Origin of the sequence: Streptomyces sp. NPDC052020 (assembly GCF_040680575.1) — a bacterium.
Lineage (GTDB): Bacteria > Actinomycetota > Actinomycetes > Streptomycetales > Streptomycetaceae > Streptomyces.
This window is the reverse complement of the sequence record NZ_JBFAWY010000032.1, coordinates 1-56,069: the sequence shown is the minus strand read 5'-3', so window position 1 is coordinate 56,069 and position 56,069 is coordinate 1. Positions and strand designations below refer to the sequence as shown.

Annotated in this window: 50 protein-coding genes and 12 pseudogenes (1 of these 62 running past the window's edge); 29 read left to right on the top strand and 33 right to left on the bottom strand. The window is 69.7% G+C overall.

Annotated features, from left to right (window positions below; all coding sequences use genetic code 11):
* Positions 1–66 carry the start of a PP2C family protein-serine/threonine phosphatase gene (locus tag AB0L74_RS27185; RefSeq protein ID WP_365657654.1) on the bottom strand. It extends 1,026 nt beyond the left edge of the window, so only the first 66 of its 1,092 coding nucleotides appear in the window; its start codon is at positions 64–66; its stop codon lies off the left edge, out of view.
* A 239-nt stretch (positions 67–305) separates the two neighbouring features.
* On the opposite strand from AB0L74_RS27185, the pseudogene AB0L74_RS27180 reads away from it, so the two are divergent.
* A pseudogene (locus AB0L74_RS27180) lies at positions 306–1,168 on the top strand (aminotransferase class III-fold pyridoxal phosphate-dependent enzyme); the annotation flags it as partial.
* Between the two features lie 228 nt (positions 1,169–1,396).
* Here AB0L74_RS27180 and AB0L74_RS27175 read toward each other — a convergent pair.
* Complete coding sequence (locus AB0L74_RS27175) at positions 1,397–1,957, bottom strand: hemerythrin domain-containing protein (RefSeq protein WP_365657651.1); 561 nt, start codon at positions 1,955–1,957, stop codon at positions 1,397–1,399.
* A gap of 191 nt (positions 1,958–2,148) precedes the next feature.
* Here AB0L74_RS27175 and AB0L74_RS27170 point away from each other — a divergent pair, with 191 nt between their 5' ends.
* Positions 2,149–3,804 (top strand): ubiquinol-cytochrome c reductase cytochrome b subunit, encoded by a 1,656-nt coding sequence (locus tag AB0L74_RS27170; RefSeq protein WP_365657648.1) that lies wholly within the window; start codon positions 2,149–2,151, stop codon positions 3,802–3,804.
* A gap of 6 nt (positions 3,805–3,810) precedes the next feature.
* Here AB0L74_RS27170 and AB0L74_RS27165 read toward each other — a convergent pair whose 3' ends face one another.
* From AB0L74_RS27165 to ctaD, 3 genes are read right to left on the bottom strand one after another with little or no spacing between them, the layout of a single operon-like run.
* Positions 3,811–4,824: an SDR family oxidoreductase gene (locus AB0L74_RS27165; protein WP_365657645.1), complete on the bottom strand. Its 1,014-nt coding sequence runs from the start codon at positions 4,822–4,824 to the stop codon at positions 3,811–3,813.
* Entirely contained in the window at positions 4,821–5,243 is a 423-nt protein-coding gene (locus AB0L74_RS27160) for a cytochrome c oxidase subunit 4 (RefSeq protein ID WP_365657642.1), read from the bottom strand. The genes AB0L74_RS27165 and AB0L74_RS27160 overlap by 4 nt, the downstream gene beginning before the upstream one ends.
* Positions 5,240–6,979, bottom strand: coding sequence for a cytochrome c oxidase subunit I (gene ctaD, locus AB0L74_RS27155; protein WP_365657640.1), 1,740 nt, complete (start codon positions 6,977–6,979; stop codon positions 5,240–5,242). Before ctaD ends, AB0L74_RS27160 begins: the two co-directional genes overlap by 4 nt.
* Positions 6,980–8,286: 1,307 nt before the next feature.
* Here ctaD and AB0L74_RS27150 point away from each other — a divergent pair.
* Complete coding sequence (locus tag AB0L74_RS27150) at positions 8,287–9,558, top strand: cytochrome P450 (protein WP_365657637.1); 1,272 nt, start codon at positions 8,287–8,289, stop codon at positions 9,556–9,558.
* 207 nt (positions 9,559–9,765) lie between these two features.
* On the opposite strand, the gene AB0L74_RS27145 is transcribed toward AB0L74_RS27150, so the two are convergent.
* The gene (locus AB0L74_RS27145) at positions 9,766–10,572 is read right to left on the bottom strand and encodes an SDR family NAD(P)-dependent oxidoreductase (protein WP_365657634.1); all 807 of its coding nucleotides are present in this window, start codon (positions 10,570–10,572) and stop codon (positions 9,766–9,768) included.
* Between the two features lie 403 nt (positions 10,573–10,975).
* Here AB0L74_RS27145 and AB0L74_RS27140 point away from each other — a divergent pair, with 403 nt between their 5' ends.
* Positions 10,976–12,172 (top strand): amidohydrolase, encoded by a 1,197-nt coding sequence (locus tag AB0L74_RS27140; protein ID WP_365657631.1) that lies wholly within the window; start codon positions 10,976–10,978, stop codon positions 12,170–12,172.
* Positions 12,173–12,412: 240 nt separating this feature from the next.
* On the opposite strand, the gene AB0L74_RS27135 is transcribed toward AB0L74_RS27140, so the two are convergent.
* The 3 genes from AB0L74_RS27135 to AB0L74_RS27125 form a co-directional block, all read right to left on the bottom strand.
* The gene (locus tag AB0L74_RS27135; protein ID WP_365657628.1) at positions 12,413–12,823 is read right to left on the bottom strand and encodes a DUF2795 domain-containing protein; all 411 of its coding nucleotides are present in this window, start codon (positions 12,821–12,823) and stop codon (positions 12,413–12,415) included.
* A 34-nt stretch (positions 12,824–12,857) separates the two neighbouring features.
* Positions 12,858–14,009 (bottom strand): Vms1/Ankzf1 family peptidyl-tRNA hydrolase, encoded by a 1,152-nt coding sequence (locus AB0L74_RS27130; RefSeq protein ID WP_365657625.1) that lies wholly within the window; start codon positions 14,007–14,009, stop codon positions 12,858–12,860.
* Between the two features lie 232 nt (positions 14,010–14,241).
* Positions 14,242–14,436 carry a DUF2795 domain-containing protein gene (locus AB0L74_RS27125; protein ID WP_073935361.1) on the bottom strand — a complete coding sequence of 65 codons (195 nt, stop codon included), beginning with the start codon at positions 14,434–14,436 and terminating at the stop codon, positions 14,242–14,244.
* Positions 14,437–14,796: 360 nt separating this feature from the next.
* On the opposite strand from AB0L74_RS27125, the gene AB0L74_RS27120 reads away from it, so the two are divergent.
* The 7 genes and pseudogenes from AB0L74_RS27120 (at position 14,797) to AB0L74_RS27090 (ending at position 20,412) form a co-directional block, all read left to right on the top strand.
* The gene (locus tag AB0L74_RS27120; protein ID WP_365657622.1) at positions 14,797–15,759 is read left to right on the top strand and encodes an NAD-dependent epimerase/dehydratase family protein; all 963 of its coding nucleotides are present in this window, start codon (positions 14,797–14,799) and stop codon (positions 15,757–15,759) included.
* A gap of 210 nt (positions 15,760–15,969) precedes the next feature.
* Positions 15,970–16,635, top strand: a pseudogene (gene rfaE2 / locus AB0L74_RS27115) (D-glycero-beta-D-manno-heptose 1-phosphate adenylyltransferase); the annotation flags it as partial.
* Positions 16,632–17,582 carry a glycosyltransferase family 9 protein gene (locus AB0L74_RS27110; protein WP_365657619.1) on the top strand — a complete coding sequence of 317 codons (951 nt, stop codon included), beginning with the start codon at positions 16,632–16,634 and terminating at the stop codon, positions 17,580–17,582. The pseudogene rfaE2 and the gene AB0L74_RS27110, both read left to right, overlap by 4 nt.
* Positions 17,579–17,872 (top strand): annotated as a pseudogene (locus AB0L74_RS27105) (glycosyltransferase family 2 protein); the annotation flags it as partial. The gene AB0L74_RS27110 and the pseudogene AB0L74_RS27105, both read left to right, overlap by 4 nt.
* A gap of 117 nt (positions 17,873–17,989) precedes the next feature.
* Positions 17,990–18,943 carry an IS481 family transposase gene (locus AB0L74_RS27100; protein ID WP_365657696.1) on the top strand — a complete coding sequence of 318 codons (954 nt, stop codon included), beginning with the start codon at positions 17,990–17,992 and terminating at the stop codon, positions 18,941–18,943.
* A pseudogene (locus AB0L74_RS27095) lies at positions 18,940–19,520 on the top strand (glycosyltransferase family 2 protein); the annotation flags it as partial. The gene AB0L74_RS27100 and the pseudogene AB0L74_RS27095, both read left to right, overlap by 4 nt.
* A pseudogene (locus tag AB0L74_RS27090) lies at positions 19,517–20,412 on the top strand (glycosyltransferase). The pseudogenes AB0L74_RS27095 and AB0L74_RS27090, both read left to right, overlap by 4 nt.
* Before the next feature lie 349 nt (positions 20,413–20,761).
* On the opposite strand, the pseudogene AB0L74_RS27085 reads toward AB0L74_RS27090, so the two are convergent.
* A pseudogene (locus tag AB0L74_RS27085) lies at positions 20,762–20,995 on the bottom strand (oxidoreductase); the annotation flags it as partial.
* On the bottom strand, positions 20,994–21,347 hold the full coding sequence (locus AB0L74_RS27080; protein WP_365657693.1) for an STAS domain-containing protein: 354 nt from the start codon (positions 21,345–21,347) through the stop codon (positions 20,994–20,996). The pseudogene AB0L74_RS27085 and the gene AB0L74_RS27080, both read right to left, overlap by 2 nt.
* A gap of 1,030 nt (positions 21,348–22,377) precedes the next feature.
* Here AB0L74_RS27080 and AB0L74_RS27075 point away from each other — a divergent pair.
* The 5 genes and pseudogenes from AB0L74_RS27075 to AB0L74_RS27055 form a co-directional block, all read left to right on the top strand.
* Positions 22,378–22,589 (top strand): annotated as a pseudogene (locus AB0L74_RS27075) (flavodoxin family protein); the annotation flags it as partial.
* Positions 22,590–22,974: 385 nt separating this feature from the next.
* The gene (locus AB0L74_RS27070; RefSeq protein WP_365657616.1) at positions 22,975–23,220 is read left to right on the top strand and encodes a DUF5133 domain-containing protein; all 246 of its coding nucleotides are present in this window, start codon (positions 22,975–22,977) and stop codon (positions 23,218–23,220) included.
* 229 nt (positions 23,221–23,449) lie between these two features.
* Positions 23,450–24,325: an endonuclease/exonuclease/phosphatase family protein gene (locus AB0L74_RS27065; RefSeq protein WP_365657613.1), complete on the top strand. Its 876-nt coding sequence runs from the start codon at positions 23,450–23,452 to the stop codon at positions 24,323–24,325.
* A gap of 354 nt (positions 24,326–24,679) precedes the next feature.
* Positions 24,680–24,868 carry a hypothetical protein gene (locus tag AB0L74_RS27060; protein WP_365657610.1) on the top strand — a complete coding sequence of 63 codons (189 nt, stop codon included), beginning with the start codon at positions 24,680–24,682 and terminating at the stop codon, positions 24,866–24,868.
* An 87-nt stretch (positions 24,869–24,955) separates the two neighbouring features.
* The gene (locus tag AB0L74_RS27055) at positions 24,956–25,675 is read left to right on the top strand and encodes a DUF6766 family protein (protein ID WP_365657607.1); all 720 of its coding nucleotides are present in this window, start codon (positions 24,956–24,958) and stop codon (positions 25,673–25,675) included.
* Positions 25,676–25,880: 205 nt separating this feature from the next.
* Here the strand turns inward: AB0L74_RS27055 and AB0L74_RS27050 are convergent, their stop codons facing one another.
* Together AB0L74_RS27050 and AB0L74_RS27045 are read right to left on the bottom strand one after the other, a co-directional pair.
* Complete coding sequence (locus AB0L74_RS27050) at positions 25,881–26,882, bottom strand: Ppx/GppA family phosphatase (RefSeq protein WP_365657605.1); 1,002 nt, start codon at positions 26,880–26,882, stop codon at positions 25,881–25,883.
* Between the two features lie 211 nt (positions 26,883–27,093).
* A complete protein-coding gene (locus tag AB0L74_RS27045) occupies positions 27,094–27,417 on the bottom strand; it encodes a plasmid stabilization protein (protein ID WP_365657603.1) in 324 nt (107 codons plus the stop codon).
* Between the two features lie 318 nt (positions 27,418–27,735).
* On the opposite strand from AB0L74_RS27045, the gene AB0L74_RS27040 reads away from it, so the two are divergent.
* On the top strand, positions 27,736–30,294 hold the full coding sequence (locus AB0L74_RS27040; RefSeq protein WP_365657600.1) for a molybdopterin-dependent oxidoreductase: 2,559 nt from the start codon (positions 27,736–27,738) through the stop codon (positions 30,292–30,294).
* Positions 30,295–30,297: 3 nt separating this feature from the next.
* On the top strand, positions 30,298–30,765 hold the full coding sequence (locus AB0L74_RS27035; protein WP_365657597.1) for a hypothetical protein: 468 nt from the start codon (positions 30,298–30,300) through the stop codon (positions 30,763–30,765).
* A gap of 107 nt (positions 30,766–30,872) precedes the next feature.
* On the opposite strand, the gene AB0L74_RS27030 is transcribed toward AB0L74_RS27035, so the two are convergent.
* The 5 genes and pseudogenes from AB0L74_RS27030 to AB0L74_RS27010 all read right to left on the bottom strand — a co-directional run bounded on the left by AB0L74_RS27030 (position 30,873) and on the right by AB0L74_RS27010 (position 35,947).
* Positions 30,873–31,184: an STAS domain-containing protein gene (locus AB0L74_RS27030; protein ID WP_365657690.1), complete on the bottom strand. Its 312-nt coding sequence runs from the start codon at positions 31,182–31,184 to the stop codon at positions 30,873–30,875.
* A 162-nt stretch (positions 31,185–31,346) separates the two neighbouring features.
* Positions 31,347–32,567 (bottom strand): PP2C family protein-serine/threonine phosphatase, encoded by a 1,221-nt coding sequence (locus tag AB0L74_RS27025; RefSeq protein WP_365657594.1) that lies wholly within the window; start codon positions 32,565–32,567, stop codon positions 31,347–31,349.
* Positions 32,568–32,897: 330 nt separating this feature from the next.
* Entirely contained in the window at positions 32,898–33,101 is a 204-nt protein-coding gene (locus AB0L74_RS27020) for a cold-shock protein (RefSeq protein ID WP_356863152.1), read from the bottom strand.
* A 166-nt stretch (positions 33,102–33,267) separates the two neighbouring features.
* Positions 33,268–34,704: pseudogene (locus AB0L74_RS27015) on the bottom strand (FAD-dependent oxidoreductase).
* A gap of 36 nt (positions 34,705–34,740) precedes the next feature.
* A pseudogene (locus AB0L74_RS27010) lies at positions 34,741–35,947 on the bottom strand (polysaccharide pyruvyl transferase family protein).
* 170 nt (positions 35,948–36,117) lie between these two features.
* Between AB0L74_RS27010 and AB0L74_RS27005 the strand changes: the two are divergent.
* A pseudogene (locus AB0L74_RS27005) lies at positions 36,118–36,480 on the top strand (transketolase); the annotation flags it as partial.
* 250 nt (positions 36,481–36,730) lie between these two features.
* On the opposite strand, the gene AB0L74_RS27000 reads toward AB0L74_RS27005, so the two are convergent.
* The 8 genes from AB0L74_RS27000 to AB0L74_RS26965 all read right to left on the bottom strand — a co-directional run bounded on the left by AB0L74_RS27000 (position 36,731) and on the right by AB0L74_RS26965 (position 43,185).
* Entirely contained in the window at positions 36,731–36,892 is a 162-nt protein-coding gene (locus tag AB0L74_RS27000; RefSeq protein ID WP_365657591.1) for a hypothetical protein, read from the bottom strand.
* Positions 36,889–38,214 (bottom strand): zinc-dependent alcohol dehydrogenase, encoded by a 1,326-nt coding sequence (locus AB0L74_RS26995; RefSeq protein ID WP_365657588.1) that lies wholly within the window; start codon positions 38,212–38,214, stop codon positions 36,889–36,891. The genes AB0L74_RS27000 and AB0L74_RS26995 overlap by 4 nt, the downstream gene beginning before the upstream one ends.
* A 156-nt stretch (positions 38,215–38,370) precedes the next feature.
* Positions 38,371–38,982 (bottom strand): flavodoxin family protein, encoded by a 612-nt coding sequence (locus AB0L74_RS26990; RefSeq protein WP_365657585.1) that lies wholly within the window; start codon positions 38,980–38,982, stop codon positions 38,371–38,373.
* Positions 38,979–39,446 carry a hypothetical protein gene (locus AB0L74_RS26985; protein WP_365657582.1) on the bottom strand — a complete coding sequence of 156 codons (468 nt, stop codon included), beginning with the start codon at positions 39,444–39,446 and terminating at the stop codon, positions 38,979–38,981. Before AB0L74_RS26985 ends, AB0L74_RS26990 begins: the two co-directional genes overlap by 4 nt.
* Positions 39,447–39,760: 314 nt before the next feature.
* The gene (locus AB0L74_RS26980; RefSeq protein ID WP_365657579.1) at positions 39,761–40,525 is read right to left on the bottom strand and encodes a hypothetical protein; all 765 of its coding nucleotides are present in this window, start codon (positions 40,523–40,525) and stop codon (positions 39,761–39,763) included.
* 519 nt (positions 40,526–41,044) lie between these two features.
* Entirely contained in the window at positions 41,045–41,758 is a 714-nt protein-coding gene (locus AB0L74_RS26975; RefSeq protein ID WP_365657576.1) for an aminoglycoside phosphotransferase family protein, read from the bottom strand.
* Positions 41,755–42,756: an XRE family transcriptional regulator gene (locus AB0L74_RS26970; RefSeq protein WP_365657573.1), complete on the bottom strand. Its 1,002-nt coding sequence runs from the start codon at positions 42,754–42,756 to the stop codon at positions 41,755–41,757. The genes AB0L74_RS26975 and AB0L74_RS26970 overlap by 4 nt, the downstream gene beginning before the upstream one ends.
* Before the next feature lie 66 nt (positions 42,757–42,822).
* Positions 42,823–43,185 carry a hypothetical protein gene (locus AB0L74_RS26965; protein ID WP_365657570.1) on the bottom strand — a complete coding sequence of 121 codons (363 nt, stop codon included), beginning with the start codon at positions 43,183–43,185 and terminating at the stop codon, positions 42,823–42,825.
* Between the two features lie 94 nt (positions 43,186–43,279).
* Between AB0L74_RS26965 and AB0L74_RS26960 the strand changes: the two genes are divergently transcribed.
* Positions 43,280–43,525: a hypothetical protein gene (locus AB0L74_RS26960; protein ID WP_365657567.1), complete on the top strand. Its 246-nt coding sequence runs from the start codon at positions 43,280–43,282 to the stop codon at positions 43,523–43,525.
* Between the two features lie 177 nt (positions 43,526–43,702).
* On the opposite strand, the gene AB0L74_RS26955 is transcribed toward AB0L74_RS26960, so the two are convergent.
* On the bottom strand, positions 43,703–43,876 hold the full coding sequence (locus AB0L74_RS26955; protein WP_365657564.1) for a hypothetical protein: 174 nt from the start codon (positions 43,874–43,876) through the stop codon (positions 43,703–43,705).
* A 71-nt stretch (positions 43,877–43,947) separates the two neighbouring features.
* Between AB0L74_RS26955 and AB0L74_RS26950 the strand changes: the two genes are divergently transcribed.
* Together AB0L74_RS26950 and AB0L74_RS26945 are read left to right on the top strand one after the other, a co-directional pair.
* On the top strand, positions 43,948–44,133 hold the full coding sequence (locus AB0L74_RS26950) for a hypothetical protein (protein WP_365657562.1): 186 nt from the start codon (positions 43,948–43,950) through the stop codon (positions 44,131–44,133).
* A 47-nt stretch (positions 44,134–44,180) separates the two neighbouring features.
* Positions 44,181–44,606 (top strand): hypothetical protein, encoded by a 426-nt coding sequence (locus tag AB0L74_RS26945; protein ID WP_365657559.1) that lies wholly within the window; start codon positions 44,181–44,183, stop codon positions 44,604–44,606.
* A gap of 441 nt (positions 44,607–45,047) precedes the next feature.
* On the opposite strand, the gene AB0L74_RS26940 is transcribed toward AB0L74_RS26945, so the two are convergent.
* From AB0L74_RS26940 to AB0L74_RS26925, 4 genes are all read right to left on the bottom strand, one after another.
* On the bottom strand, positions 45,048–46,469 hold the full coding sequence (locus tag AB0L74_RS26940; protein WP_365657556.1) for an HNH endonuclease: 1,422 nt from the start codon (positions 46,467–46,469) through the stop codon (positions 45,048–45,050).
* A 490-nt stretch (positions 46,470–46,959) separates the two neighbouring features.
* Complete coding sequence (locus AB0L74_RS26935; protein WP_365657688.1) at positions 46,960–47,190, bottom strand: hypothetical protein; 231 nt, start codon at positions 47,188–47,190, stop codon at positions 46,960–46,962.
* Positions 47,191–47,258: 68 nt separating this feature from the next.
* Positions 47,259–47,420, bottom strand: coding sequence for a hypothetical protein (locus AB0L74_RS26930; RefSeq protein ID WP_365657553.1), 162 nt, complete (start codon positions 47,418–47,420; stop codon positions 47,259–47,261).
* 35 nt (positions 47,421–47,455) lie between these two features.
* Positions 47,456–47,725, bottom strand: a complete 270-nt coding sequence (locus tag AB0L74_RS26925; RefSeq protein ID WP_365657550.1) for a hypothetical protein — start codon at positions 47,723–47,725, stop codon at positions 47,456–47,458.
* A 37-nt stretch (positions 47,726–47,762) separates the two neighbouring features.
* Here AB0L74_RS26925 and AB0L74_RS26920 point away from each other — a divergent pair, with 37 nt between their 5' ends.
* The 3 genes and pseudogenes from AB0L74_RS26920 to AB0L74_RS26910 all read left to right on the top strand — a co-directional run bounded on the left by AB0L74_RS26920 (position 47,763) and on the right by AB0L74_RS26910 (position 49,733).
* Complete coding sequence (locus tag AB0L74_RS26920; RefSeq protein WP_365657548.1) at positions 47,763–48,980, top strand: helix-turn-helix domain-containing protein; 1,218 nt, start codon at positions 47,763–47,765, stop codon at positions 48,978–48,980.
* Positions 48,981–49,105: 125 nt separating this feature from the next.
* Positions 49,106–49,527, top strand: a pseudogene (locus AB0L74_RS26915) (ATP-binding protein).
* On the top strand, positions 49,524–49,733 hold the full coding sequence (locus AB0L74_RS26910) for a hypothetical protein (protein ID WP_365657545.1): 210 nt from the start codon (positions 49,524–49,526) through the stop codon (positions 49,731–49,733). Before AB0L74_RS26915 ends, AB0L74_RS26910 begins: the two are co-directional and overlap by 4 nt.
* 168 nt (positions 49,734–49,901) lie before the next feature.
* Here AB0L74_RS26910 and AB0L74_RS26905 read toward each other — a convergent pair.
* Positions 49,902–50,000 (bottom strand): annotated as a pseudogene (locus AB0L74_RS26905) (3-oxoadipate enol-lactone hydrolase); the annotation flags it as partial.
* A gap of 324 nt (positions 50,001–50,324) precedes the next feature.
* Here AB0L74_RS26905 and AB0L74_RS26900 point away from each other — a divergent pair.
* The 4 genes from AB0L74_RS26900 (at position 50,325) to AB0L74_RS26885 (ending at position 55,492) form a co-directional block, all read left to right on the top strand.
* The gene (locus AB0L74_RS26900) at positions 50,325–51,029 is read left to right on the top strand and encodes an MBL fold metallo-hydrolase (RefSeq protein ID WP_365657542.1); all 705 of its coding nucleotides are present in this window, start codon (positions 50,325–50,327) and stop codon (positions 51,027–51,029) included.
* A 577-nt stretch (positions 51,030–51,606) separates the two neighbouring features.
* Positions 51,607–52,470, top strand: coding sequence for a helix-turn-helix transcriptional regulator (locus tag AB0L74_RS26895; protein WP_365657539.1), 864 nt, complete (start codon positions 51,607–51,609; stop codon positions 52,468–52,470).
* Between the two features lie 429 nt (positions 52,471–52,899).
* Positions 52,900–54,642 (top strand): radical SAM protein, encoded by a 1,743-nt coding sequence (locus AB0L74_RS26890; protein WP_365657537.1) that lies wholly within the window; start codon positions 52,900–52,902, stop codon positions 54,640–54,642.
* A 31-nt stretch (positions 54,643–54,673) separates the two neighbouring features.
* The gene (locus tag AB0L74_RS26885; RefSeq protein WP_365657534.1) at positions 54,674–55,492 is read left to right on the top strand and encodes a DUF364 domain-containing protein; all 819 of its coding nucleotides are present in this window, start codon (positions 54,674–54,676) and stop codon (positions 55,490–55,492) included.
* A gap of 127 nt (positions 55,493–55,619) precedes the next feature.
* Here the strand turns inward: AB0L74_RS26885 and AB0L74_RS26880 are convergent.
* The coding region (locus AB0L74_RS26880; RefSeq protein ID WP_365657532.1) for an acyl carrier protein at positions 55,620–56,069 on the bottom strand (450 nt) is incomplete at its 5' end.

Here is a 56,069-nt window from a genome sequence, read left to right as displayed (position 1 = left end):
CGCCATCACCACAGCTGGCGTCCAGGCCAGCAGCGTCCGGTTCGACGACGGCTTCCGGTCGGTCATGCGGCACTCCTGCGATGTCACGGCTACTTGAGAGCCACCGGCCTTCCCCGCAGGCGCCCCTCCCCACCTTTAGACTATGCAAAGGTGGTCCACCGTGCGACGGCTGCTCTTCTCGGTCCTTTACCCAATCGAGTCCGTGAGACGGTGCTACCGACCTGCCCGGGGAAGGTCCCCTTGTGATCGATTACCGTGCAGCACAGGGCCACCACCGGCGGCGCAGGATCCGGCCTCCGGGAGCCGCCGGATGCGGGGTGATGGGGCTCGGCCGCCACCACCCCGTCGTCCGCAAAGCGCTGCACGACGTGCTGGACGCCTCTCTCGCCGACCTCACCCGCTTCGGCTGCCAGCCGCTGCCCGGCCTGCTGGCCCAGAAGCTGCTCGCGCACAGTCCGCACCTGGACCGGGTGTTCTTCGGCAACAGCGGCACCGAGGCGGTCGAGGGGGCGCTGAGGTCCGCCCGGTTCGTCACCGGCCGCCCCAGGAGCTGTACTGCGCGCACGCCTTCCACGGCCTGACCATCGGCTCGCTGTCCGTCAACGGCGAGTCCGCCTTCCGGGACGGCTTCGCGCCGCTGCTGCCTGACACGGCCGTACCGCTCGGCGACCTCGACGCGCTGGAGCGGGAGCTGCGCAAGGGGGACGTCGCCGCCCTGATCGTGGAGCCCATCCAGGGCAAGGGCGTGCTCCAGGCCCCGCCGGGCTACCTGCTCGCCGCCCAGGAACTGCTGCGCCGACGCAAGGCGCTGCTGATCGCCGACGAGGTGCTCGCCGAGGTGCGCGGCCGGGGGCTGATGATCGGCATCGAGTTCGGCCGCCCGAAGCCGCTGAAGATGTGCAGCCGCTGGACCATGCTGCGGGCGGCGCGCAAGGGGCTGTTTGCGCAGATGGTCGTGGTGCCGCTGCTGCAGAAGCACCGGATCCTCACGCAGGTCTCCGGCGGCCACCTGGAGGTGATCAAGCTGGTCCCGCCGCTGATCATCGGGGAGCGGGAGGTGGACCGGTTCATCGAGGCGTTCACGGCCGTGATGGACGACGCCCACGACGGCGGACCGGTGTGGGACTTCGGCAAGACCCTCGTCGAGCAGACGGTCGCCACCCGCTGAACCCAGCGCCTCGCCGACGCGTCGTTCCGTTCCGGACGCGCTCTGCGGGCAGCCGTGGCTTCGCCGGAGGCCGCGAAGCCACGGTCCCCCGTCTCCTGGTACCTCTTCGTTCGCGGGCAACGCCCGAACGGTGACGGCACAGGTGGATCCACATTCGCGGGACGCTGCCACAACGGCGGAAGCGGGAGCAGGCCCGGCGGCGGTGCGCCGCACTCCCCCCGCGGCGGGTCAGTCCTTGCCGCGGCCTGTGAGGGCGTCCCGGATACGGTCGACCATCCCTGTGCCGGGCGCCAGCAGCTTGTTGGCCGGCGGCGTGTCCGGAGCGGACGGATGCGGCCGGGTGGGAGCGGTCTTCTTGGCCTGGCGGACCTTGTCCCCCAGCTTCATCAGCTGGTCCTCGGAGGCCGCTGCCCGCAGCCGGGGGAAGAGGTTGTCCTCCTCGTCGCGGACGTGCGAGCGGATTTCCGTCATCAGCTCACCGATGAGCCGGTCGAACTCGGGATCGCCGGCGTCGACGGCCTCGAGTGCCTTCATCGTGCGCTCTGCCTCGGCGTGGTCCTGGATCTCCTGGTCGGCGACCGCGTCACCGTCCGGCAGGAACTCGCGCACAGCCGGGTAGAGATATGCCTCTTCGGCGACCGAGTGCCGCACCAGCTCGATCACCGCCTGGTCGGCGTACTTCTTGCGCTGCTCGTCACCGGGCGCCAGAGCCTCGATCTTCCCGAACAGCTCTTCGACCTCGTGGTGATCGGTCGTCAGTTCCGCGATGACATCTCCACCGTGTCCCATGGTTGCTCCTTTTCTGCGTGCTGACCGGAACGCCTCGACCGTGTATCCGTGGTCCCTCCTCGCAAACCGGGCAGGCATTCGGCGCATCGGGACCCACCGTGCGCAGCTGTGCGGGCGGCAGTGCGATCAAAACCCGTCCTTGGGGTACGCCTGTTCCGACCGGGTTCGCGAATTGTCGAGGGGTGTTGCGTGTGCTGCTGTCCCGAAGCAGAGCACGGCTGAGGCAGAGGGCCGCACGGGCGGCCGGGGACACCACGCTCCACCTCGACCGGCGCCTGCCCCTGGTGGACGCCGCACGCACCACGCTGCGCAAGGCGTTCCCCGACCACTGGTCCTTCCTGCTGGGCGAGCTGGCGCTGTACAGCTTCGTCGTGCTGCTCGTGACCGGTGTGTGGCTGACACTGTTCTTCCAGCCGAGCATGTCCGAGGTCGTCTACCAGGGCTCGTACGTGCCCCTGCGCGGCGTCCGGATGAGCGAGGCGTTCGCCTCCACCGTGCACATCAGCTTCGACGTTCGAGGCGGCCTGCTGATCCGCCAGATCCATCACTGGGCCGCGCTGGTGATGGCCGCCGCCGTCGGAGTGCACATGCTGCGCGTCTTCTTCACCGGTGCGTTCCGGCGGCCGCGTGAGGCCAACTGGCTGATCGGCCTCACTCTGTTCCTGCTCACGATGCTGGAGGGCTTCGCCGGCTACTCGCTCCCCGACGACCTGCTGTCGGGCACGGGCCTGCGGACCGCACAGGGCTTCGTGCTCTCCGTCCCCGTGGTCGGCACCTACCTGAGCATGTTCCTGTTCGGAGGGGAGTTCCCCGGGCACGACATCGTCTCCCGGCTGTACCCCGTGCACATCCTGCTCCTGCCCGGCGCACTGCTCGCGGGCGTCGTGCTCCACCTCATCCTGGTGTTCCACCTCAAGCACACCCAGTGGCCCGGCCCCGGCCGCACCAACCGGAACGTGGTGGGCAAGCCGATGTTCCCGCAGTTCGCCGCCCAGTCGGCCGGCCTGCTGGCCATCGTCTTCGGGCTGCTCGCGCTTCTGGGGGCGGTCGCTCAGATCAACCCGGTGTGGAACTACGGCCCCTACCGCCCCGATCAGGTCTCCAGCGGTGCCCAGCCCGACTGGTACCTGGGCTTCGTGGAAGGCGCCATGCGGCTCATGCCGGGCTTCGAGACCCGGCTATGGGGACACACCGTCGCCTGGAACCCGTTCCTGCCCGCCGTCGTGTTCCCGTTGCTGTTCTTCCTGGCGCTGTACCTGTATCCCTTCATGGAACGCTGGATCACCAGGGACAGAGGCGAGCGGCACCTGTGCGACCGGCCGCGCGACGTCCCCGTGCGCACCGCCCTGGGCGTCGCCGGCGTCACCTTCTACGGAGTGCTGCTCATGGCCGGCGGCCAGGACATCCTCGCCCATGTCTTCGACGTCTCGCTGAACGCGCTCACCTGGTGCCTGCGCGTCGCCGTCCTCGCCGGTCCTCTGCTCGCCTTCTGGCTCACCCGGCGGGTGTGCCTGGCCCTCCAGTGGCATGACCGCACACGCCTTGAAACAGGCGGGGAGACGGGAGACGTCGCCCAGTCGGTGGAGGGCGGCTACCGCGAATCGCACACCCCGGTCGCAGGGCGGGAGCGCTATGCTCTCGTCACCCGGGACGTGCCGCGTCCGCTGCCGACGGCACTCGGCTCACCGACGGGGCGGCGGACCCGGCTGAGGTGGGCGCTGAGCGGCTGGTTCCACGGCGATCGGGTGACACTCCCCGGCGAGGAGGCCGTCACCAGCCCCGACGACGGCGAACGAGGTGACGACGTGGCTCCGGCCGGCACGGGCGGGCACGGCCGGAGCAAGTGAGGTGCCTCAGTGCCCACCACGGCGGCGCAGCAGTGCGTATCCCGCGCCGGCGAGTCCCGCCACGGCCGCCGCCTTGCCCAGGTGATGACGGCTCGCCCACACCTGGGGGTCGAAGGAGTGGGCCTGTTCGTCGAACACCCCGTGTGCTCCGTAATCCTGCTCTCCGTCCGCCGGTGCGAAGAGATTGCCGTGCCCTTCGGGCTGCGGACGGGCGTCGGTCTGCTGGGAGTCGAACCCGGTGCGGGCCAGATAGCGGTCGAGCAGGCCGGGTACGACGGCGTTGGCCAGCAGCGTCAGCGCCGTGGACGTCCCGACCCAGTACTCGCGTCGCTGCGGGTGGTCAGCGGCGCGCAGTACGGCGCGGGCGGCCACCTCCGGCTGGTAGATCGGCGGCACCGGCTGGGCGTGGCGGGGCAGATGAGTGCGCAGCCAGGTGAACTGCGGGGTGTTGACGGCCGGCATCTGGACCATGGTGACGCGCACCCGGGACTTGTCGTGCAGCAACTCGCACCGCACGGACTCGGTGAAGCCCTGGATGGCGTGCTTGGCGCCGCAGTACGCACTCTGCAGCGGGATGCCCCGGTAGGCGAGCGCGGAGCCCACTTGCACCACCGTGCCGCTGTTCCGTGGCACCATGCGGTCCAGCGCGGCCCGGGTGCCGTGCACGTAGCCGAGATACGTCGACCTCGTGGCCTGCAGGAACTCGTCCGGGGAGACGTCGGTGAACTTGCCGAAGGCCGCCGTGAAGGCGTTGTTCACCCAGACGTCGACCGGCCCGAGCTCTTCCTCGACCCGGCGGGCTGCCGTCTCCACCTGCTCCCACTCCGCCATGTCGGTGACGAGGGGCAGCGCCTGCCCGCCGGCCGCCCGCACGTCGGCCGCAGCCGCGTCCAGGCCCGCCCGTCCCCGGGCCAGCAGTGCGACCCTGGCGCCGCGGGCGGCGAACATCGTGGCGGTCGCCCGCCCGATCCCGGCGCTCGCCCCGGTCACGACGACTGTCTGCCGTGTCTTGTCGTTCATCGGTCCTCCACACCGGTCGGGCGTACGGTGTCCGTCCCGTGCGCGCCGTACTGGAAAACGAAGCCAAGGACACCGGGGACGAGGACCCCGGCGCCGATGAGGAACAGCCACAGTCCGTATACCGCGCCCAGGCCGAGCAGTGCCGTGCCCGCCGCCGCGAGTACCGGGAACGCGCTGCGCGGCGGGAAGAAGGCCACGGGTCCCGCGGCCTCGTGCACGGCGGCCTCCTTGCGGTCTTTCGGCAGGAGCCCGTCCTTGCGGTGCCGGTACCGGAGGAAGAGGGCGACCAGGGCCGACATGAGGCATGAGACCACCAGGGCGGCGGTCCCTGCCGGCTCGGCCGACAACCAGCCGTAGAGGGCGGCGCTGACGGCGAAGAAGACGCTGACACCCGCGAACAGGGCGGTCTCGGCCTTCACGGGCGCTCCTCCTTGCCGGTCCCCTCTTCGACGACGTTGCTGCTCCGCCCCCGCCCGGCATCGCCACCGGCCGGCGAGTGGGAGTGCGCGTGCCTCGCGTGACTGGGATGGTGCAGGTCGAATGCCGGTGACTCGGATCGGATGCGGGGCAGGGCGACGAAGTTGTGCTGCGGGGGTGGACAGGAGGTCGCCCATTCGAGGGAGCGCCCGAATCCCCAGGGATCGTCCACGGTGACTTTCTCCCCGTAGCGGGATGTCTTCCAGACGTTGTAGAGGAAGGGCAGCGTGGAGGCGCCGAGCAGGAAGGATCCGATGGAGGAGATCGTGTTGAGGGCGGTGAAACCGTCGGCGGCCAGATAGTCGGCGTAACGCCGTGGCATTCCCTCGGCGCCCAGCCAGTGCTGCACGAGGAACGTCACGTGGAACCCGACGAATAGGGTCCAGAAGTGCAGTTTCCCGAGTCGCTCGTCGAGCATGCGGCCGGTGAACTTCGGCCACCAGAAGTAGAAGCCGGCGAACATGGCGAAGACGACGGTGCCGAAGAGCACGTAGTGCATGTGCGCCACGACGAAGTAGGTGTCGGTGGTGTGGAAGTCCAGCGGCGGTGATGCCAGGAGCACTCCCGTCAGCCCGCCGAAGAGGAAGGTCGCGAGGAAGCCCAGCGCCCACAGCATGGGCGTCTCGAACGACAGCGCGCCGCGCCACATCGTTCCGATCCAGTTGAAGAACTTCACCCCCGTCGGCACCGCGATCAGGAACGACGCCAGGGAGAAGAACGGCAGCAGCACCGCGCCCGTGGCGAACATGTGGTGGGCCCAGACGATCGCGGACAGCCCTGTGATGGCGACGGTCGCCCCGATCAGACCGAAGTACCCGAAGACCGGCTTGCGGCTGAAGACCGGGATGACCTCGGTGATGATGCCGAAGAACGGGAGGGCGACGATGTAGACCTCCGGATGCCCGAAGAACCAGAAGAGATGCTGCCAGAGCAAGGCCCCGCCATTGGCGGGGTCGAACACATGCGCACCGAAACGGCGGTCCGCGTACAGAGCAAGGAGGGCGGCGGTGAGCACCGGGAACGCCAGAAGCGCCAGGATCGACGTGAAGAGTACGTTCCACGTGAAGATCGGCATGCGGAAGAGCGTCATGCCGGGGGCGCGCAGGCAAATGACGGTGGCGATGAAGTTGACGGCACCCAGAATGGTGCTCAGCCCGGACACGACCAGCCCCATCACCCACAGATCGGCACCGGTTCCCGGGGTTTGCGTGGGTCCGTTCAGCGGAGCGTAGGCGAACCACCCGAAGTCGGCCGCTCCGCTGTCGGTGAGGAAACCCGACACCACCATCAGGCCGCCGAACAGATATACCCAGTAGGTGTATGCGTTCAGCCGGGGGAAGGCCACGTCGGGGGCGCCGATTTGCAACGGCATAACCGCGTTGGCGAAGCCCACGAACGTGGGGGTGGCGAACAGCAGCATCATCACCGTCCCGTGCACGGTGAAGAGCTGGTTGTACTGGTCCGCGGAGACGATGTGCAGACCGGGCCGCGCCAGCTCGGCCCGCATCAGCATCGCGAGCACCCCTGCGAACAGGAAGAAGCCGAAGGCGGTCACCAGGTACATATGGGCGATGACCTTGTGATCAGTGGTCGTCAGCCACCGGACCACGGCCCTCCCCTGCGCGAGCCGCCTCGCCGTCCCGTCCGACGTTCGCGCGCCCTCGTCCACCGCCGCCATCCATGCCCCTTCCCATCACCCGCCGACCCGCCTGGTCCCTCCGCAGGGCGTCCGGTGAGCCGACGCCGATCGGACACCCGACAACGGCGTCTAACCGATGCCGCCGCTCCGGAAACCTCCTCGGTCAGCGTGGGAGCCGGAGTACCCGGCGAAGAGACTCCTGCACCGCAGTGGTCAGTCCCTCTCGTCGTACCACTCCGCCGCCACTCACCGGCCCCGCGTCCGCCGCGCCGGGGCAGCTGTCACCCGCTTCGCGCTCGGCACGAGGCGACCCCGCGAAACGTGCGGCTCGGGCCAGCCTGGTCCGCTCCGCTGCGCCGGGGGCCCGCATGGGCTCTCGACGGGAGCGACGCATTGGCGCACGCGCGAGCCGACCATGTCCACCCCGCGGAACCGGAAGCAGCGGCCGTCAAGCAGCAGGTTCCGGGCGCCGACCTTGACTCCTCCTCCGGCCCGACTACGGATGTGCTCAGCGACATCCGCTCGATCGCCGTCGGCAACGACGGCGCCCTACTTCCCCGCCCCCGTGACGACGCCGTAGGGCCGTACGACTGCCCCTGTCAGGTCGACACGAGAACCGTCACCGGTCGAGCAGCACGGCTGGCTGTCCCGTGGCAGTCGTACCAGTACCGGAGGACTGATGACCCTGCCCTCACTCCGAAGTGACCTGGGGCAACCCACCCCAGTTGGTGCTCCGATCGGTCCTGAAGTGATGCCTGGCAGAAGCCGGCGTGGCATACGTAACGGCACGAACTTGAGAGCATCAGGGCCGAGGCTGAGGACCGTCACCTTCCTTGTCGTGTGCTGCCTCGCCGTCGTTTGGGGTGTGACGGGGTGCGGCGGCGACGGGGGCGACCACAACCCACCGGGCGCCAACGCCCGCGTCGGCCCCGTCCTGATCCGTTATGCCCACATCGCTGAACCCCCCGACGGCCCGTGGGAGCCAGGGGACGATCCGCCCTTCTACGTCTGGCTCTTCAATCAGGGACAGGAGGCCGACAGACTGCTCGGGGCGGAAACCACCGTCGCGCGGTCCGTCGACATCGTGGAGGCTGGCGGAGCGGTGCGAGGAGTAGTCCATAGAGGGAGGGTCCGCGATCTGGCCCGCCGATGCATCCACGCCCGCTCTCCAGCGCGAGGGCGTCGGCATACCGATCAGCGGTGACGGTGTCACCGGCGCGCACGCACAGCGCGCGCTTCAGCTCCACCCAGGGGGATCGGCCAGCCCACGCCTCCGGCGCCTCACTGTTCGCCTTCTTGTATCGACCACCACGTGTCCCGGCACCGGGCGGGGGCACCCGGTGGCCATGCAGATGCCGACCGCGCCCTTGATCGACCGTTCCCTGCCGGCTCTCGTCCAGGGCTACTCCTGGTTGCCCAGCGTGCTGCGGGAACGCCCCGACGGCGTGGCTCGCACTCGGGTGCTGGGCAAGCCGGCGCTCGTCGTGCGCGGACCGGAAGCGGTGCGGTTCTTCTACGATGAAGGGAACGTACGCCGCGGCGGCGCCCTGCCGGGGCCTGTGCTGAGCACCTTGTTCGGTCATGACGCCGTCCACACGCTCGACGGCCATGCGCACCGCGCCCGCAAGGAGTTCTTCCTGCCGTTGCTGCGCCCCGACCGGATCGCCGGTCTCGTCGAGCACGTGACGGCCGTGTGGGACGACGCGGTCCGGCAGTGGGGCGAGGCCGAGCAGACCGTGCTGTTCGACGCGGCGAGCGTGGTGCTCACCCGCGGCGTGTGCCGCTGGGCGGGTGTTCCGCTCGGCGAGGACACCGAAGAGACGAAGGACCTTGCCCGCGACCTGGTCGCCATGGTCGACGGCTTCGCCACCGCCGGGCCACGGCACTGGCGAGCGCGCCGTGCCCGAAGCCGCCAGGAGCAGCGCTTCACCCAGCTCATCGAGGACATGCGCGCCGGCGAGGCAGCCGCCCCTGACGGATCAGTGCTCGCCGCCGTGTGCGAACACCGCGAGGCCGACGGCGACCTGCTCCAACCGCACACGGCCGCGGTCGAGCTGCTGAACGTCCTGCGCCCCACCGTCGCAGTCTGCTGGTTCGTCGCCTACACAGCGCACGCCCTGCATCTGCAACCCGGCCAGCGCGAGCGGCTGCGCAGCGGCGGCCCCGCCTACGCCACCGCGTTCGTGCACGAGGTGCGCCGTTTCTACCCGTTCGCCCCGTTCCTCGGCGGCCTGGCCGTCCGCGATCTGGCCTGGCGGGGAGTCTCGCTGCCGGCCGGCGGGATGGTGTTGCTCGACGTCTTCGGCCAGAACCACGACGAGGAGCTATGGGGCGACCCGTTCGTCTTCCGCCCCGAGCGGTTCCTCCAGCATGCCGTCGAGCGTGACGAACTGGTCCCGCAGGGCGGCGGCGAACCACGCACCGGTCACCGCTGCCCCGGGGAAGGGCTGACCATCGGACTGCTCGAAGCGCTCGCGCTTCGTCTTGCCGATCTCGAATACGCCGTCCCCGACCAGGACCTGAGGATTTCCCTGCGGCGCATCCCGGCACGAGTGTGCAGCGGCTTCGCCGTACAGGACGTGCGGACGACGAGTGAGCGCATGCCGACACCCGTGTGAGCTGCGCACCTTTGAGCGGGCGAGCCTCCCGCCAGCGGTTCTTCCTCGGACCGGCCTGCGGTACGCCGGTCCGAGCGCTGCGTACCGCCGACGTCGCCCTATCCGCCCGTCAGAGGCCGGTGCTCTCCCGTCAGGCAACGGAAACCAGGGGACTCGGCGCCGACGGAGCAAATACCTCGGGCGGGCGCGGCGACGCCCGCCCGCCCCTCAGGACGGCTGCTCGGGGGCCTTGCCGGTGCCCGGTTCCGCCAGCCGCCGGTGGGCCGCCGCCTTGACCCCGTCGGGCAGCACCCTTCCCGCCAGCCCTTGTACTTTGGTCTTCAAGGACCCGGTCACGGCCTTCGTCTCACCCGCCATGATCGCTTCGAATGCCTGCTCGGCCACCTGTGCCGGATCGTCCTTCTTCATGGTGCCGATCCGGGTGTCGCCCGCCATGCCGGCCCGGTCGAAGAAGGCCGTGTCCGTCGGTCCCGGCATGAAGGCGGTCACGGCCACGCCGGTGTGCTTCACCTCCTCCGCCAGTGCCTGGGCGAAGGACTGCACGAACGACTTGGAGGCGTTGTAGACGGGCTGGAAGGAGCCGGGCATCGTCGAGGCGACGGACGAGGTGAAGGCGAGCCGGCCCGCTCCTCGCGCCACCATGGCTCGCAGGAGCGGCTTGGCCAGTCTCACGGCAGCGGTAACATTGAGGTCGATGACCTCCTGATCGTCGGCCAGGCCGGTGTCCACGAAGGCTCCGCCCCGGCCCACCCCGGCGTTGAGGACGGCGACGTCGACGGTCAGTCCGTCAAGCGCGTCGAGAAGGAGGAAGCGTCCCTCGCCGGTCCGGAGATCGGCGCGCACCGCGCGGACCTCCGCTCCCGACTCCCGCAGGTACTGGGCGGCAGACTCCAGCGCCTCGTCCTCGGCGTTCACCACCAGGTCGTAGCCGTGGTGCGCGAACTGCCGGGCCAGTTCGTGGCCGATTCCGCTGGACGCGCCGGTGATCAGGGCGAGTGGCCGTGTGTCAGTCATGACGGACGGGTAACCGCCGCGCCCCGTGCCACGCCTTGGGGGACGGTCGCACGACCGTCACTCGCAGGCTGCGCACGCACATGGTGAGCGAAAGAGCAGGAAAGGGCCCGTTACCAGCCCTGCTTGTGCCCCGGCGGGCCGAAGACCACGTCCCCACGACGCCGGAACTCCTCGAGCGCCTCCAGCACAGGTACCCGCGAGTGATCCATCGTTCCTCCCAGCGGTCGTCCTCCGCCCGGCCGTTTTCGGCAGGGGACGTCGTTCTGCGTCGTCCGCGAGCGCACCGGACGTGTTGCACCGATGTCCCGGATTGAAACCCGGAAGTGTGACGACGCCCGGTTGACGGCACCCGATGGTGCACGACGCGAAGACCGACGACCGCACCTTGATCCGAGGAGGCCAGGTGACCCGTACGCCTTCCGGCGACGCTGTGCATGCCGACGTCCACGAGAGACTGCGCGCGGAGGTGGCGAAACGGGCGCATCTCGTCTGGGAGACCGCCCTGGAGCTGCATGCTCACCCCGAGCACGCCTTCTCCGAGCACCGGGCTGCGGCGCTGCTGACGGATGCGCTGCAGAGGGCCGGTTTCGAGGTCGAGCGCGGGACGGCCGGGATGCCCACCGCCTTCACCGCCCGCTCGGGCCACGGGCGTCCCGCGGTGGCCCTGCTGCTGGAGTACGACGCCCTGCCGGGTCTCGGCCATGCCTGCGGGCACAACCTCATCGCAGCCGCCGGTCTGGGAGCGGCGCTCGCGCTGGACACGGTGCTGGACGCCTCGGCCGGACGGGTGATGGCGGTCGGGACGCCGGCAGAGGAGGGCGGGGGCGGAAAGGTCTTGGAGGTGGAGGCCGGCGTGTTCAACAACGTCAACGCCGCGCTGATGTTCCACCCGGGCGTGTACGACTGGACGCGGGCCCCGCTGACCGCGCAGGTGCAGTACCGGGTGGCCTTCCACGGCCACGCCGCGCACCCCACCGGCAACCCGACCGAGGGCGTCGACGCCCTCCTGGCGCTGGTCGTGCTGTTCAACCTCCTGACCGCCCTGGGCAGGCGTCTGCCAGCGGCCTCCCACATCCAGGGAATCGTCACCGACGGAGGCAAGGCCACCAACATCGTCCCCGAGTACGCGGAGGGGCTGTTCGGCCTGCGCGCGGCGACGAACGAGGAGTTGGAGGATCTGATCGGGCAGTTGCGCGCCGCCGCCGACGGCGTCGCCCACGCCACAGGCACTCGGGCCGAGGTGGAACGAGCCACGCTCCGCTACGAGCACTTCCGTGACAGCGGCCCGCTGTCCGAGACGTTCGCCGAACGCCTGTCCGAGGCGGGAATCGAGCTGACGCCGCCCGCGCCGGGCGTCTACCTGGGATCGTCGGACATCGGCAACGTCAGTACACGCGTGCCCGCCATCCACCCTTTCGTCGCCATCATGAACGACGGGTCTGACCACACCCCCGAGTTCGCCGCGGCAGCCGCCTCCCCGCGGGCCCGCGACGTGCTCGTCGCCGTCACCGGCGCGCTGGCCTGCACGGCCGCGGACCTGCTCCTCGACGCGGACTTGCGCGAGAAGGCGTGGGAACTGCACCGGCAGGCGGGACGCTGAGTTATGTCCGCCACAGCCGTCTCCATAGAGTCCACCGGTGGAACGCAGGATGACCTGGGCTTCGTGGCACGGCAACCATCTGCCAAAACACCGGACCGGGGGTAGTTTGCGGTGCAAGCTAAGCCGAGACACCAACAAGCGTCGGCACCGCAGGGGCCGGGCCGTACCACTTCTTTCTCGGCGTCTCACCTCCCGTGCGTGATCCGGGCCGCGCGGGAGCCGTCCGCCGACTTCTCGTCGTCACCGTGTCGGTCGGTGGCCGAGTGCCTCGACGATCTCGGTCACGTTGGTGTACGTGCCATCCTCCGGGAGGTCCCGCGCCGCCTCCAGCACCGGGTCCGGTGCGTGGTGTGCTTCCAGGGCCTCCAGCACCGACCGCCGGTCGGCGGGGAAGGCCGTGCGGTCCAGGTGGCGTGCCAGTTCGAGGCGCAGGGAGTCCGCCTCCGCCTCGGCGCGCGCCCGGTCGCGTTCCTCGCCTGGAGGGGGAACCGGTCCGCCCGGGTCCACCCGGATGTCGTCGTCCGCCGGCGGCTCCGGGGCGCTCGCTTCCTCCACGTGGGTCGGCCGGCCGGAACGCAGGTGTCCTTCCAGCTCGTGCTTCATCTCGTCGTCGGTACGCGGGCTGATCGGGTTGCTGCCTCGTTCCGTCATGTCTTCACACCTTGCTTTCTCGGCTGTGTCGCCGTTACGCCGGAGTCGTCTCGTAGGTCCAGCGCAGAAGGGCGCCCAGGCCGCCCGTAGGAATGTCCGTGGCGTCCGTGTCGTCCTCGTCCGCCGGGGGGACGACCAGTACGTCGGCGGCGGTGACGGCGGCTGCGCGCAGCAACGCGTCGTCCGCGCGTACCGCTATCGGATCGCTCTCCCCCAGCGTCCGGGCGTCGCTCCGGCGCGCCGCGACCTGGTCGGGTCGGGCGCCCGCCCATGTCTCACGGTCCAGCTCCGGTCCGTCGGGCCGGACGAGCAGCGTGTCGATGCGGTGTTCCCGGGCCGCTTCCACCAGCGCCGGGATGCCTTCCACCGCCTCCGTGGGCCGGTCGGTGCCCGCGCGGCCGGCGCGGAAGCGGTCGAGCGCCTCCTCGACACGGTGACGCGTGTACCGCCGCCGGGCCTGCTCGATGGCCTCCTCCAGCGCGGGGGAGGCGGACCCGGCGGCGCGACCGCCGTGTTCGGTCTCCGTTGTGACCCGGCGGACCGCTTCGGGGAGCCTCTCGTGCACGGCCGGCCGCTCGCGGGGGTCACCGGCCAGGACGACCAGGTCGGCACCGGATTCCTCGTAGACCGCACTCAGCGCTTCGGCGATCTCACCGGCGTTGTGCTCCCAGGTGTTCTCGACCTTGAGCTGGAAGTGCCGCTCGGACCAGTCGGACGAAGCCGTGCGATGCACGGGGTGCTGCTCCCCCTCGACCTGTCCCGCGGACCGCGTACCGGCCGCCCCGCGCAGCTCGAAGTCGGCACCCGTCCGGTCGATGTACGCCACGAGGCAGACCGGGTCCTGACCCGCCAGTTCCAGCAGCGGCGTCAGCCGGGGCAGCGGGGCCCAGCAGGCGATCGGCCGCTGCGGCGGGCGGGAGAGCCGGTGGCTGAGCACCACCTCGCCCCCGGCCGCGAAGAGCACTCGGCCGGCCGGGTCCTCCGCGGATCCGATCCGCGGGAGGGCGTCGCGTACCGCTTCCGTGGTCGCGGCGTCGGCACCCTCCTCCTCGAGCGTCCGGCACGCTTCGCGTACGGACAGTTCACGCCGCTTGGCACCCGACTCGTCGTTCTGGGCGGGGTCGAAGTACACGGTGGCCCACGGGCCCGGGCGGTCGAAGAGCGGTTGCAGGAAAGACAGCTGCACTTTTCCTCCTTCGGTCCGTTGCCGGGCCGGGTGCCCGAAGCAGGGCGAGAGACACACGACGAACCCGGCACGCGGGTCTCATCCCGCGTGGTCCGAGTGCGGCCGGAGCGCCGTCAGTGCCCTCGGAGCGGCGGACGGTCTCTCCGCCCGGCTGCGCCGGCCCGCCGGCCCTCGTCCCATCCTTCGAGGGGGCCGGCGACCCGACACCGGTGCGCTCGGGAGCCGTCCGGGCTTACTCGTTCCCGAACACGGCCTTCTGGACATCGTTCGGGCCGTCGAACTCGTCCGCGGGGGCATCGCCGAGCTTCTCGACGAGGGTGTCGTCCGCACCGTTGTCCTTGGCCAGCGTCACCAGGTCGTCGCGGCTGGCAGGGTATTCGGCGCCCTTGAGTGCCTTCTGCAGGTCGATCGGGCTGATGCTCGCCATGGCGGTCTCCTCGCTGTCCTGACGGTCCTCCGGTAGGCCCGTCGTACCGGGTCGGCCGGCAGGTACATCGTGTCCACAGCAGAGGGGGCGGCGCATGTCGGCCCGTCCGCCCCGGCGCCTCGGCGAAGTGGGCGACACCGTCCGTGGCATGGGCCGGCTCAGGTTCGGTGGAGGCCCCGGTCCGCCCGGAGTCGCGCGGAGTCGTGTCGGCCGGTCGGCACGCTACGGACCCCGTGTGATCGTTCAGGGTCCACCGAAGCGACGCGCGGTCACCGAGCGGGCACGACTGCACGCATGCGGCAACCCGATCCGGCTACTCACACCGACATCCGAGTCGACGCGAGAGCGAGGAGGGAACCCGTGAGTGGGCACCCCTGGCGCAGGGCCCTGGTGACCGGCGGGGCGGGATTCGTCGGATCCCACCTGTGCGCACGGCTGGCCGAGGCCGGCACTGAGGTCGTGTGCCTGGACAACCTGGTCACCGGTTCCCGGGCCAATGTCGCCGAGCTGGAGCGGTACCGCGGCTTCCGCTTCGTGTGCGCCGACGCCACCGCCCCCGACGCCCTTGCGGCTCTGCCCGGCAGGTTCGACCTGGTGCTGCACTTCGCCTGTCCCGCCTCGCCCGTCGACTACCTGCGGCTGCCCCTGGAGACCCTCGACGTCGGCAGCACCGGCACCCGCAACGCCCTGGAGCGGGCGCGCGCCGATGGCGCGCGCCTCGTCCTCGCTTCCACCTCCGAGGTGTACGGCGACCCGTTGGAGCACCCGCAGCGCGAGACGTACTGGGGCAACGTCAATCCCATCGGGCCGCGCAGCGTCTACGACGAGTCCAAGCGCTTCGCCGAGGCCCTGGTCACCGCCCACCGTCAGGTGCACGGCACCGACACCGCCATCGTGCGCATCTTCAACACCTACGGCCCTCGCATGCGCACCGGCGACGGCCGCGCCGTGCCCACCTTCATCGCGCAGGCTCTGGACGGGATGCCGCTCACCGTCGCCGGCGATGGCAGCCAGACCCGCTCCCTGTGCTACGTCGACGACACCGTCGACGGCGTCCTCGCCCTGGCCGGCTCCCGAGAGACCGGCCCCGTGAACATCGGCGGCGGCGAGGAGATCACCGTGCTGGAACTGGCCCGCCGCATCGTCGAGCTCACCGGATCCGCCTCCCGGATCCGGTTCGTGGACCGCCCTGTGGACGATCCCGCCCGGCGCCGCCCCGACACCCGGCTCGCCCTCGAACGCCTGGGCTGGCGGCCCCGGACCGGCTGGAGCCAGGGCCTGGCCCTTACCGTGGACTGGTTCTCGCACTCGATGGCTGCCTGAAGTAACGCTCGCCGTGTGAACACAGCTCCGGCGCAAAGGAGGGGTCCTGCGCCCGCACAGCCACGGAGAGGAACGAACGCCAGGACCTCCGGACGAGCTGTCTACAAGTGTTTGAGATGACTGCGGTGCGGGACCCGCGAGGCCGGAGCGCCCCTGCATGCCGTCCGGGACGGAGCACCCTTCATGCGCATTCTTGGTATCGCGCACCACGGCGACCCCTGTGGTGCCGGCGACCGGTTCGCCGCGACGGCGGCCGGGCTGCTTGCCGACGGGACACTGGTGGGCGAGGCAGTCGAGGCCGCCGTCGTCGCCGCGAGCGGGTTCGTCGCCGCGGGCGGCGCGGGCGCGGTGGCCGGCGGGGCCCCGCCCGAAGCCGAGGCGCTTCCCCGGCAGCCCGGCGAAGACGGCGCGGGCGCTGCTCCCGACCCGCGCACGGTGATCGCCCGGGTACGGGCCGCCGGCGGCACCGTCGTCGCGGCGGGCGGCTGCTTCGACCTCCTGCACGCCGGGCACGTCGGCTTGCTCCAGGCCGCCCGCCGCATCGGAGACTGCCTCATCGTCTGCGTCAACTCCGACGCGTCGGTACGGCGCCGCAAGGGAAAGGGCCGCCCCGTCAACCCGCTGGCCGACCGGGTCCGTGTGCTGCTCGCCTTGGGATGCGTCGACGCGGTGGCCGTGTTCGACGAAGACACCCCGGAACGGCTGCTGACCGACCTGCGCCCCGACATCTGGGTCAAGGGCGGCGACTACACCGGCGCGGACCTGCCCGAGGCGGCGCTGCTCGAGGAGTGGGGCGGACAGGCGGTGCTGCTGCCGTACCTCGACGGGCGGTCCTCGACCGCGCTCATGACCCGGGCGGCGGAGGGAGCCCGATGACGCGCCCCCGCCTGCTCGTCCTGCGCGCCCTCGGCCTCGGCGACCTTCTCGCCGGCGTGCCGGCGCTGCGCGCCCTGCGACGGGCCTTCCCCGGCCACGAACTGGTATTGGCCACCCCGGCCGAACTGGCGCCGGTCGCCGCGGCGACGGGCACCGTCGACCGGCTGCTGCCCGCCTCCGCTCCCGGGCGCGCCGTACCGCGCGGGCTCGACTGGGACGGTCCCCCGCCCGACATCGCCGTCGACCTGCACGGCAACGGACCGCCCAGCCACCGCCTGCTCCAGACACTGTCCCCGCGGCGCCTGTTCGCCTTCGCCCACCCGGACACCCCGGAGATCGACGGACCGCCGTGGTGGGCGGAGGAGCACGAACGGGACCGCTGGTGCCGCTTCCTGCAGTTCTACGGCATCCCTGCCGACCCCGCCGACCTGCTGCTGCCCCGCCCTGCGGGCCTCTCCCCTGCCCCTGGGGCGGTCGTGCTGCACCCCGGCGCCGGCGCCCCCTCCCGATGCTGGCCCGTCGACCGCTACGCAACCGTCGCCACCGCTCTGCGCGGGCGCGGCCACCGGGTCGTGGTCACCGGCGGTGCGGATGAGGATGATCTGGTGGCGCGGCTCGCCAAGCAGGCCGGCCTGCCCGACACCGACGTCCTCGGCGGCGGCCTTCCATTCGACCGGCTCTCCGCCTTGGTCGCCGGCGCCCGCACCGTCGTCAGCGGTGACACCGGCATCGCCCACCTCGCGGTCGCCCACGCCGTCCCCAGCGTCACCCTCTTCGGCCCGGTCCCGCCCAGCCGTTGGGGCCCGCCTGCGCACCCGCGCCACCACGTGCTGTGGCACCCCGGCCCGCAGGGCGACCCGCACGGCCGCCACCCAGACCCGGCATTGCTGCGGATCGCTTGCGAGCACGTGCTGGACGCCCTGGATCTCCTCCTTCACACGTCATGAGCCACACACCCACGGGCGTCGTCATCGCCACCCGCGACCGCTCGGAGAGACTGGCCCGCACCCTGCGCTGCCTGCTCGCCCTGCCCGAGCGGCCGGAGATCCTCGTCGTCGACAACGCCTCCACCTATGACACCCGCGCCATGCTCGCCCGCGACTTCCCCGAGGTCCGCGTACTGGCGCTGCCCGTCAACCACGGCGCCATCGCCCGCAACCACGGCGCCCGCGCCCTCGACACCCCCTACGTGTCCTTCAGCGACGACGACTCCTGGTGGGCCCTCGGAGCCCTAGGTGTTCTGTCCGGGGAGGTTGTGGACGGGTGAGTCAGGTCTCGGCTGAGGGATCTTGAACGGGTGAGGGCCTTCCGGTTCGGTGTGGATTGCGACGTCTACACCAACAGAAAGGCCCTCGTGGTCCACCGTAATGCACCCCTGACCGAGACCGGCCGCCTGCGTCTGGCCCGCTGCGTCGTCGAGGACGGCTGGCCGCTGCGCCGGGCCGCCGAACGCTTCCAGGTCTCGCCGACCACCGCCCAGCGGTGGGCCGATCGCTACCGCCGGCTCGGCGAGGCAGGGATGACCGACCGCTCCAGCCGCCCCCACCACAGCCCGCGCCGCACCCCGACCCACACCGAGCGCCGCATCATCAAGGTCCGGGTCCTGCGCCAGTGGGGACCGGCCCGCATCGCGCACCTGCTACGGCTGGTGCCCTCCACCGTGCACCGCGTCCTGACCCGTTACGGACTGGCCCGCCTCGCCCATCTGGACCGGACGACGGGCCGTGCCATCCGCCGCTACGAACGAGACCGGCCCGGCGAACTCGTCCACGTCGACATCAAGAAGCTCGGCAACATCCCCGACGGCGGCGGCCACAAAGTCCTCGGCCGGGCCGCGGGGCGCAAGAACCGGACGAACGCCGGCTACAGCTACATGCACACCGCCGTCGACGACCACTCCCGCCTGGCCTACAGCGAGATACACACCGACGAGAAGAAGGAAACCGCCACCGCCTTCTGGGAACGGGCACACGCCTACTTCACCGAGTGCGGGATCACCGTGGAACGAGTGCTGACCGACAACGGCTCCTGCTACCGCTCACGCGGCTGGCGCGACGCCCTGGCAGCAGCCGGGATCACCCACAAACGAACCCGGCCCTACCGGCCCCAGACCAACGGCAAGGTCGAACGCTTCAACCGCACCCTGCTGGACGAGTGGGCCTACGCACGGCCCTACCGGTCAGAGACCGAACGCCGCGAAGCGTTCCCACAGTGGCTGCACTCCTACAATCACCACCGCGGACACACCGCCCTGAAAGGGCAACCACCCGCCAGCCGCGTCCCCAACCTCACAGGGCAATACACCTAGGCCGCGCGGCCGGGCTGATGGACACCCACCCGCGGCTCGGCCTGATCTCCGCCCGCACCCTGGTCGGCCCCGCCGAGGAACCCGACCCGCTCAACGACGTCCTCGCCACCTCCCCCCCCTCGGCCCGGCAAATGACCTGCCCGGCACGCAGGTCCTCGGTTTCCTCGCCTGCGCCTGTGTGGTGCGCCGTGAGGCATACCTCGAAGCGGGCGGCTTCCACCCGCTGCTGTTCTTCGGCAGCGAAGAGACCCTGCTCGCCTACGACCTCGCCGCACGCGGCTGGGGCGTCACCCACTGCGCGGACGTGATCGCCCACCACCACCCGGACCCGGCGCCCCGCACCGGCCGCCCCGCCAGGATGCTCCGCAACGAGGTTCTCACCTCCTGGCTGCGCCGCCCCCTGCCGCACGCCCTCGCCCGCACCCGCGGCCTGGCCGGCGACGCCCTGCGCGCCCCGGCCGCCCGGCAGGCCCTGCGCGAAACTCTCGTACGCCTGCCGGCCGCCCTGCGCGCACGCAAGCCCCTGCCCCCGCACCTCGAGCGAGCCGCCCGCACGCTGGACGGAGCACATGCATGACCGACTCCCGCACCACCGTCGTCGCCATCACCCACAACCGCCGCACCGAGTTGCTGCGCACTCTCGAACGACTGGCCGGACTGCCCGAGCGGCCACCGGTGATCGTCGTGGACAACGCCTCCACCGACGGCACCGCCGACGCGGTCGCCCGCCACCACGCGTGGGTACGGCTGATGTGCCCCGGCCGCAACCTCGGCGCCGTCGGCCGCAACCTCGCGGTCCGCGAGATGCGTACGCCCTACGTGGCGTTCTGCGACGACGACTCGTGGTGGGCGCCCGGCTCCCTGGCCGGTGCGGCCGACCTGCTCGACCGGCATCCGGCGCTCGCCACCGTCACGGCCCGCATCATGGTCGAGCCCGAAGGCGTGGAGGACCCGATCGTCGAGGAGTTGCGCGACTCGCCCGTACCCGGTCCCGAGTGGCTGCCCGGTCCGGCGCTCGGTTCCTTCCTGGCCGCCGCGACCGTGCTGCGCGCCGACGCCTTCCGGGCCGCGGGCGGCTTCCACCCCCGGCTGTGGCTGGGCGGCGAGGAGGAGCTACTCGCCGTCGACCTGGCCGCCCAGGGGTGGTGGCTGACGTACGCCGATCACCTGACGATCCACCATCAGCCGTCCCGGATGAGGGACGCGACGCTGCGCCGGGCGCACGGCATCCGCAACACGCTGTGGTTCACCTGGCTGCGCCGCCCGGCCGGTCCCACGTTGCGCCGCACTGTGCACTGGCCCGTACGGTGCCCCGCGACACCGTGTCGCTGCGTGCCTTCGCACAGGCTGCGGCCGCGTGGCCGTGGGTACTGCGCGAGCGGCGGGTGCTGCCGGCGCAGGTCGAGACACGGATGCGGGTGCTGGAAAAGGCGCAGCGGCGCTCGTCCGCCCGCCGCTACGTGGGCTGACGTCCGAGGGGCACGGACACCCCGACGGGGTCGGACCCCCAGAAGCCCGGCAGCGTGCCGATGGAACGCACCGGGTGGAGTCGACGGTGTCCCGGCCAGCGTTAACAACGCTCGTGATCCATGCAGCTAGAGGCTGGTCAGGAGATCTACGGGCCAAGGTTCTTGATCATGGTGTTGGTCCAGCGCGTCTACCGGAGGGTCTGCGGGTGGCAGTACCCGGCAAGGGTGAGAAGCCGGTCGTCCCGGGTGGCTCGGGCGGCCTGGGCGGCCTGGGCGAGCAATCTCCCAGTACAGCGAGTTCTCGGTGGCTCAGGGTGTCGTCCGTCATGTCCGCCCGCTCGAAGAAGTCGCCCGCCCCGCGCGTCACCATGGCTCGCAGCAACAGTTTGGGCAGGCCAGCCGCACTGTCGCGCCGACGTTGAGATCGATGACCTACTGGTCCTCGGCCAGGTCGGTGTCCATCAAGGCTCCGCCCCACACCCGCGTTGAGGGCCGCCGCGTCGACCGTCAGACCGTCGAGCGCGTCCAGCAGCCGAAACCGTCCCTCGCCGGTCCGCAAGCCGGCGCGCACGGCGCGCATCTCATGTCAGGGCACCGTCACCCTGCCGGGTCGGCGGTTCCGAGAGGGGCCGGCACCCGCGGGTGAGTCTCACGGCGCCGGGCAGTGTGGCTGCCACGCGCAGGTATCGGCAGACACCGGTTGCGCGGAAGACCCTGCGGGCCAGCGATCGACGCGCCACAACACACAGCACGGCTCCACGGCTGTGGGCGAATTGCCGGGTACGCAGCAGGACACTGACAGCCGTGGCGGTGACCAAGGGCGTTTGCACATCGATGATCACGGTGCGGGCGGCCGACCGCGAAATCTCCCCGCAGAGGTGCCCGTGGGCGACGTCCTCCGTGTTGAAATCGATGGCGTCGTCGATCTGAATCACGATCTGGTCTTCGGTGAGGCGGTGGCACGGAAACAGCAACACGGACTCCTCGAATGCATGCCTGGCTAGCGGGCTGCCGCTTCCTGACGCCGTATCCGTGGTACCCCTGCCCCGGCGGCTGATGCCAAAGATCGGCGTGGTCTTGCCCACCCGACCCCGCAGACTGGACGCGGGCACGGATTGCGGATCCGACGTACCCTGCCCTGCCGGTGGGGAACGGCCCGACAGCGCGCGGGAGGAGGCGAGAGAGCCTTATTCGCGCATTGTCGTGCGTCCCGGGGGCAGTCCTCTGTCTTTAGGATTCGTGGGGCTGTCCGGTGGCACCTTCGTACTGGCGGGCTGCAACTCGGCTGGATTTCGGCAACTCAGTCGCCTGCGGTCACGCTGGTGCTGCTGGCCTTCGTCTTCCCGGTGCAGACGCTGGCGAGCGTGCTGGAGTTCCTGTGCCGTGACGCCGTCGCGGCTCCAGGCAGGGGTGTACTGGGTGGCGGTGGGTGCGATCATGGCGAGCGGTCCGCCGGGGGCGACCAACGATGTCGCCGGGTTGCTGCTCCTGCTGGCCGGGCTCGCGCTGCTGATACCGGTCACGGCCAGCAGATCCGACAAACTCGTCGCCTCCGTGGTTATGGCCACGTCGTCACTGCGCTTCTTCCTCACCGGCGCCTACCACCTGTTCCGCGGCAGGCATGGAAGGAGGCGGCCGGCCTCACGGGCCTGGTGCTCACCGCTGTCGCGCAGTGCGCCGCACTGGCTTTCGAAGTCGAGGACGTCAGGCGCCGTACGATACTGCCGACATTGCGGCGAGGCTTGGGGCCGGAGCCTTCGACGGTACCTCCGGGCACCAGTTCGCCGACGTCATCAAGGAAGCCGGAGTGCGCCGGAAGCTGTGACGGCATCGGCCGTCCGGCTGAGGAGCTCTTCCTTGCGGGAACTCGTCCCGTCCAGTCCGGGTACCCATCGTCCGTGTCATCGCCGCGCCGGCATGACGCGCAGTACGTGTGAAAGCCGGATGGTGGCCGTGGGCCGCAGGGACGCTGCGGGCCATGTGATCAGTGAGATCAACGCCCTGTGCGACATCGGCTACACGGTCCCGGGACAGTCGTGGACGTACTGGCACCTCGGTCCCGGCCCCGGGCCGGAATACCTCGACGATCAGGGGGGCACGACTGGGCCCACAAGACCGGCCGGGCCATAGCGGCGAATCTGTACGGCACGGTCCGAGTCCTGGCCGCCCATCCTCTGGGGCCCTGCCGCAGTAACGGTGGCGAGCGGCGCACCCTGAGGTTCAACACAGTGCGGCCACCGGACGTCGACCCGCTTGCCAGGGCCGGCAGCAGACGTGTCGCCATTCACCTCCAGGTGGGGACGGGCGCCCGGCTACAGCAGGCTTGAGCGTCCAGCGCCCTCTGTCTTCCAGCGACCCTCTCGTCCGGCGCCCCTCGACCCCTGGCGCCCGGCTGGCCCGGCAGGCTCGGTGGCATGACTGGCCCGATGCGGGGGACCTGTAGGTGGCTTGAGGTGCCCGGTAGTCAGCTGAGGCATCCCATGTGACCGGAGGTACAGCCAGGTCCTCGCGCAGCGCGGTCAGCCGAACTGGGGGATGGGCCTTGAGGGTAGAGGCGTCACCATGATCACTCCGACCGAGCCGCAGCTGCGCGCTGCGCTGGCCCAGTTCGCTTCCGCCCGTATCGAACACGATGTGCGCCCCACCGGTGTGAACAGCCAGGCACTGGACGACGCCACCTACACGTTGTGTGTGATGACCGGGTCCCGAACCGTCGAGGAGGCTCTGCTCGCCGCCGATGCGCTGCTGGAGCAGTACGGTGCCGGCCGTTTCGGCGGCTGCGTGAAGGACAAGACGCTGGCGGCGTAGAGCTGCGGTCATCACGGCGTGGTGAGGTCTTGGGGCCGGGCGCTGTGACGGCGGGGCGGCTGTCGTAACCAGTCCCGCTTGTGCTGGCTGCTGGCAGCCGGATGACGTGTTGGCCGGCTTCTCCGCTGTCCGGGCCGTCGCTGCGCGAGCTTCGACCGGCCTGGAGCAGCTGACGTGCCAGTGACGAGGACTGGGCTGCGGCGATGGCTGGCGGAAGGAGGCGGCCGGAATGGATCACCGGCCGACGGCAGTGACTGAGTCGTCGACGTTACGCCGGGTGCGGATGATGACGGTGAACGCCCTGGATGCCGGCCACGCCGGCTGGGGGGACCGCAGGCGGGTGCTGGCCGCGGGCATCGCCCAGGCGCGGCCGGACGTCGTCGCTGTGCAGGAGATCGTGAGATCGGCCGAGTACGACGGCGTGCGGGACGTGCTGGGCGAGGGCTGGCACGTCGTTGCGCACCCATGCTGGTCGCGCGGCGGCGTCGGCGCCGTGCTGGCCAGTCGCTGGCCGTTCGGCACGGTCAAGAAGGACGCCTTCCGGGAGACGGGACGGATCGAGGCGGCGCCGTGGTGCGCTGTCGTCGTCGCGCAGGTGGCTGTCCCCGCTCCCTTCGGCCCGCTCGTGGTGGCGCATCACAAGCCCAGCTGGCCGCGTGGTCATGAGCGTGAGCGGGAGCGGCAGGCGGTGACGGCCGCCCGCCTGGTGGAAAGCATGATCGGTGAGGGATGCCGCCATGCGGTGGTGTTGGGGGACTTCGATGCCGCACCCGACAGTGCCAGCGTGCGGTTCTGGCAGGGCCGGCAGTCACTGGACCAGATGAGCGTCTACTACCGCGACGCGTGGGAGGCCGCGCACCCGGACGATCCCGGTCACACCTTCTCCCCGGACAATCCACTCGTCCAGCAAGGCGACATGCCCAGGGAGGAGGGGCGGCGGATCGACTACGTGATGGTGCGCTGCGATGACCACGGCCCGACGCTTGAGGTCGAGCGATGCGAGCGGATGTTCACGCAACCGGTGGAAGGCGTGTGGGCGAGCGACCATTTCGGCCTCCTTGCTGAGATGTGCCTTCCGGCTCGGCCGGGAGGAAGCCGGACCTGACCGGCTCGGGGTTGCGCCGGCCTGCCGGTCATTCCCTGCCGGTGGCCGGATGCGCGCCCACGACGCGGGTACACGCTCGGCACGTGATCAACCGGGTGGTCCGACCGGTTGGGGGCACGAAGGAGACGGGATGCCGAGACGACAGTATGGCTCGGGTATCGCCGCGGGGATACTGGCGATTGCTGTTCTCACCTCCTGCGCAGCTTCCCCGAGCGGCGGGACCAGGTCACCGAGGAAGTCACCCGCTTCGAGACCGCGCTGCAGGCCGGCCGGAACGGCCCCGCGTGTGCAGCTCTCGCCCCCTCCACCCGCCAGGAGCTGGAGCAGTCGGTCCGAAGCCGATGTGAGCAGGCCATGAGCGAGCAGCAGCTGCCACAGGCCGGAGCGGTACGGACGGTGGACGTCTACGGCGGCCAGGCCCGGGTGGTCCTGGGGCACGACACTGTTTTCCTGGCGCGATTCCCCGCGGGCTGGAAGGTGACCGCGGCAGGTTGCCGGCCACGTGCCGACCAGCCGTACCAGTGCGAAATCAAGGGCGGGTGAGAAGGCCATGAAGACGTTGTTTGCAGGAACGGTTTTGGTGATTGCGGCCGGATTGGCGTATTTCATGGCGTTGGGGCTGATGCGCCGATGAGTGACAAGGCACCGGTCCCCGGGCAGAACACGGCGTCGGCCGCGCGTCGCTTTGTCCGCCACAACAGTCTGGGCCTGCTGTTCATGGCGGCATTCTTGACCTGCCTGGCAGGTCAGGCCGTCGCAGGACATGCGGAGTTCAACAACCAGCTCAGGACCGACGGCATGGCGCCCCTGAGCTTCGGCGCCTACCTCACCGCATCGGATTTCGCCGTCGACGTCACTGAGAACTGGCAGTCGGAGTACCTGCAGTTCTTCCTCTACATCTTCGCCACCGTCTACCTGCTGCAGCGGGGCTCACCGGAGTCCAAGGAACTCGACCGGTCCGGCACCGAATCCGACCGGGACCAGATGGTCGGCGAGCACGCGCGGGATGACTCCCCGCGCTGGGCCGCCGCCAAGGGCTGGCGTCAGGTGATCTACTCCCGTTCCCTCGGCCTGGTCATGGGCAGCATCTTCCTGCTGTCCTGGCTGGCCCAGTCCATCGCCGGCGTCGCCGCCTACAACGAGCAGCAGCTGCGCCAGTTGCAAGCTCCGGTCAGCTGGAGCCAGTACCTGTCTTCCGCAGATTTCTGGAGTCGGACCCTGCAGAACTGGCAGTCCGAGTTGCTGGCGGTCGCCTCGATGGCGATCCTCGCGATCTACCTCAGGCAGCGCGGATCACCGGAGTCCAAGCCGGTCGGCGCGTCCCACTCCGCCACGGGAGTGGAGGGCTGACAGACCTCTACGGCGCTTCTTGCCGCGGCCCGTCCGTCAGCTGCCGGGCGGGCCGCGCCGACCGACGGCGCGGTGAGCGTCGTCCGGCCGGCACAGCGGAGTTCGGGCCGACACCGGTGGAAGGGCCGCGACGGCGCCGCTCAGTGCACGGCGACCGCTCGAAGCAGGCCGCGCTCACCCAAGTGGATCTGCCTGATTGTGGGCTTCAGCCGACTGAGGCGGGCAAGGCGGCCGGCTCTGCAGCAGGCTGCGGCAGAGGCGCGGTCGGGCGCAACTGAGTGGAGCCGTTGCCGTTGAGGGCAGTGAGCAGGACGCCCTCTCGTACTGCCCAGGGGCAGAGCACGGCCTGGTCCAGGTGCAGCAAGCGCATGGTGGTGTGGGCGATGAGTGCTCCGGCCAGGGATTGGTGTGCGCGTGCCGGGGAGATGCCGGGCAGCTGGGCCCGCTCGGGTGCGGTCAGGCCAGCCAGGGTGCCCACTGCGGCCTTCAGACCGCGGCGGGTCAGCCGGCCAGGTGCGTTCTTGGGTGCCGTGTTGTCGAGGCCGGCTGCGCACAGGCGTGCGAGTTGGTGGAAGGTGCGGGATGTGGCCACGGCGGTTCGCGGGCCCTCCCACTGGATGCGGGCGGCCACATCGCGCAGTTCGTGGCGGATGCGCCGCCGCACCAGCCGCAGCGCTGCCGGGTCGGGGAGCACATCCTGATTCAGATGTTCTCGCGTGAGCCGACCGGCTCCCAGCGGCAGTGAGACGGCGTAGTCGGGCATCCGGCCGCGGCCGACGGCGATCTCCAGGGATCCTCCTCCGATGTCGAGGAGGACCATCGGCCCGGCCCGCCAGCCCATCCAGTGCCGGGCGGCCGTAAACGCCAGCTCCGCCTCCCGCACGCCGGGCATGACGTGCAGGTGCACGCCGGTGCGGGCATGCACCTCGGCCAGCACCTGCTGCCGATTGGGTGCCTCACGAACGGCAGCGGTGGCGAACATGAAGGGCTCGCTCACGCCCCGGTCGGCCGCATCCTTCTTGGCTTTGCCGACGGCCTTGGCCAGATCATCGACCGCATCCCGCCCGAGGCGGCCGTCGGCCGCGGCCCGTTCGGCCAGACGCAGCCGCCGCTTACTGCTGTACACAGGCAGCGGCATCTCACCGCCCCGTTCTGCGATGACCAGCCGCGCCGTATTGGAACCCACATCCACAACCCCGAGTCGCATGAACGAGGGGTACCCACCACTCGGGCAGTACGCCTGCCCAGCCGGTACTTCACGCGCTTAGCCGGAGCGGGGGAGGGCAGAACCGATGATCGGTTGGGCCGCTTCGAGAGCCCCCAGCTTCCGTCGTATGCCGTGTGTCGTATGTCGCGCGGCCACTCGACAACGAACGCCGACCAGACGCATCCACGCTTTCGCGCGGCGAAGGGAACGATCAGCGACCGAGAGCCTTGGCGAGCTGGTCCTTGTTCATCGAGGACCGGCCCTCGATGCCCTTCTTCTTCGCCTCCTGATAGAGCTGCTCCCGGGTGGGTCCGCTTCCGGACTTGCCCGACCTCTCTCCGCCGCGCTGCGACGGGGACTTGCCCTTCGTCGAGCTGCTGCTGACCGACTTCGCCTCGCCGGAGCGGGCGCGCTGCTTGTTCACCGTGCGGGCAGCGAGCTCCTTGGCCCGCCCCTTGGACGCGCCGCGGTCCTCGGCACTGTCTTTGATGTGCTCGTACTGGCGCTCGCGCTTGGAGCTGGACCCTGCGGGCATGATCAGTCTCCTCTTTGGCTATCGGCGTGCCGAGCCGGCGCAGGATGTGCGCCGACTCGATCGGTGCAGGGTGGGTTTCCCTTGGTGACACGGTGAAACGGTCGCCGTCGCTCCGCCAGCGCAACGGAGCCGGCGGTGTACCGGCAGTGCAGGTCCCGACGCGGGACGACCACGCGGGCACTGGACGGAGGGTGCCGTCCATCGGACGTCCCGTGTACGGCTGTTGCGATGGTCTTTGCCTCCTCGCGAGTTGCCGGGGCGGACGGGCGGGTACCTGTGGACCGCCCGTGGTTCCCTGCCAGCTGGGAGAGATCGCTTGTGAGTGACCGGATTGCCGATGTCTGGGGCGTACGCACCCCGCATGCCAGGGACACGCCGTGGCCGGTGCGCGTCGACACCCACCTAGACGCGTCGCTGTCCGAGAAGGACGTGGACCGGTGGGTGCAGTCCGCGTGCGTGCTGTGCAGCAACGGCTGCGGCTGCGACATCGCGGTCAAGGACGGCCGCATGGTGGGCATCCGGGGCCGCGCGTCCGATACCGTCAACCACGGCCGGCTGGGGCCCAAAGGTTTGTACGGCTCGTGGCAGTGGAGCCGCACCGACCGGCTCACCCGGCCGCTGATCCGCGACGCCGACGGTGAGCTGGTCGAGTGCGACTGGGACACGGCGATGGACCGGATCGTCGAGCGTTCCCGGCAACTGCTGGCCACCGACGCGGGAGCACTCAGTCACGCCTTCTACACCTCCGGCCAGCTGTTCCTGGAGGAGTACTACACCCTCGGTGTGATCGGGAAGGCCGGTCTGGGCACGCCTCACATGGACGGCAACACCCGTCTTTGCACCGCGACCGCGGCGGCCGCGTTGAAGGAGAGCTTCGGCTCGGACGGGCAGCCGGGCAGCTACAGCGACATCGAGGCCACCGATGCCGTGTTCCTGTTCGGGCACAACATGGCCGAGACCCAGACCGTGCTGTGGATGCGCGTCCTGGACCGTATCCATGGCCCGAACCCGCCGAAGATCGTCGCCGTCGACCCGCGCATGACCAAGGTCGCCGAAGCCGCCCGGGCAACCGGTGGGGTGCACCTGGCGCCGTTGCCGGGCACCAACCAGGCGCTGATGAACGCCCTGACCCGCGAGGTCATCCACAACGGCTGGCTGGACGAGGACTACATCACGGCGCACACTCTCGGCTTCGACGAACTGAAAGCCGTCGTCGAGCCCTACACCCCCGAGCACGCCGCAGACATCTGCCGCGTGTCGGCCGAGGACATCCGCCGCGCCGCGCAGATCTTCGGAACCAGCGAGCGGGTGCTCTCCACGGTGCTGCAGGGCTTCTTCCAGTCCCACCAGGCCACCGCCGCCTCGTGCGCGGTGAACAACCTGCACCTGCTGCGCGGCATGCTGGGCCGCCCCGGCTGCGGCATCCTGCAGATGAACGGCCAGCCCACCGCCCAGAACACCCGCGAGTGCGGCGCCGACGGAGACCTCCCGGGCTTCCGCAACTGGGACAACCCGGACCACGTCCAGCAGTTGGCCGATCTGTGGAATGTGGACCCGATGACCATTCCGCACTGGTCGCCGCCGACGCACGCCATGCAGATCTGGCGCTACTGCGAGCAGGGCTCGATCGGCCTGCTGTGGATCTCCGGCACCAACCCCGCCGTCTCGCTGCCCGAACTGCCCCGCATCCGGAAGATCCTCCAGCAGGACTCACTGTTTACCATCGTCCAGGACGGCTTCCTCACCGAGACCGCCCGCTACGCCGACGTCGTCCTGCCGGCCGCCCTGTGGGGGGAGAAACAGGGCACGTTCACCAACGTCAACCGCACCGTGCACCTGTCGGACAAAGCCGTCGAGCCGCCCGGCGAGGCTCGCAGTGACCTGGACATCTGGCTGGATTACGCCCGGCGCATGGATTTCCGCGACAAGGACGGGGCCCAGCTGATCACATGGTCCGACCCCCAAGGGGCCTTCGAGGCGTGGAAGGAATGCACCCGCGGACGCCTGGTGGACTACACCGGCCTGACCTACGACAAGCTGCGCGGCGGCAGCGGCATACCCTGGCCGGTCAACGATCAGGCGCCCGAGGGAACTGACCGCCTCTACGCGGACGCGAACTTCCCCACCCGCCCGGAAGTGTGTGAGACCTACGGCCACGACCTGCTCACCGGCGGGGCGGTCAGTGCCCAGGAGTACCGCGCCAAGAACCCCGACGGCCGTGCCTTCCTGAAGGCCGCCGCCTACGTCCCACCGCCCGAGAGCCCGGGAGAGGACTACCCGTTCGCCCTCACCACCGGCCGTACCGTCTACCACTTCCACACCCGCACCAAGACCGGGCGCTCCCGCCAGCTGCGCCGCGCGGCGTCCGGGGTGTGGGTGGAGCTGTCGGTCGACGACGCGGCACGTCTCGGCCTGCAAGAAGGCGACCTGGTGCGGCTGGAGTCACCCCGGGGAGCCATGCAGGCCCCGGTACGGATCGGCCGCGGCCGCGATGGCGTGGTCTTCATCCCGTTTCACTACGGCTACTGGGACCAGCCCGGCACCGACGGCGCTGCGCCCGGCGAAGAGCCGCGGGCGGCGAACGAGCTGTCGATGACCGAATGGGACCCGGTGTCCAAGCAGCCGCTGTACAAGCTGGGGGCCGTCAGAATCACCAAGATCGCTGATGCCGCCGGCCCTTCACCGGCCCCCACGACCACCGCGTCCGCACCGGCCGCTCCGCACAGCGTCCCGCCCACCCTTGGCGGCCCCGAAGCAGACGTGCACGAACATCCCCACACCACCGAGCCGCCGCAACCGTCCCCGGCACCGGAGAAAACGCCGGGACAGCCCGGCTCCGGCGGCACCACGACCTCCGCCCCCGGCGTGAAGGACTGACCGATGCACCTCGCCACCTATGTCGGCCTGCAGCACACCGCGTCCCGGACGCTGGCCGACGCCTTCCGCCAGGTCGCCGACGGCCACGCTGGCGAACCCGACGTGCACCACCTCTGCCGTACGCTCGCCGCGATGTGCGACACGCACGTCGACCGGCTCGCGCCCGTCGCCGACCGCTACGGCGAACAACGCGAGGACGAGCCCGAGCGGCTGCACGCCGACGGACTGTCCCGCACCCGCTCCGGTGGCGTCGGCCTGCTGCGCGACCTGCAGGACCTCTACACCCTGGCCTCGTTCGTCGACATCACCTGGACCGTCCTGGCCCAGGCAGCCCAGGGCACACGCGATCATGAACTGCTGGACATCGTGCAGACGTGCGAGACCGACACCCAGCGCCAGCTGCGGTGGCTGAACACCCGCATCAAGCAGGCTGCCCCCCAGGCCCTCATCGCATCAGCAGCCGCTCCATGAATTCGGCCGGATGACCCGCTGGGCCGGTTCGGATGCCGACAGGGGGCCGCGGCGACCGGCATGGCCGGGCTGTGCGGTAAGGCCCAGCGGGCCTGTCGGGATCATTCCTACTCGTCGGACGCGCCATGCTGCTCGCTATGGCTGCTCGGCGCGGGACGTGCCGGGCGATGGCCCGGGTGGACGGACAGGATCCGACCGATGCCGGTGATGTCCAGCAGACGCTGGACGGGAGGGCTGGGGGCGAGGAGGACCGTGTGGCCGCCCGCCGCGGCCACTGCCCGGTCGATGTGCAGCAAGCAGGTCAGGCCGGTGGAGTCGATGAAGGACAGGCCGGCCAGGTCCAGCCTCACGGCCGGGGCTTTCGTCTGCAGCGCCGGCTGCAGGGCTTCGGTCAGGCGGGCACTGGTGTGATGGTCCAGGCGCCCGCCAAAGTCAGCAGGAAGCCGCCGGGCAGCGGTTCGCTGTCCACGGTGAGTGTGCGCGCGGTGGCCGGCTGGTCGTCCCGGTTCTCGGGAATGGACCCTCCTCGTGGCAGTTCGTGCCGTCTGTGCTGTGCCCGCGGTAGCACGCGGGTCGGTGGGTCAGGGTGTGAGGTCGTCCTGGTGGGGGTCGCGCCATTCGGCGAGCAGGACGGTGGCGTCGTCGTCGAGTTCCCCGTCGTGGTGAGCGAGCACGGCGTGGATGATGCGGCGCAGGGTCTCGTGGACGGTGAGCTGGTCGGCGTGGTGGCGTACGAGGTAGTCGATGAAGCGTTCGAGGCCGAAGTGGCGGCCGTCTGTGTCGCGGGCCTCGACGATGCCGTCGGTGTAGAGGACGAGCCGGTCACGGGGCTGCAGCTGTTCGTGGCAGACGGTCACGGGCAGTCCCAGAGCGACGCCCATGGGCCCGGCCGGAGGGCATTGCAGTTCACGGGGCCAGCGTCCCGCCCTCAAGATCACCGGAAGGTGGTGGCCGCGGTTGATCCAGGTCAGCCGTCCTGTCCGCAAGTCCAGGTCGGCCAGGATGCCGGTGACGTAGCGGGTGGTGCCGAACTGCTCCATGAGTGCGTCCTCCACCGCCTGGGAGGTCTGCACGAGGTCGGCGCCTTGACGCCGGGCGTTGCGGCAGGTGGCGACCGCCATGTTGGCGGTCAGGCCCGCCCGGGCGTCGTGTCCCATGGCGTCGAACACGGACAGGTGCAGCACGTTGTCGGAGATGGCGTAGTCGAAGGCGTCCCCGCCCACCTCGTAGGCCGGCTCCGAGACAGCGGCGACGGTGGTGGCGCGGCCGGCGAAGGCCGACGGCGGGGTGAGATGCCACTGCATCTCGGCGGCCACGCTCATCGGGGCGGTCCTGGTCAACCGGGCGTGGGAGTCGCTGAAGTCCCGCTTGCTCAGCAGCAGCAGGGCCAGCATCGATGCCAGCGAGCGCAGAGCGTGGCGGGTGGCGTCGTCGTCGTTCGCGGTGTCGGCGCGGAGCATGCCCAGGCGCTCCACCCCGTCGGTGACAGGAACCCACCACCGGCGCCCGCCCCGGCCGTGCAGCCGCTCGGGCTCGGCCACCAGATCGACCCGCTGGAACGCCAGCCCGGCCACCGTGGAGTCGACGGCCAGTTCCAGGCCCTGCGCACCGGCGTCGGCGCCCCGGCCAGTGACCTGCCGCAAGACCTTGCCCTGCACATCGACCAGGAAGAACGCCACGTCATGCAGGCCCGCCGGCTCGACATGATCGGCCACCATCCGCGGCAAGTCCTCCAGCGTTGCCGTGTGGCTGGCCAGCATCAGTTCGGTCAGCGCACCGTTCACCTTCACCCGGTCGATCACAAAACGACTCTCCCATCCGGCTGCCCTCCAGCACTGCCTCCGCAGGCGACGGCACCGTTACGACTACCCCGGCGCGCCCGGTCGGGCCGTCCGCCGGCCTCGCCGCCTCCGGCCGGGAGCCCGGTGCCCGCAATCGTCCGTAGCCCCGGCCCGGCCGGCCACCCGGCGGGGCCTTCTGGGCCTGTGGGCCGCGTGCGGCTTCACTGCCGCCAGAGCAGCTGGCTCTCGACCGCAGCCCGACCCGGCGCGGGCGGCTGCGACACCCTCAGCAGCCTATGGCCTGAACGGCGGCCCGACCGGACACCCGGCCCGCCTCCTTGTCCGTCCTGGTCAGCCGCGCACGATGTTCTGAGCCTGCGGGCCCTTCTGGCCCTGGCCGATGTCGAAAGTGACGTGCTCACCCTCGGTCAGCTCGCGGTAGCCGCTGCCCTGGATCTCGGAGTAGTGCGCGAAGACGTCGGGGCCCCCGCCGTCCTGCGAGATGAAACCGAAGCCCTTTTCGGAGTTGAACCACTTCACGGTGCCGCTGGCCATGGCCAGTCCTTCCTTCATGCCCGGGAACAGCCCGGCTCACCGGGCAGCTCCGGCTCCCGCAACGGCAAGAGCCAGAACCGTTCTACCCTCGACCGCCCCGTTCATACGACCGGAGGCAACGGTGCGGTAGGCAGCCGAGGGCCGGTGGGCTGACGGTGACCGGGGTTCAGCCGGACGGCTGGTCGAGCCGTAGCCGGGCGCCTTGGTGCAGCAGTTCCCGCTGCACCAGCCGGTACGGCACGCCGCGTGGTCCGTGCCCGTGGCGGACGGTCAGCGCCGCGCACACCCCGGCCGCCTGGCCGGTCGCCATCGCGATCGGCATCACCCGGTAGGAGGAGTGCGCCACGTGCGTGCCCGAGATGCAGCGGCCGGCCACCAGCAGCCGCTCGGTGTTCTGCGGAACGAGGCTGCGCAGCGGGATGTCGTAGAAGCTGCCCGTGGGCACCCGCTTCAGGACCGTGCCGGGGCCGCGCGGGTTGTGGATGTCGACGGGGTAGGCACCGTGCGCGACGACGTCCGGGAAGGGGCGGGCGGCCAGGATGTCGTGGCCGGTGAGCTGGTAGTCGCCGATGATCCGGCGACTTTCGCGGACGCCGATGTGGGTGCCGCTCTGCACCACGTAGGACTCCTCGAAGCCGGGCACGCGGGTGCGCAGGAAGTGGTCGATCTGGGCGAGCTGGCGCCGGGCGGTGTACTCGGCGCGGGTCAGGTCCCACACGCTGGTGCCGAGCACCCGGGTCACGCGGGTGCTGTTGACGCTGACCTCGCGCGGGCGTGGTGTCGCGAAGAACAGGATGTCCTCGCGCGGCAGGCGCAGATCACCGTCCGCCCGGGCCTCCTCGACCAGGTCCCACAGGCCGTGCACCCCGCGCCACTGGTCGGGGTGCTCACGCACATAGGCGGCGAAGTCCGGGCGGACGAAGTCCGCGACGCGGAACATCAGCGTCATCGGCTGCACCAGCCCGTCCTCCGGCCGGCCGATCTCGTACGGCACCCCGCACACCCCGCGACGTCACCGTCACCGGTGCCGTCCACGATCACGTCGGCGTCGATCACCACCGGCCCCGATCCGCTCTCGAACACCACGTGCCAGCCGTCGTCCAGACGCAGCGCGGTGGAGGCGAAGGCGTGGAAGAGCATCCGCACGCCCGCCTCGTCCGCCATGCCGAGCAAGACCAATTCGAACAGCTCCGGGTCGAAGGGGACCGTGTACCCGGTCCTCGGGGAGGGCCTCAGGCAGCCGCCGCGGGCCATGAGCCGCGTCGAGCAGCCGCCACAGCACACCCTGGACGACCGGCTCGCCCTCGCCGTGGTCGGTGGGCAGCAGCCGGGTCTGGTCACCGTCCTCGGTGAAGGTGGCGTGCCTGTACTCGTTGTGGAACGACATCAGCGGCATGACCAGCGCCGCCGTCGCGTTGCCGCCGAGAAACCCGTAGCGCTCCATCAGGACGACCTCCGCGCCGGCGTCGGCCGCCCCGACCGCCGCGGTGAAGCCCGCCGGGCCGCCGCCCACCACCAGCACCTGCGTCCGGCCGCCGTCCCGGGCCGGCCGCGCCGGCAAGGTGACCGTCCACGGCTCGGGCGGTTCCTGCGGGATCGGCATCGGTCTCCTCCCGCGGGCGGGCCCTCGGCGCCTGCCTCACATGTGCAGCGGACGCGGCTCCACCACAGGCTCGGAAGGCGTTTGCGCCGCCGTGAACGGTGCCGTGCCGTCGATGTCGTCCAGCAGCGCCCCGCACCGGGCGCAGGTCTCCGAAGCCCGCGTGGCCAGCTCGCTCACCCGAGCACGCAGGTCCTCCCGGCGCTGCGGGTACTCGTCCCACAGCCGGTCCACCTCCGCAAGCAGCAGCCCGGCCTGCTCCCGCGCCACGCCCACCAGGGCTGGAGCGCCCATGCGCCGGGCGAAGTCGAAGACCTTGCCCGAATACGGCAGCGGCAGCACCGGCAGCCCGGACAGCGCCGCGAAGATCACGAAGTGCAGGCGCATGCCGACCGCCAGATCCAGATGGCGCAACCTGCCCCGGGCTGTACGCGCCGTGCACGATCCGCCCCTTGTCGGCGGCGGTCATGTGGGACAGCACGGCGTGCGCGTGCCGGACGTCGTGCCGCTCCATCGGCAGGAACACCACGTACGCGTTCAGCCGGCGGACCAGGAAGTCGGCGACGTCGGCGAGCAGCGCGTGGTAGTCGCCCTCGTCCAGCTTCTCGGCCGCCCGGCCCGGCTCCCGCACCGACATACCCACCAGCCGGACGCCGGTGGGCACCCCCTCGTGGCGCATCATCTCGTCGGTGAACGGCTCCGGCCCCAGCAGCAGCGCCGGATCGGCCGTGACGACGACCTCGCGTTCGACGCCGACGTCCTCCAGCACGAGCTTGGACTCCTCATCGCGCACCACCACGTCGTCCATCTCCGCCAGCACCGTACGGACGGCCTCGCGGTCCTCCGGCTCGCGCAGCGGCCCCGCGCCGACCGCGTAGGCGAACGTGCGGATACCACGCTCCTGCGCGGCCCGCACCAGACGCAGGTAACGGCGCGCCTCACCGTCGTAGAGGATCCCACCACCGCCCAGGATCAGCAGACCCAGCGAGGCCAGCGCCTCTTGGACCCGGGTGCGGCTGACGCCCTCCCAGTCCACGACCTCGTCGGCGCCCGGGTGGTGCGCCCGTGTGTGCTCTGCATCCCGGCTGAAGACGACCAGCCGCGCGTCCGGACGCTGTTCGCGCAGACAGTGCAGCACACAGGTCAGGACCGACTCGTCACCGATGCTGAAGCCGCCGTACGACCCCAGCACACCGACGCGCAGGCTCGGCCGGCCGGGCCAATGGGCGGATGGAGTAGGTGTCATCCGTGTACTCCCAGTGGGTCGGAGACTGCGCAGTGTCCTGATGAGCGCGGCACAGAACAAAAAGACCGGACTGCGCGATCGCACGGCCCGGGTTGCCTGTGCCGTCCAGTGGGAAACACCCGGCGGAGGACCGCTGTGTGGATGTTGGTTGAGCCGGTGCCGAACTCCACCTGCCGGTCTGGGACGCCGATCCGAAGGGCCTGGCGACCCGGAAGGCTTCCGGCGAGGTCCTCGCCGCCCTGTACCCGGTCCTGCCGGAGCTGTGGGGCGGTTCCGCCGACCTGGCGGGGAGCAACAACACCGCGGTCAAGGGGGAGGCTGCGGTGCGGCTGGCCGCGCTCATGCAGCTCCCGGTCACCTACGTGTCGACACACGACTCCATCAAGCTGGGCGAGGACGGCCCCACCCACCAGCCCAGCGAGCACTACGCGGCGCTGCGGGCCATCCCCGGCCTGGACATCGTCCGCCCGGCCGACGCCAACGAGACCGCAGTGGCCTGGCGCACCATCCTCGAACACAACGACCGCCCGGCCGGACTCGGTGGTCTACGGACTGCTGGTGCTTCAGGCCGGCATCCCGCAGGGGCACAGCGACACGGGAACCAGCAGCCGCGACGACCGGCCCCACACACACTGAGCGGCCTGCCCGCGAGGATCCGACCGGTCAAGCGCCCAGGGCCATGACGGCGCCGGTGGTGTAGCACTCCGGGGCACTGGGCGGGCCGGGGCTCGTCACCGGATGGGAGCCCTTGACGTGGCTCGGCCGCCGGCAGCGCTCCGCCGGTCAGGACTTGTTGCCCGGTTCGTTGCGGCGGGTCTCGAACTCCTTGTGTCCGTTCGGGCAGGAGGGGATCTTGTCTCCTTGCTCGACATGGACTTTCTCGCTGCAACTGGCGCAGTAGAAGTCGCCCGTCTTCTGTGCCTTCTCGCCCGCTTTCGCCGTCACGACCGGTCACGCCCGCCCTCGTGGTCCGTCGCCGCCCGGGCCTGCGTGCCCGCTGTGGTCGCCGCTCCCGTTCCTGCCGCTTCACCGAGGCCGGGTGCGACGGAACCGTCGCCCGCGACCCCGAGGGCCACCTTCGTCCAGCCGGACTCGCGCCGGTCGAAAGTCCGGTAGGCGTCGAGCGCGTCCTCGGTTCCGACCCAGCGGGTGATCAGTGGCGTGGGGTCTAGGCGGCCTGCGGCGACCATGGACACCAGCTCGGGCACGTAGCGGCGGTGGTTGCAGTTGCCCATCTTGAGCGTGAGGTTCTTCATGAACGCCTCACCGAACGGATAGTGCTGCACCTGCGGCGGATAGACCCCCACGGTGCCGATCGTGCCGGCCTTGGCCGCCATCTGCACCGCCCAGCGGGCCGCCAGCGACGGCGCGTCGCCGGGCACCCACGTCTTTCCGTCCGGGTTCTGCTCCGGGGCGGCCTCGTCCCGTTCGTGGTCGAACTGCTCGACCTGACTGCGCAGGGCTTCGGCCGCCGGCCCGTGGGACGGGCGCTGGGCGTCCACGCCTACGGCGTCGACCACCCGGTCCGCCCCGATGCCGCCAGTCAGCTGCACCACGGCCTCGACCGGGTCCTCGGCGTTGAAGTCGACCGTCTCGGCGTGCTGGTCGCGGGCCAGCTCCAGCCGGTCGCCCACACCGTCGACGACGATGATGCGCCCTGCGCCCTGGAGACGGGCGCAGGCGATGGCGGCCTGTCCGATCGGTCCGGCCCCGACGATCGCCACGGTGTCCCCGGCGCCGATCTCAGCGAGCCGCGCCCCGAACCAGGCGGTGGGATAGATGTCGGAGAGCAGGATGGCCTGGGCGTCGTCGACGGTGTCCGGCAGCGGGACCAGTCCGACGTGGGCGTACGGGATCCGGGCGTACTCGGCCTGGAGCCCGTCCAGGCCCCCGGCGGCCTGTGGACCGCCGAAGAAGACGGTGCCGGCCCCCGGTCCGCCGGGGTTGGCGTTGTCGCACTGCGCGTAGTAGCCGGCGCGGCAGTAGCTGCACGTGCCGCACGCGACGGTGGACGGCACCACCACGCGGTCCCCGGGGCGGAGGTTGCGCACCTGCGGTCCGACCTCCTCCACAACGCCGACCGCCTCGTGGCCGAGGATCCGGCCCTCCTGCATGCCGGGCATGGTGCCGCGGATGAAGTGGAGGTCCGTGCCGCAGATCGCGGACGTCGTGATGCGCACGATCGCGTCGTGGGCGTCTTCGATCTTCGGCTCCGGCACGTCGTCCAGGCGAATGTCCCCCAGTCCGTGCCACACGACAGCCTTCATGCGTGCCCTCCGTTCCACACGTCCGCAGCCGACCGGCCGACGGAAGGTTACGCACCCGGCCACAAGGGCCGATATGCGCGACTGCTCCCGGAGTTTCCTTCCTGCCCGGCTCAAAACAGTGACCAGCACCGTACTTCCCGGGCCACGGGGCAAGGCTCACTGAGGCGGAGCGTCCAGTGGGCTCGCGGCCAGCGCACGCGCGGTGCCGTACAGGTTGGCGGCCATCGCGCGGCCGGTCTTGTGGGACCAGTCGTGACCGCGCCGGTCGTCGAGGTAGTCCGGGCCCGGCCCGGGGCCCAGGTGCCAGTAGGTCCACGACTGGCCGGGGACGGTGTAGCCGATGTCGCACAGAGCGCCGTTGATCTCGCTGATCACGTGGTGCGCCCCGTCCTCGTTCCCGGTGACGACGACTCCCGCGACGCGGTTGTAGGCGACGGGGCGGTCCTCGTCGTCCGTCTCGGACAGCATGGCGTCCATGCGTTCCAGGACGCGCTGGGCGACCGAGGACGGCCGGCCGAGCCAGGTCGGCGAGGCGATGACGAGAATCTGCGCCCGCAGCAGCTTGGCATGCACCGCGGGCCAGTCATCGCCCGCGGCGACGGCTTCACTGACCACGCCGGGGTGGATGTCGAGATTCACGGCTCGGACGTACTCGACCTCGACGTCTGCGCTCTCCGCCAGCCAGTCGCCGACGACCTCGGCTAGCGCGGCAGTGTTGGACGGCTCGGGGGTCTTCTTGAGCGGGCAATTGATCACCAGTGCCTTCATGACACAGCCGTACCCCTCTGCGGGCGGACGCCCCCGCCGTGCACCCGACCGGGCCAAGACGGCACCAGAAGTAGCGGACTCGGGTTCCAGCTGGGCCCGACTGCGCGAAGGGTGGCGAAGGACGCCTCCATGTTCAGCCGCTCGGGATTGTCTCCCATGATGACCAGCAAGGTGACGGCGCCGTCCGGGCCGATGGCCACCGGTGCGAGCAATTGCGGGACGTGTCGTTCGACGAGCCCATGCAGGCGTTGGTTCCGCTCGTCGATCTGTCCGGTGAGCTGCTCGATGCGCTCGGCGAGCATGCGCAACGTCATGAGGGTGGCCTGCGTCAATCCGTCCTCGTCTCCCCCACCATCGAGTGGGCCGAGGGTCGCGCTGGTGCGGAACAGCTCGGCATTGCCCAGGCTGGGCTGGACATTCGTTCCTGCCGCGCCCAGAGGGGATCCGGGCCCCCTTGCCGTCACCTTCCACTTTCCACCCCCACATGGAAGAAAAGACTCGCGATGGCACCAGTCCCCGTCCACTGGTCGCCAGTTGGTCAGCCGTGCACGGGGCGGGAACCTGAGGGCGGGGTCCCACACGCACAGCACGGTTCGCGGGCTGGTAGCCAGTGCAAGCCACACGCCGTCTGCTGCCGCAGCGGTATGCCGCACCGCGTTGCGGGCCTCGCTCCGGCGACTCGCCAGTCGGGAACCTCGATCCGCGATGTGGTGGGTTGCATTCGCCTGCGCGTGTCCGGGGTGATGACGCCGACGTCCTCAGAGGATGATGGGGATACTCAGCCCTCAAATACGGTGTTGACGCCGACGTCCACGGTGAGGGGCACGGTGCCGTCGGGACGCACCAGTTCGGCTTCGGCTGTTTCCAGGTCGACGGAGACGCAGACGCGGCCGTCTCGGATGTAGGCGTAGACCTGGACACCCGCGATCTCGATGCAGGGCAGAGTGGTCGGGTCGGCGGGGTCGGCGGGCAGGAAGCGCGCGGCGCGGTTGAGCGCGGTGGCGCGGCTGTTGCTGACGGTCATGCTCGGTTTCCTCTCATCGTGGGGTTGCCTAGCGTTGTGTGCGGGGTGGGGAGCGCGGCCCGGTCTCGCTTTCAAGGGGTTGCGCAGCGTCACCTCGTCAACGTCGTCGAGCAGCCGGGCCAGAGGTACGCCTGGCCCGTCGGGGAACGCCCAACTGATGCCGGCTTCGGTGAGAGCGGCCGCAATCCGGTCCGGCAGCGTCGCCCACAGATCCGGGGCGGTGTCGTCCGGATCGCAGGCGATCCGCAGCAGGACCCGGCGGGGCCCGGCGATGTCCCCGGTTGTGCGCACCTGCACCAGCCCGCCCAAACCGGCCGCATTCACCGCGGCACGGGCCCGGTCGGCGAGTTCCCAGGTACTGAGGTACTCCAGCGTGACAGGACGCGACCACGCCCTGCGTACCGTGTCCGCGATGTCATTCGCGGACACCCCGGCACGGTGGTCGGCAAGCATCGCAGCAAGCAAACTGCGGCGCGCGTTGACGTAACTTTCCAGCGCGACGCGCGAGTTCTCCACCATGGCCACCATTCTACGGTCAAATGCCTGACCAGTCAAGATGTTGACCAAGCGCTTGGAGCGAAGCGGGCAAGATCAACAGCCGCCTCCGGAGCGATACAGCGGGTGCTGCCGCAGCCTAGCGGGAACCGTGGGCTCGGGCCGGCGGGTCGGCTTCCTGCCGCCTTCACTCGGCTGACGGGAGTCCGCGGCCCGTCGTGTCGAGAGTGATCACCTTGGTGTAGTCCGCGAGAGTGGAGAACACCCGCTGGTAGCCGGTGACGACCGCGGCGACCTCCTCCTCGCTCGCGGCTTGCCCATCGCGGCCAAGGAGCCGCCGGCGGAAGCGGTCGTCGACCTTTCCGACGCGCTACATGATGCCCTTCCACTGCCACGGGCGTGGCCCCCGGCGGCCCCGCAAGCAGTCCACGCGATATTGGGCCTGTTCTGCCCACTCAGGATTGCTAGCGGCATGCTGTGCGGCGTATGCCACCATTCGGAGTTCCCGAGCACCAGCCAGAAGCGAGCAACCGGCCCATTCCGTTACATCGTATCCATATACGGCGCAAAATTTGTCATACTCCACCGACGTGACGGCACCAGTCGTGCGTGCCCGTACGGCTGTTGAACCAAGTCCCACTCAGGAAGGCCCAGGGAGAAACGCTCTAGATCGATCACCAGCGGCCCTTCGGCCGTGCGGATCAGGTTGCCGGGCCAGGCGTCGCCATGCACAGCACAGTCCGGGAGTCCTGGTGGGCGCTCTGCCCACGCGTCTGCCAGTTCTTGGTGCAGACCTTTCAACCACTCAAGGTCCGCGCTGGGCAACGTGACTGCTGCCTCTAGGCGCTCGCCGATACGCACGAAGGTGTCCAGGTAACCGAGTTCGAAATCCGGCGGGGGCAAGGCGTGGAGATGTTTAAGCAGCTGTGCCACATCCGTATGGCTGCCGTGCTGGTGTGGTGGTAGCTTCTGCCAAAAGGTGACGGGTCGACCACCAACCTCGATCGGCATCCTGACGTTGGCAAGACGGACGGCTGGCACACCCTTCTCGGCGAGCCAGCGGGCAACGCGTACTTCTCGGAACGCAGCACCGGTCTGCCCGCTCCGGGCGATGCGGACGATCACGCCTTGCCCTGGCAGTCTCCATATCTGGTTCTCCGCCAGCCGCACCGGCTCGGCGTCGCTAGGGTCGAGTCCCGCAGCGACGCATGCCTGTTCGAGCACCTTGCGGGCGGGCGCTGCTGCCGATTTCCTCATGTGGAGACCGTAGCGGCGATGCGCTGCCGCAGGGCGACAGCTTCGGCCACCTTGGAGTGCTTGGCAGCGAACGCCCCGAGTTGGCCCAGGTCGTCAGCGGCGCGACGGGAGGTAAGCCGCCCCACTTCGTTCAAGGCATCGTTTCCGATGACAGCCGCTTGGCGCGGATCGCCCTTCGCCATGATGAGGGCCGCCAGTTTCGTGCGAGAAATAGCGCGAAAGCGCTTGTAGGCGTCTGAGTGCCCCTGCACAGCCCTCTGGAAGCGGCTAGCCGCCCTTCCCGGATCTTGGTCCGCAATGATCACCAGGTCGAACAATCCACGCGCGGTGTCGCCGTTGTGCTGGGCTACGTCGTAGTAGGCCATCCATGACGGGTCCTCGGACGGACGAGCATGGGCAAACGCTTCATCGGCTTCACCGACGGCGGCCATGCAGTCGCGGACGTTGCCCATCTTTCCGAACGCCCGGGCCCGTGCCGTGTAGAGCATGGCCCGCTCCGTGGCACTAAGCCGATCGGAACGTACCAGACCCTTCTCGGCATGGGTAAGTCCGTCGTCAGGCTGACCAAGCCACATGGCCTGTCGCGCGAGGAACGAGTACGCCTTGGCGCGCAGGTGCCAGTCTCCCGCCTCTTCGGCGCAGTTCGCCGCGAACTGGAAGGTCCTGGTGGCGTAGTCGTGGTTGTGGGAGTCGAAGGCCGAGGCGCCCACGACGATGCCAAGTCGGGAAACGGCAGCGAACAGCTCTGAACGAAGGGCCTCGGGGCACTGGGCATTGAGGAGTCCGACCGCCCACTGCATGGCCCGGCCGGCGACGTCGCCCACCATGCCTCCGCCACCGTAGCCGTTGTCCCAGCTGCTGATGGCGGTCGCTACTTCCTGAACCTGGTCGATGTTGTGGGAACTGATCGCGTCGGGCACCGCCAGCTCGGACGGGGCGAAAGTCTGCGCGAGGTCTATGGGGGCAATGACAGCCAGGCCGCTGGTTTGAAGAAACACGCGTCGGTCCACGGATCCAGGACTGCCAAGGCGAGGAGGTACTTCGTCACTGCCCAGGCTGGGGCCTCACTGCAGCTGAACCGCGCCCTCCGCCCCCTTGCGGGGAGGCTTATCGGCATCAGGACGCTTTTTATCGGCATCCCTGGGGGCGAAGGTCATCGGCCACGCCCGCTCGAAGACGCCGCCGGTGTTCAGTACGTGGTCCAGGCGCTGGGAAACCGACAGCTGGCACGAGGGGTACTGCCCCTTCTCGGTCGCTCGCGCTGACCCTGGTTTTCGGCGCCCGCCGAGATCACCACTGCCCTGCGCATGCTGGAAGACCAGAACGTCGTCGAGCGCCGCCCCGGCCAGCGCGTCCTTGTGCTCCCCGCCCAGCCCTTCCCCGTCGCGCCCCCCTCCGATCTTGACCACCTCCTCACCAGCCTCCACCAGCGCGCCGCACCTGACCGGGGCGGAAGTCCTCACGACGTGCCGCCAGGCACGCACCTGGTGGACCCGCCGGAGGACGCCACCTCCTGATGCCGTGGACCGCCTCGTCCGCACACTCATCACCGCTGCGGCACACCTCATCCCCCAGGCCACCCAGCACCACCAGGGCAATCGCGACGTACAGATTTTCCTTCGGCGCACCGCCATCACCGCACTCGCCGAGCAGCCCACGGACAGCGGGGAGCAGATATGGCGAGCAGCCTGCCTGGCCGCCGCCGTTCGCGAGCTGTCCCAACTCACCAATGACAGCAAGACCACCGCAGCAGGAGCCCCCCGATGAGCACCGCTCCCTCCGATACGCTCACGCCCGACCGACAGCCCCAGCCAGTCCATCCGCCGGCCTCCATCGGTCCGATCACCCGGCTGTCCCCGGCTCAAGCGCGCCTTGCCGACTACCTCGCCCGTGGGCTGACCATCGAGCAGGTCGCTGCCGAGACGCGCCTGTCGCCCCGCACAGTCACGAAGCACGCCGCAGCGCTGCCAGTACGCACGAACCTTCGGCCCCGAGCAGGTCTTCACCGTGCACCCGGGAACGCTCTGCGCCACCGAAAGCAGCCTTGACGCAGTGCAGGTCCTGGTCAGTGTCCCGCCGCAGTTCGAAGCGGCCGACAAGGTGGTCGGCGAGGAGCACGCGGCCACGGTGGAAAAGGCCCGCCGAGCACTCGGCCAGGTAGCGGCCGGCATGGCAGGGGATGGCCGGCGATGAGGGCGACGACGTGGCTCGACGCCGTGCCATCGCTGACGACGCCCGATCTGCGCCTGGTGCAGCGCACCAGCCGCCGGCTACTGGACCGCCTCGCCCAGGACCGGCCTCTGCTGTCCCGCCTGGTACACGAGATCCCCAACGACTCTGAACGCCTGGCGGCCAGCACGTCACGCTCCTGCTGAACAGGCTGTCGCTCTACCAGGCACCCGACCGCGGCTTCGAGATCCGCTTGAACATGCAGCCGCGGCTGGACAACCAGCTCGTGCCGCACGACCACTGCTACACCTTCGCCACGCGTATTCTCACCGGCGGATACGTGCACGTGGTCCGGCGGCGCACCAACGGCTGGTACGGCCCTTTCAGCGGCGACGACTTGGAGCCGGCCATCGTCACTGTCGAACGGCCCGGCACCGCGTACACACTCGGGCACACCATGGTGCACCAGGCCGTGATGGAGCCGGACACCGTCACCCTGTTCGTTCGCGGCCCACGCCGCAAGAAGTCCTCCCACGCGGCCGACGACCTCATGCCGCCCAAGGAGACCTGGCCGGACCCAGCCGCTCCAGGGGAGGAAGCCGTCGAGTCCCGGCCCGCGACACTCAGCGAATACGAGCAGATGCGCGGCTACCTGATCAGGCACCACCTCATCGACTGATGCTGATCCGGTCTCGCAGCACTTGTGTGACGCGAGAGGCTAGGGGCGATCTGTCCGCACCACCCGAGGAGTCTTCGATGGCCACCGTTCTGACCACCGACCACCCCGCCTGGCACGCCTACGGAAACGGCAGGCACGGGCGTGTGGTGCGGACCGCCTCCGGGATCTGGGTGGTGTCCCTCGACGGGCAGGGTCTGCACATGCAATGCGTGCGCGGCACAGAGGACATCAAGCCGACGCTCGTCACCACCGATCCCGCCTGCCTGCCTCCGGCCGTCCCCGCGGCCCTGCGCTCAGGGCTCCACGGCCTCGGTGTCAGCCAGCGACTGGCGACGCCGCCGCATCGGCGGGCGCCGACATCTTCTGCGTGGTCGCGGGCTGGTTCCGAGCCGAACGGCGGTGATCGAACCCGAGGGATCCCGCTGACACTAGTACAGCTCGTCACGACTGCCGATCAGGTAGGGGCTCTTGCCCGGATTGCTGCCCACTGTTCTCCACAGAGTCGCTGGTGGGGCCACCCGCCGAAAGCCGCGACTTTCCGTGCAACCAGTTCCATACGGTCTTGGAGTCTGTGCCCAGCCGTGCGGCTAGCGACACGGTGGACGGCCGCTGCTTTGTGGGCATGTTCCAGTAAGTCTCGCGCAGTTCGCGCACTCGGGCGTCTGAGATCTTCACCATGCGGTGAGCTTCGCCGCGTGCATGGTTTGTTCGTGCCTCCGCCTCAGGCTCCAGTTCGCCGGTGGGGCCACCTGCTTCTTGGCGGCCGGCTCCGCGCAACCAACGATGAATGGTCCCCCAGTACACGCCATGCCGCTGGGCAAGGGCTTCGAGCTTAGGCCGCTTCCCATGAGGAGCGTTCCAGTACTCCTCCCGTAACGCCCTGACCTCCCGGTTGGACACCTTGGTTGCGAAGTGGTCGTCTCCCCGTTCGTACTTGCCCTCCGCCAGACGATCATGCATGTTCTGCTTCTGTGTCCCCACCTTGAGATGGTGCGGGTTACAGCAGCCCGGATTACTGCCTCCCGGACACAGATGCCGGACAACAAGATCGCTGCCAAGACTCGCCAGGGTCAGACCATGGTGCAGGACATAGGCGACCCGGGCAGCCTGTGTGTGACGACCTTCCCAATACACGAAGCCGTATCCGAAGTCATGCCGGCTCGCGGCCATCCAGGGCCAGCAGGCCGTGTCGCCGCCGCTGCGGTCGATCTTCCGCCAGAACTCCGCCTCGAGTGTCTTTCGTGCCAGCTCTTTCAGGTCGCCGCTCATCACCCTCCACCCGCCGGGGGGTGGTGGAGTCAAAGTTCGCACCGGGTGCGGGCCAGGCCGGTTCCGATGAAGGCGGAAGCGGTCCGTCATGTTGTCGCGCTGCGAGCCAACCGTCAGGTGTGCCGGATTGCAGCAGCGGGGGTTGGCGCATAGATGCCGGACGAGCCTGTGTGCGGGAAGGTTCGAGGCCAGGCCATGAGCCAGCACATACGCAACTCGATGGGCACTGACGGTACCGATCAGGGTCCGTCCGGCGTAGTACTGGCCATAGCCGTCGATATTGAGCGGGCCGAGGAAGGGCCAGCATTCAGCTTCGCCCGGTGACGTGTCCACTGATGTCCAGAATTGCGCCTCCCGCAAGGCTCTGCGCTCTGGTGCTTCTGCGCTGCCGCGGTAGGTGCGCGGTCGTGGTAGCGGCAGAGGCGTAGGCCGGGAAAGGTGACGGTAGCTCCGGCCCCCGACGATGCCGTCGATCACCGCGCGGGATACACCCAGTTCCTCTGCAGCCTCCGCCCTTGTGACGTGGCCGCCGGCGATGGACTGGAGTACCCACTGGGCTTGTTGGTCGCTCAAGGAGCGCTGGTTGCGTGGCACATCCGGACGGTACAAGGGGGCACTGACAACGCACGCCAGGAATACACGGGTTGCTGCCCCGACGAGTGCAATCGCAAAGTAGGCGACGCACCCTGGAAGCGTCACAGGAACACAGACCGCATGAACCGCCAACCGCATCGTACGCGCCAGCGCAGCCGATCTCAGACGAAGCCGCACCGGAGCGCTCCGATGACTTCGTCGTCTCACGGCTCGGCTCAAAGTCCCGGCAGGACGGCCCCCCGCGGGGCCACGCCATATCACTCGCCTATCACACAGCTATCACCAACTGGGCGTTCCCTCCCGGACCAGACTGCCCTGACCTGGTACTTCGTGCCCACGCTGGACCGATGCAGACGCCCCCGGACGGTCTCTACAACCTGTGCCAGGTGGTACCGAGGGACGGCCCCAGGATCAGGACAGGAGCGTCTTCTGGCCCGTCAAAGCGGTATTGCAGCGTATCGATCTTGGCCTCGCTCACGGGTTCACACCTTCATCTGTCACGATCTGTCACACGCTCCCCCGCGAGACCTCCCCATGCCTCCGCTGCTGGAAGCAGGTCGGCCACGTCCGGCTTCACGTACCACTTCTTGGTCGTCTTCACGTGGGTGTGCCCAGCCCACATGGCAAGCAGGTGATCCGGCACCCCGTTGTTCGCCAGGTAGGTCAAGCACGACGCCCGAGCATCGTACAGACGGACCCTGCGAAGGCCGTTTTCGTCCATGATCTTGTAGGCCCGCACCCGGAGCTGCCGGCCGTTCAGCGCGGCCTCAACCTCACAGGGCAATACAATCAGCCCACGCCGTCGTAACCTTCGCCTGTCGCCAACTTCTCCGCCGTCTGCGCGGCGCGGAACGTCTTCAGCGCCTCGCGCACGAGGGCCGGGAGCGGCAGCACGCGTTCGCCCGCCATGCTTGTGGTGTCCTTCTCCACCACCGTGCGGTTGCCCACCATGGTTCGCGTGTCGGCGATGCTGAGCGTGGCCGCGTCTATGTCGATGTCCGACCACCGCAGGCCCGCAGACCTCCGCCGGGCGCAGGACCCATCAGGGAGAGCAGCAGCGGCGCGTACAGGCAGTCCCCCTTCATCGCGGCGACGAATGCGCCCACCTCCGTGGCGTTCCACGGCTGCACGACCGGCTTCGTCTTCCGTTCCGCCTTTCTGGCCTTCAGCGGGATGTGCACTTCGCTGGCCACGTTCACGGTCACCAGGCGGCGCGTCACGGCACGGTTCAGGGCGTCCTTGCGGGCCAGGCTCATCCCCCTGTCCTGCGCACGGCGGGCGTACCGTGGCAGCGTGGCAAACGAAGACCTGGGAAAGACCCTTCGCCGTCTGCGTCGTCTGGCATCTCTGACGCAAGAGGAGCTGGCCGAGCGCTCCGCCGTATCCGTTGACGTGATCCGTCAGCTCGAACAGGGACGGAAGCATTCGGCGCGTCTGCCCACGCTGCACGCCCTGGCAAACGGTCTGGGTGTGGAGCTGACCACGCTTCTCGGGGATCCGCCTGCCGTGTCCTCCACCGGGGAGAACGACGGTCCCCGCTTCGTGGCGGTCCGCCGTGCCATCATGCCCGCGCTCTGGGGCCCGGCGCCTGAGCCGCCCGGGCCCGACTTCTCCATGAACAGCCTGCGTGAGCAGATCGCGGACGGCTGGACGCAGTACCACTCTGCCGAGTTCGACACGGTGATGAAGGCACTGCCTGACCTGATCTCGGATGCGCGCTCCGCCACCGCATCGGGCAGCGACGACGACGAGCGCAGGGCCGGTTTCGCGGCTCTGGGGAAGGCACTTCAGCTCGCCGGGCACGTAGCCGTGCGGATGGGTAAGACGGACCTCGCTCTGATCAGCCTCGAACGCGCCATAGACGCTGCCGGACAGTCTTCCGATCCGCTGCTACTGCCGATGATCCTCAACTCCACGGCGTGGACGTACCAGCGGCAAGGCCGTCTGGAAGACGCTCTGGGTATCGCCCTCCGGGCCGCCGACGACATGGCGAACGCGGGCCATACGGGTACGGCCGATGGCCTGAAGGTGTGGGGTGCGCTGACCATGAGCGCCGCCACATCGGCCGCGCGGAGCGGCGACTACGAGCGCGCAGCCGCGATGATGGAGACGGCCGAGAAGGAAGCCGCCCGAGTCTCGAAGTTGCCCGACGGCGGAGACACTCGCATGGTCAGCGTCTTCAGCCCTTCATCGGTCCGCATCGAACGCGTCCGGCTCGCAGTGCAGTACGGGCACCCGCAGGACGCCCTAGCTCTGGCAAAGGGTATGCGGCTCAGCAAGGACACGCCTCCGTCGTGGCGCACGTGGCTGCTGCTGGATGTGGCCCGCGCCCACACGGACACCGGGGATGCGGCCGGAGCGGTGAAGACCCTGGAGTCCCTGCGCCGTGTGGCGCCGACGTGGATGCAGCACCACACCTTGGCCGTGGCGATCGTGCGCGACCTGTGGGCGCTTCCCCATCACCCTCCAGGCCTGCGGCCGTTGGCGGAGTTTCTGGGGGTCTGCGAATAGCGTGGTGAAAGTGGGACGTTGCGCCCCTGTCAGCGTTCCAGGCATGTCGCTTACATGAGCGGACAGCGCCCCGGCGGCCGTGCGACCGGCCCCGGGGCTTGGCCGATCTGAGGAAGCAGACCGACATGCCGCAACCTACAACGCGGGCTCGCGGGACCGGACACCCCGGGTACAGCGAGACTCTGCCCCGTCAACCCGAGAGTGCCGCGCCCGCCCGGCGCCCGGTCCGCGCTGCGTGTGCCGTGTGGCGCCTGGACGACCTGGCCGAGGACGGCGCCCTGATCGTCTGCGAGCTGGTGGCCAACGCCGTGCAGCACGCCCGGCGGGAGTCCATCCCGGTGACCGTCGACCGCCCCGGCGCGGGGCGCGTGCGCATCGGCGTCGTGGACTTCTCGAAGCTCCGCCGGCGCGTAAGGCGTCGGGCCCCGAGGACGAAGGCGGTCGCGGCCTGGCACTCGTGACGAAGCTGGCGGAGGACTGGGGCAGCGAGCCGCTGCCGTGGGGGAAACGGGTGTGGGCGGAGCTGCACGGGAAGGGACACGAATGACCGGCGAGCAGAAGCGGCGCGCGTGGGCGGGCGACCTGATCCACGACGAGGACGCCGACCGGCGCGGGATCGTGGCGGACGTGTGCGGCGGCGCCACGCGGGTGCTGCGGCCGGAGTACGGGCCGGACCGGTGGACCTCGCGACAGCCGGACCGACTGCGGGTGATCAAGACCCGTGAAGAGAGACCGCGGGACCGCGACGCCTGACGCAGCGACAGAGGCTCCGGCCGGTGGTCGTCACCGGCCGGGGCTTCGTCATGTCACGAGGTGTCACACTCTCCGCGGAGTGAGACGGAGCGAGAGCCGTTCACCTGCAACTTCGCGGCGCTGTCTGGTCCGGACTGCGCGGAACCCCTCGGAAGGGTTCTATGCCTTGTGCCAGGTGGTACCCAGTGAGGGGCCCAGGATCAGGACCGGGGCCTCTCCTGGCCCGTCAAAGCGGTATTGCAGGGTGTTCGACGGTGTCTCACTCACGCCCCAGACCTTCTCACGTCTCACGACATCTCACACAGCCGGGAAAAGCGGGCGGCTCGACGCATCCGTGGCCCGACTCGTCGGGCGTTGCCGACGGCTGGCCGATCGAGTCCGCGGCAGACCGAGGGCACCGGCTGCCGAGGCGGGCGGCCTGCGGGGACGAGTGGCGCTCACCTTCTGACCTGGGCAGCCGACTGCGGCCCGCCCGGGGATACATGGCCATGTCACATTGAGGCATTCTCATTAGTTGATACTATTTGCTTAGTAATTATGCTTTGCACGAAAAGCCGTTATCCATGCGGCTTCAGGGGCTATGCAGATGTTATGCGCACCGTGAAACTGTCGCCCCGGCTGTACCAGATCGACTTCGAGATCGGAAACGCCTATCTGTGGCGGGATGCCGACTCACTGACGCTGATCGATACCGGGACAGCCGGATCGGGGGAGCTGATCGCCAGGTCGATCGAGGACTTGGGCTGGTCCGTCGAAGATCTGGACCGCGTGGTACTGACGCACGCGCATGAGGATCACGCGGGTGCGGCAGCCGAGATCGAGGCTTGGGGCGGCGTGACGGTGATAGCGCACCGCCTCGACGTGGCGGTCATCCGCGGGGAGAGCCTCGCGGCACGGCCCGCGTTCACGGGAGCGCCCGAGTGGGAGCGGACACTGTACGAGACCAAGCCTCCGCTGCCGTCCGCTCCACCGGCACAAGTGAACCGGGTGCTCGACGAGGGCGATGTGCTGGACTTCGGCGGCGGGGCCCACGTGATCAGCGTTCCCGGGCACACCGATGGCAGCATCGCGCTGTACTTGCCGAAGACGGGTGTGCTGTTCACCGGGGACGCGCTCGCCAACCCGGGCGGGCGGACGATGGTGGGCGTCTTCAACACGGACCGGGACCGCGCGATCGCCTCACTGCACCGACTCGCCGAACTGGAGGTGGACACCGCCTGCTTCGGGCACGGGGACCCCGTCGTCGGGAGCGCGTCCGCGGCCCTGCGCGGGGCCGCGGCGTCCTGTGACGGCTGAGGCGTCCCGGCAGGACCAGACCGCGCGAGGCGGGCAGCGCTTTCGCGGACGCGGCGATCGACCAGCGGGGCTGCCGACGGGGAGGCTGACCGCGGCAGTTCCGATACTTACCGGGGTGAGCAGTGCCGCACCGGCCCGGCCGCCCGCTGGAGCCGGAAGACGATCGGCACAGCGAGGCCGGCGCCGCGCATTCCCACGGACCCGAACGGTGTTGTCGGAGGCAGGGATTCCGTGTCCGTTCGCCGCGGGGTCATGAGCGCGCGTGACAGCGTGTCGCCACTATAGAACCGGGCACGCGGGATATACAGGAAGCCAACAGCCTGGTACTCCGCGTACCACGACGACTTATGGGCATTGGTGCCCATGTCGGTGCGTTTCCATGGACGCGGACCTGGCCGGATTAACGCGTCACTGGCCAGATCCAGCCCCTCCTGGCGAAATCTTTGCAGACCCACCACTCCTCCCCGGTTGACTCTTCACCCCCTTCATCGAAGCAGGAACGAACCGGGCTCCCTTGCAGACCTCGGCAGCAGCGAGTTACCTTCTGTTGTCACTTTGAGACATTACGGGGGCGAGGATGTCTGATTCCGAGTTCCGTCGGCGGGAACGTGCTCATTTTCTGCGTACCCGCCGCGAGTCGATGAAGCCAGAGGCGGTCGGCCTGCCGAAGGGACCGCGCAGACGCACTCCAGGACTACGCCGGGAAGAGGTCGCTGTGCTGGCCGGCGTGAGTCCCACCTGGTACACGTACCTGGAGCAGGCAAGGGACATCTCCCCCTCGCACGAGGTGCTGGACAGCCTCGCCGACATACTGGGGCTCTCGGAAGACGAGCGGTTATACCTCTTCAACCTGTCGTATCCCGCACCACCGCCGACGGCGCAGTCCGGCCAGCGTTCGGCCGTCGTGGAGAACCTCAGCCAGATCGTCGAGTCGCTCGCCCCGCTTCCCGCGTACCTGTGTTCGCAGGCCGGCGACCTGATGGCCTGGAACCACGAGACGATCGACTGGTTCGGGAACTTCGCCACGCCTTCCGTACCCCGGCCCAACCTGCTGATGTGGATGTTCACCTCGAAGTGCGCGCGGGAGCGCTTCGTGGACTGGCAGGAGCAGGCCAGAGGACTGGTCGCCTGCTTCCGCGCCGATGCCCTCGAATGCCGGGACACCGCCCGGGTCACCTCTCTGGTGCGGGACCTCACCGAGGCCAGCCCCCACTTCCGCCGCTACTGGGACGAGCACGCGGTGGGCAGCCAGGGGGCGAGCCAGTGCAAGGTGCGCCATCCACTTCACGGCGCCGTGACCATGCGCAGGATCCATCTCAGGCACCAGGCCGCGCCCGAGCCGCTGAAACTCGTCATCCACCTGCCGGTCGGCGCCCCGCACGCCCAGCATTGCCGGACGCCGCTCACGCCGCCCAGGATACACCGCGTCAGCATTCCCTGAGAATCCCAGGGCCATCCACGACTGCCTCAGCATGGCGCGAGAAGTACCAGGCTGATTACTTTCTGGATGGCCGCCTCCACCTGAGCAAGTCTGGTCGGGCCGAGCCGAGTCTCCAGTAAACGAAGAGTGAAATCGTCGGCCGGGCGGAATTCCAGCTCTGCCGACGATTTCACTCGCAGTTCGTTGGGCTAATTTTCGGCGACGTGCGTCCGAGGCGCCACAGGCTGGTCTGGAGGAATTCTCTTGTTGACACGCCGTACTGTCATACACACCTGTCTGCTAGCGGAAGATGACGTGTCACCCGTTCAACGCGCACGTCTCGACCGGCTACGGAAGTCCCGCCTGGCGGAACTGGTCGAACGTACCGGAAGCGAACTTCTTCCTTGGGACACCCGTCGCTATCCCGTTCTCGCGGTACTCGCCCCGGTCATGACGTCGACCGAAGGCGAGATCACCTATCCCGGTGACCCCATGTGCCTGTACGCCGCGCTGTCGGTCGCGGTCGACCACGCGCTGCGTTCGGCCCGCCGGGGGGCGGGGCCCGGTTCACCGTTCAGCGACCTGTGTCCCGACTGGGGCACCGTGCCCAGCCGCGGGGACAGACTCGCCGCCGACCATTCACCCCGGGCGTGGAACGCGGACGACAGCGTCGCCGACCACACCGTTTTCGATCCCCGGGTCTGGGACGACCGCTCGGAGGCGGATTTCCGCGCGGAACTGCGCCGCCGCCGCCCCAGAGTCCTGCTCGTCAGCACCGTCTCGCCCGGTAATCGCTACGCCTTGGAGATGGCCCGAGTCACCAAGGAGGAATTGCCCCACTGTCTCGTGATCCTCGGCGGCCGGCACATCGACGAGACCATGCGGTACCTGCCCGGCACCGGAACACTGGTCGTGGAGTACAGCAGTCCGTTACGGGCGATCGACGACCGGCGGGTCGGCCCCGTGGTCGACTTCCTCGTGGCCGGGGAGGGCTACTACGCCCTCGACCTGCTGCTGCGGGCCGTGTCCCTCGCCATGGACCTGGACCGTGATCAAGCCCGCCCCGCCGACGTCGTCGACATCCTCCGCTTGCTCGGCGAGGCCGGGGAGCGCAGCCCGGGCTCCTCCCTGATCTGCGGGATCACCGAAGACACCGTGCACGCCTTCCCGGTCCGGGGTCCGGCCTTCGACCTTGCCGACCTGCCCTCCCCCTACCAGGGGTTCGCGATCCGGTCCCGCTTCCCCGTCTTCCCGCTCGCCGACGGCTCCCCTGCCCGCACGGCCCACATGACGGTGTCCAACGCCTGCCCGTACCACTGCGACTTCTGCTCCGAGGCGGCCACCGTGGTCGGCGGCCTGAAGAGGTTCGGCCGCGATCCGGCTGCCGTCGCCGTCGAGCGGGTCTGCGAGTACGTCAGCTACGGAGCCGAGGCGGTCTTCTTCGACGACTCGATCTTCTGGTCCGGCACGTTCCCCCTCATCCGGGCCTTCTGCGACCAGCTCAGCGCCGTACGACAGGCCCAGGGTCCCGACGACCTGCCTCCCGCCTGCCGCAAGTGGATCACCGAGGACGACGACTGGCAGCGGCTGCGCGGGCTACAGTTCGGCGCCCAGGTCACCGTGGATCTCATGACCGCCCTGCACAAGGAGGACGATGTACGCCAGGTGCTCGCCGCCATGCGCGAGGCCGGCTGCACATACATCTACATGGGTATCGAGAGCATGGCCGCCGAGGTCATGCAGCACGTGCACAAGAACGTGCGCCGCATCGCGGGCAGGCCGTGGAAGGCGAAGGTCCGCCGGGCCCTGGAACTGATCCGCGAGGCCGGCATACCCGCGGGCAGCTCGGTGCTGTTCGGCCTGGAAGGGGAGACCAGGGAGACCATCGAGGAGACCGTCCAGGAAGTCGGCCTCCTCATCGACGACGGCCTGCTCGGCCTCGCCAGCCCCAACATCCTCACCTACCACCCGGCGACCGCGATCACCCGCGCCCACGGCATGGCCGACCGACTCGACTACCACTCCCCACAGGTGGAGAACCGGCCGCCGTACGTGTACTTCGAGGAGGCCTTCCCCGGAGTGGTCTCCCAGCGCCTGACCGAGGACGACATCTGGTTCATCCACGAGTCGACGGCGAAACGCTGGGGCACCGTCCGCAACTCCGCAGCCCCGGAGCAGCACAGCACCGTCTGATCCCGTTCCCTCACCGCCGTGGAGCCCATCCGTGCACAGCATCATCGACACCTTGCGGACGATTGTGGCCGAGCGCGGCCACGACGTACCCGACGACGACTTCCGTCTACGCGCCCTGTGGGGCGTGGACTACCGCTCCCAGCCCACCGCGTACGAGCGGTTCATGGTCTACAGCTTCGTCATGGCCCAGACGGTTCGGCAGGGCTGCTGCTACGCCGACTTCGGCACCGTCTCCGTCGACGCGGACGCCGACGCCCTGATCGGCGGTGACGCCCGCGAGACCGTCGGCCGCACCGACGAGGAGAGCATCGCCATCCTGGACGCGGCCTTCGGCGCACTCCCGCGCGACCCGCGGCGCCGGCTCGTCATCGACGGACGCCCCTCCGACAAGGCCCTGGCCCGCGCGGAGATCATCGTCGAGGAGACCCTGCGCCAGCTGCGCCGCACCGGCGGCGGCAAGCGCATCGCGCAGATCGGCGTCATGGGCAACCTCGTCCACCTGCTCCAGCGGGAGAACGTCACGCTGTCCGCCAGCGACTTCGACCAGGAGCTGATCGAGCACGGCATCCTGGGCGTGCCGGTCCACCACGGCGACCACAGCGCGGAGCTGGTCGCCGACGCCGACGTGGCCCTGGTCTGCGGCGAGACGCTCGCCAGCGACACGCTGGAGTCGTTGGTGACCGCGGCCCGCGAGAACGACACCCGCCTGGTCGTCTTCGCCGTCTCCGGGTGCCATTTCGCGCAGGAGTACGTGCACACGTTCGGGATCGACGCGGTGGTCTCGGAGCCTCAGCCGCAGTACCTCTTCCAGGGGCCCTCGCTGCTGGAGGTGTACCGGCGGGAGCACTGAGCGCCCACGCCCCTCGCGCGGCCCCACACGCCGATGGCCGCACCTCTCGACGGAGGTGCGGCCATCGGCGTGGGTACAGCCTGCGGGAGGCGCTCCCGCCGCAGACGCTGACGGGCGCTGCGAGACCCTACGGCATGAGTTCCGTGTGCAGGTACTCGGCGAGCTCCAGGGTGGTCGGGTAGTCGAAGACGAGCGTGCTGCTCAGCCGCAGGCCCGTGAGTGCGTGGAGACGGTTGCGCAGCTCGACGGCGGTGAGCGAGTCGAAGCCGAGATCCATCAACTCGTCCTCCACGTCGACCTCGGTCACCGAGTCGTGTCCGAGCACTGCGGCCACCTCGCCCCGGACGGTTTCCAGCAACAGCCGGGCCCGCTCCGGTTCGGCCAGCTCCGCGAGCCGCGCCTTCAGGCTGACGGGTCCCGCCGGCTCCGCCCCTCCGTTCACCTGCTTGACCAAGCCGGCGAGGAGGGACGGCAGATGGCCTTCCCCCGCGGCGGTGCGCAACGCGGCCTGGTCGAAGCGCGCCGCGACGACCACCGGGTCCTCAGCCGCCAACGCCGCGTCGAACAAGGCCAGAGC

What these genes read in the sequence shown, in the direction of transcription:
- ctaD (WP_365657640.1), bottom strand. Translation starts at nt 6,979, where the DNA reads ATGGCGGCGGTGGACGAGGGCGCGCGAACGTCGGACGGGACGGCGAGG.
- AB0L74_RS27050 (WP_365657605.1), bottom strand. Translation starts at nt 26,882, where the DNA reads ATGCGACTCGGGGTTGTGGATGTGGGTTCCAATACGGCGCGGCTGGTC.
- AB0L74_RS27175 (WP_365657651.1), bottom strand. Translation starts at nt 1,957, where the DNA reads ATGGGACACGGTGGAGATGTCATCGCGGAACTGACGACCGATCACCAC.
- AB0L74_RS26925 (WP_365657550.1), bottom strand. Translation starts at nt 47,725, where the DNA reads ATGAGCCTGGCCCGCAAGGACGCCCTGAACCGTGCCGTGACGCGCCGC.
- AB0L74_RS27045 (WP_365657603.1), bottom strand. Translation starts at nt 27,417, where the DNA reads ATGCCCGCAGGGTCCAGCTCCAAGCGCGAGCGCCAGTACGAGCACATC.
- AB0L74_RS26935 (WP_365657688.1), bottom strand. Translation starts at nt 47,190, where the DNA reads ATGGACGAAAACGGCCTTCGCAGGGTCCGTCTGTACGATGCTCGGGCG.
- AB0L74_RS27150 (WP_365657637.1), top strand. Translation starts at nt 8,287, where the DNA reads ATGCAGATGCCGACCGCGCCCTTGATCGACCGTTCCCTGCCGGCTCTC.
- AB0L74_RS27110 (WP_365657619.1), top strand. Translation starts at nt 16,632, where the DNA reads ATGACGCGCCCCCGCCTGCTCGTCCTGCGCGCCCTCGGCCTCGGCGAC.
- AB0L74_RS27065 (WP_365657613.1), top strand. Translation starts at nt 23,450, where the DNA reads ATGGATCACCGGCCGACGGCAGTGACTGAGTCGTCGACGTTACGCCGG.
- AB0L74_RS26975 (WP_365657576.1), bottom strand. Translation starts at nt 41,758, where the DNA reads ATGAGGAAATCGGCAGCAGCGCCCGCCCGCAAGGTGCTCGAACAGGCA.
- AB0L74_RS26990 (WP_365657585.1), bottom strand. Translation starts at nt 38,982, where the DNA reads ATGAAGGCACTGGTGATCAATTGCCCGCTCAAGAAGACCCCCGAGCCG.
- AB0L74_RS26890 (WP_365657537.1), top strand. Translation starts at nt 52,900, where the DNA reads ATGACGTCGACCGAAGGCGAGATCACCTATCCCGGTGACCCCATGTGC.
- AB0L74_RS26950 (WP_365657562.1), top strand. Translation starts at nt 43,948, where the DNA reads ATGAGGGCGACGACGTGGCTCGACGCCGTGCCATCGCTGACGACGCCC.
- AB0L74_RS26910 (WP_365657545.1), top strand. Translation starts at nt 49,524, where the DNA reads ATGACCGGCGAGCAGAAGCGGCGCGCGTGGGCGGGCGACCTGATCCAC.
- AB0L74_RS27020 (WP_356863152.1), bottom strand. Translation starts at nt 33,101, where the DNA reads ATGGCCAGCGGCACCGTGAAGTGGTTCAACTCCGAAAAGGGCTTCGGT.
- AB0L74_RS27035 (WP_365657597.1), top strand. Translation starts at nt 30,298, where the DNA reads ATGCACCTCGCCACCTATGTCGGCCTGCAGCACACCGCGTCCCGGACG.
- AB0L74_RS27125 (WP_073935361.1), bottom strand. Translation starts at nt 14,436, where the DNA reads ATGGCGAGCATCAGCCCGATCGACCTGCAGAAGGCACTCAAGGGCGCC.
- AB0L74_RS26930 (WP_365657553.1), bottom strand. Translation starts at nt 47,420, where the DNA reads ATGGTGGGCAACCGCACGGTGGTGGAGAAGGACACCACAAGCATGGCG.
- AB0L74_RS26900 (WP_365657542.1), top strand. Translation starts at nt 50,325, where the DNA reads ATGCGCACCGTGAAACTGTCGCCCCGGCTGTACCAGATCGACTTCGAG.
- AB0L74_RS27145 (WP_365657634.1), bottom strand. Translation starts at nt 10,572, where the DNA reads ATGACTGACACACGGCCACTCGCCCTGATCACCGGCGCGTCCAGCGGA.
- AB0L74_RS27060 (WP_365657610.1), top strand. Translation starts at nt 24,680, where the DNA reads ATGAGCGAGCAGCAGCTGCCACAGGCCGGAGCGGTACGGACGGTGGAC.
- AB0L74_RS27070 (WP_365657616.1), top strand. Translation starts at nt 22,975, where the DNA reads ATGATCACTCCGACCGAGCCGCAGCTGCGCGCTGCGCTGGCCCAGTTC.
- AB0L74_RS27135 (WP_365657628.1), bottom strand. Translation starts at nt 12,823, where the DNA reads ATGACGGAACGAGGCAGCAACCCGATCAGCCCGCGTACCGACGACGAG.
- AB0L74_RS26895 (WP_365657539.1), top strand. Translation starts at nt 51,607, where the DNA reads ATGTCTGATTCCGAGTTCCGTCGGCGGGAACGTGCTCATTTTCTGCGT.
- AB0L74_RS26995 (WP_365657588.1), bottom strand. Translation starts at nt 38,214, where the DNA reads ATGAAGGCTGTCGTGTGGCACGGACTGGGGGACATTCGCCTGGACGAC.
- AB0L74_RS27165 (WP_365657645.1), bottom strand. Translation starts at nt 4,824, where the DNA reads ATGAACGACAAGACACGGCAGACAGTCGTCGTGACCGGGGCGAGCGCC.
- AB0L74_RS26980 (WP_365657579.1), bottom strand. Translation starts at nt 40,525, where the DNA reads ATGGTGGAGAACTCGCGCGTCGCGCTGGAAAGTTACGTCAACGCGCGC.
- AB0L74_RS27055 (WP_365657607.1), top strand. Translation starts at nt 24,956, where the DNA reads ATGAGTGACAAGGCACCGGTCCCCGGGCAGAACACGGCGTCGGCCGCG.